Origin of the sequence: Novosphingobium sp. fls2-241-R2A-195 (assembly GCF_030209485.1) — a bacterium.
Taxonomy (GTDB): domain Bacteria; phylum Pseudomonadota; class Alphaproteobacteria; order Sphingomonadales; family Sphingomonadaceae; genus Novosphingobium; species Novosphingobium resinovorum.
The window spans coordinates 113698-170201 of record NZ_JARVRY010000024.1 but is presented as its reverse complement, the minus strand read 5'-3'; the positions used below and the strand labels follow the sequence as shown (position 1 = coordinate 170201).

Genomic DNA, 56504 nt, shown 5'->3' with positions numbered 1-56504 from the left:
GGTCAGGCGCCCCGGAACGATCAGGATCGCAGGGTCGCCACGCTCGCCGGGATGGGTGTCCGATCCGCGCACGAATCCGCCACCATCTCCTATATTCCAATGACTTACCCGAATCGCAAGCCCCCCGCGCTCCGCCGAGAAGTGCGAAGCGATCGCGAACAGGTCGGTAATCCCGTGGACCATTGCCGCCTGACAGCCCGGATAGAGGACGAGGCCGATCTCGGCCTTGATGCGCACGTCTACGGCCATGCCCGAAGCCCCCTTTGTCAGTTTTGGCCTGCCTTATGTCGGAACCGCCGATCCTGCAGGCCCGCCGCGCAGTCTATCCCTCTCCTCACAGGGCGCAACGGCCCGATCGAGAAAGGAGCAAGCGACATGACCACGATCACCACCCGCGACGGAACCCGCATCTTCTACAAGGACTGGGGCGCGAAGGATGCCCAGCCCATCGTCTTCTCCCATGGCTGGCCGCTTTCCGCCGATGCCTGGGACGCGCAGATGGTGTTCTTCGCGAACGAGGGTTTCCGCACGATCGCCCACGACCGCCGCAGCCACGGCCGCTCGGACCAGGTCTGGAACGCCAACACCATGGACCAGTACGCCGACGACCTGGCCGAACTGATCGAGGCGCTGAACCTGCGCGACGTGATCCTCGTCGGCCACTCGACCGGGGGTGGCGAAGTCACCCGCTATATCGGCCGCCACGGCACCGACCGCGTCGCCAAAGTGGCGCTGATCGGCGCGGTTCCGCCTCTTATGCTGAAAACCGAGGCCAATCCCGGCGGCCTGCCGATCGAGGCCTTCGACGCCATCCGCAAGGGCACGTACGACAACCGCAGCCAGTTTTTCCGCGACCTCACCAACCCCTTTTACGGCTACAACCGCGAGGGTGCGGCGATCTCGGAAGGCATTCGCGAAGAATTCTGGAGGCAGGGCATGATGGGCGGCCTCAAGGGCCAGCTCGACTCCATCCGCGCCTTCTCCGAGAGTGACTTCCACGCCGATCTCGCCCGCTTCGACGTGCCCACGCTCGTCCTGCATGGCGACGACGACCAGATCGTGCCGATCGGCGCTTCCGCGCTCGAAACGGTGAAGATCGTGCCGAATGCGGTGCTCAAGGTGTACGAAGGGACGGACCACGGCCTGACTCAGACGCATCAGGACCGCTTCAACACCGACCTCCTCGACTTCATCCGCGACTGAAACCTCCCACAAACCGTATCCACGAAAGGACATGCACATGACCAAGAGCACTTTCCTCATCACCGGCGCGTCGGACGGCATCGGCGCGGTCTATGCCGACCGCCTCGCTCGCCGGGGCCACGACCTGATCCTCGTAGCCCGCCGGGCTGACAAGCTGGAAGCGCTGGCGACGACGCTCACCGCCGAAACCGGCGTAACGGTCGAGACCCTGAGCGCCGATCTCGCCAAGGCCGAAGACCTCGCCCGCATCGAACGGCGGCTGCGCGAGGATGCGGCGATCACCGGCCTCGTCAACAATGCCGGGATCGCCGGGGAGACCACTTTCGTCGGCTCCGACCCGGCATACCTCACCGGGATGATCGACCTCAACGTGCTGGCCGTCACCCGCCTCGCCGCCGCGATCGCGCCGCGCCTTGCCGAATTGGGAAGCGGGACGATCATCAACATGACCTCTGTAACGGCGCTCATGCCGGACGGGTTCACGGCGGTCTATCCTGCGACGAAAGCCTATGTCCTCGCCTTCACCGAGGCGCTGAACGTCGAACTGGGCGCGAAAGGCGTGCGCGTGCAAGCGGTGCTGCCGGGGATCACCCGCACGCCAATCTGGACCGAGGAGCAACTTGCCGGACTGCCCGCCGAAATGGTGATGGACGTCGATGACATGGTCGATGCCGCGCTCACGGGCCTCGACCTCGGCGAGACGATCACCATCCCGGCGCTGCCCGACAACGCCGACCTCGACGCTTACCTCGACGCCCGCCGCGCGCTGCGCCCCAACCTGTCCCGCAACCGCCCCGCCGACCGCTACGGTGCCTGACGCCGACCCAAGGAGACAAGCCATGAGCAAGACCATCGTTCTCATCCACGGCGCCTGGCTCAATTCCCGCAGCTGGGAGCACGTGAAAGCCCGTTACGAGGCACGCGGCTATACCGTCCTCGCCCCCGATTGGCCCCTCGACGAAGGCGAGCCCGCGGCCCTGCGCGCACGCCCTCACCCGAAGTTCGAAGCGCTAGGACAACACCAGATCGTCGATCACTACGAGGCGATCATCCGCGCCCTTCCCGAAGCGCCGATCCTGATCGGGCATTCGCTCGGCGGGGTCGTGATCCAGCACCTGCTCGACCGGGGACTGGGCGTGGCGGGCGTCGCCATCGACCCCGCCCCCACGCCCGGCGTGCCGATTTTTCCCCATGCGCTCGTCTCGGCTCTACCGGTGTTCCTCGACCCGTTCAGCCGGAGCAAGGTGAAGCACATGTCGCGCCGCTTCTTCGCCAGGCGGTTCGCCCAGACGCTTGGGGCTGCGCAGGCCGAAACGGCCTACGACCGCTACATCGTGCCGACGCCGGGCCGGGTCTACTGGGACGGGATCGTCAAGCCGATGAAGATCGACTGGACCAATCCCAAGCGCCCGCCATTGCTGCTGATCGGCGGCGGCAAGGACCTCATCGCCGATGCTGCGATGACCCGCGCGATCCATGCCCGGCAAAGCCGCGCGCCGTCCCGTACGGACTATGTCGAATTCGCCGAGCGGTCGCACTGGACCATGCTCGACACCGGCTGGGAGCAAGTGGCCGACGCCGCCATCGAATGGGCCGAAAAGCTCTGACCCGGTGGTCCTGCGGGCGATCCGGACATCGACGGCGCAGCGCGCCTGTCGATGTCCGGAGGTTCAATCAGGTCTTGGGCGTGACCCACACTTCGACAGGCGCAATGAACTTGCCCGGCGCCGGCTTGCCGACGTGGACGCGATCGGCAGTGACCTGCTCCCCGTTCGCCAGATGCAGGGTGACCCAGGGCTTGGGCATGCGCTCGAACGTCAATTTCTGGATCGGCTGGCCCGTGGTCGAATTCATGATGGTAGCGATGATACTCATCGCCCGCCGTTAATCGCCCTGGTTCGCAAGCGTCTATGGGTCCGGAGACGTTATACCCGCTTCAGGTGGCGAGCCCGAACCTTGTCCGCAAGGCGTCCTCGGATACGATGACGACCGGCCGACCAGCATCGCGCAATTCCTGCGCGCGGCGATGCAAGGGGCTAGCCTCCACCCACCTCCCGTAAGGCTGCGCTCTGGCAATCACCAGCAAAGTGGTGGTCATACCCACCGATCGGACGACCCGGCCACCCGCCGCCGCGATGACGGTCGCAAGCTTGCCGTCAAGCGGCTCGCCCAGGATCACGACCCGCTCCCCGCTCAGCGGCCCGTCCGGGGCGGGAACTGGCGGCTTGGGCTTGGCGCGCGTCGGTTTGGCCATCCAGCCCTGCAGGTCGATGCCGGTATGTTCGATGGCCTTGATGATCACCATCCCCGCAGCGCGGGCATCGCTCAGGGCATCGTGATGCCGGTGCTCGATGCCGAGAAACCGTGCGAGCACATTGAGACGATGGCTCGCCAGTTGCGGCCAGGCCTGTTTGGCGACTCTGACGCTATCCAGCCATTCCGTTTCGATCAGCGGAAGGGTGCCCAGCCGGCATGCCGCAGCCAGAGCGCCCTTGTCGAAAGCCGAGTGGGCCACCGTGATTCGGCCGCTCAAATGGCGGTCAAGCGCGGCATGGATATCCCCGAAGGTCGGTTGCCCGACGACATCGCACTGCGTGATTCCATGGATGCCGACGTTAAACGTGGAGAACTCGTCCCGAGGGTCCACCAGGGTCTCGTAAGCCAGCACTTCACGCCCATCGCGAAAACCCACGATGCCGACCTGACAGATGCTGCTGACGCGGGCACAGGCCGTCTCCACGTCGATGACGACGAAGTCCGGCGCGTCGATGGAGGTGGTCAGCTGCGAGGAGATCGGCAAAGTCATGTCGACCCTCTAGCAAGCGACCGCCACCTGCGCGAGATGCCGGCAAGGTTGAGGAAGCTGGCGAGGGATAGAGCGGTTTTGTAGTGACGGGTGGCCATACGCTGAATTGCTTGAGGTGGCCGAATATGCGCTCGAAATCAGCGCCGATCGGGCATCCACTTTGTCAACGCGACCTAGGTTCAAGGAGAAGCAACGCGACACGCCAACTTCAACTGGAAGTCCTTCTCGAAGAAGTCGGCACAGATCAGCACAGCTGGCGCGCTCCGGATTTGCTTGGTGACGCCAGCGTCGACATCGACTGGTACGGGCGATCCATCAGGTTTTCAGCAGGTCCGGCACGATCAGGCTCGCCACGTCCACCCTTTTCGGGAACACGTGGTACATCGCATGGAAGCGATCGGCAGCCCGCTGCAGCGCCGCGACGAATGCCCCGTCGGGAGCGGAAAGCCCGGGCTTCTCGCGCGCGGCGATCACTTTGGCGATGGCCGGGTCCATGCCGGTCTGCCGGGCATAGAGCTGCGCGTATTCGCCCGGATGCTCGATACACCAGCGATTCGCATCGCGCGCGCGGGAAAGGAAATCGGCGATGGCGGCGCGCTTGGCCGGGTCCGCCAGCGCCGCGTCGGAAACGGTTATGGCGGAATAGCCCGGGCCGATCCCGGTGCCGTCCCTGATGATCCGCGCACCGTCGGCCTCCGCGCGCGCCTGATAAGTGCCGAACGTCGCCCAAGCCTCGATCTGGCCGGTCGTGAAAGCGGCTGCGGCGTCGTTCGGCAGCATATAGCCGATCTTCACTGCCGAGGGCGGCAGGCCCTTTTCGCGAAGAGCCTCCAGGAGAAGATAGTGCGATATGCTTCCCCGCGCGCTGGAGACGATCACGGTCCTGCCTGCAAGGTCGGCCACCGACCGCACCGGAGAACCGCGCGGCACGATGATCGCCATCGATCGCCCTGCCCCCTTGTTCACCGCCGCGATCTTCAGCTTGCAGCCCGCCGCTGCGGCGAGGATGATGGGCAGGTCTCCCGCCGGAGCCGTATCGACCGCCCCGGCGTTGAGAGCCTCAAGCAACGGCGCGGCGCCCGGGAAGTTGCCCCAGCTGATCGCATAAGGTGTACCGTCGAGACGGCCGGCCGCCGCCAGCTTGGTCTGTAGCAGGTGGACCTGGTCTCCCAGCACCACCTGCGTACGGTCGTCTTTCGCGTTACCGCAGCCGGACAGCAGGGCGATGCCCCCTGCCGCACCCGCCAGGAACCCGCGCCGATCAGAAGCTGACTGCAAGACGGCCATAGTAGTACCCCCCGTTGGGATTGTAAGGTGACGGACCGTAATAGCCCTGCCCGGTCTGCGGACTCCCCGGACCGTTGGTTTCCGGCCTGACGTTGAACACGTTGGTTGCACCGATCTGGAGCGTGGCGAACTCGGTCACTTGCGCGGAAACCGATATGTCGGTGATCCACTTGGCGCCAAAGTACCGATCGTCGCCGGCGGCGGTGCGCTGGGTGTACTTGCCATAGCGCGTGGTTGTCAGCGCCAGGCCGATGATGCCCTTCGTCCAGTTGCCGTTGAGCACGATCTTGGTACGCGGATTGATCACCTCCAGTTCGCCGATGCGATCTCCGCCGAAGAACGCGGATCCCGTGGCCAGCAGCGAAGCCCCGTTGGCGCCGAACAGCTGCGAGGGCACGGTCGGCAGCTTGTCCACCTTCGTTTTGTTGTAGTTGAAGGCGGCATTGAGGTTCAGCTTGCCGAAGCCGCCGGGCGAGACAGTCCAGTCGGCGACCACGTCGAGCCCGCGGGTCGAGCTATCGACGGCATTGAAGAAGTACTCGATCTGCTCGATCCCGCTAAGACCATTGGCGTTCAGCAGCGCCGTTATTCCGGTGCCGTAAAGGCGCCCCGTTCTCTCGATCCGGTTCTTGATCTTTATGTAATAGCCGTCCGCCGTGATGCTGAGGTTGGCGGCGGGCGTCAGCACGACGCCTGCTCCCGCATTCCAGCTGCGTTCGGACTTCAGCGGTTTTGCGCCGAACAGCGCGCCTATCGCGGAGTCCGGTGTCACCAGCTTGGCGACGGTCGGGGTCAGCTCGGTCTGGCCGCTCACGGGGTTGAAGACCAGCGCCGTACGCCCGTCAGTCTGCGCATAGGCGGCCTGCGTCAGGGATGGCGCCCGGAATCCGGTGCCGACGGTGCCACGGATCGCCACCACCGGACTGAATTCGTAGCGCGTGTTGAGCTTGACGCCAACCGGACTGCCCGAACCGTCGCTGTAGTGTTCTCCGCGAACCGCCGCGCCGATGTACCAGGCATCCAGCGGATAGATGCCCAGATCGACATAGCCTGCATAGACGCGGCGCGTGGCATCCGCCTCGTCTGCGGGGGAGAGCACGATTGCGCCCTGCACCACAGGGGATGCGGCGACACCCACGTTCCAGTCGTACTGCTGGTCTCCCGGCTTGAACACGTAAGTAGCCGGTGTGTAGGCCAACGGGTCACCCGCGAAAGTGCGGAAGCGATCGAGGCGATATTCCGCGCCGAACGAGACCTGCAGCGGCCGTGCTAGGCCGATCTCGAACTCACGCGTCGCGTCAAGGTTGTGCGTCCACTGGCGGAACTCGAAATTGGCGAGGTTGGGCCATTCGGTCGGCCCGGTCGGGCCGAGCGAGGGCTTGATGGAACGCTTGGAGTATTGCCGGCTGTGATTGCGGCCGAAGCTGCTCGACAAATCGACATTCCATCCGGCCAATTCCCCCTTCGCGCCGGCGACGAACTGGAAGTCCGTCTCGTCGATGTTGTTGAGCGGATAGTAGCCGTCGGGAAACAGCGCGGTGAAATTGGCATTGCCGTTGGGTCGGCGGAAGTTGTTGCCGATCTGGACGTCACGCTGGCCATACGTGCCGAAAGAGTAGAGCGTGAAGTCCCCTACCGGCAGTTCACCGTTGTAGGACAGGTTGAACGCCCTGATCTGCGGATCACCGTTATGTGCGCCGTCCTGGTCCCACTGCGCATTGCGCGCGGCCGCTTCGGCGCTGTTGGCCGCGACCTGCTCGGCCGTCAGCCCCGAACTGGCGATCACTTGCTCAACCGTGCGACTGCTCGGCCGACCGTAAAGATTGGTATCGGTGGCCTTCAGGTTCCACCAGTTTCCACCGCGCTTGCGGTAGTCTCCGCTCACGCGAAGGAAGCCGCCGTCACCGATGGCGGTGCCAAAGCTGACCTGGCCCTGCCAACTGTCGCGATCGCCCCGTCCAATGTACTGGCTACCATAGCGGAAGCTGGCGTCCAGGCCTTCCTTGCGGTTGAGCTGGATGTTGACCACACCGGCGATGGCGTCAGTGCCGTACTGCGCCGCCGCCGAATCCTTCAGCACCTCGATTCGCGAAATGGCGCTGCCCGGGATCAGGTCGAGGTCCACCGCGTTGACGCCGCTGGTATCCTGAGTCGTGTTGGTCATGAAACCGCTGTTGTGGCGCCGTTTTCCGTTCACCAGCACCAGCGTATAGGCCGGGCTCAGGCCACGATTGGTAACGGGCCGCACTACCGAATAGACTCCCGCGTGCGTCGCCGAGAAATTCAGCGACGGCAGTATCTTGGTCAACGCCTCTCCGAATTCGGCGGCGCCCGTTCCAGCGAGCTTCTCGCCCCCGACCACGTCGATCGGCGCCGGGCTCTCCGCGACCGTACGCGGGGCACCGCGCACGCCGGTCACGACGATATCGCTGGCAGGTGTCTTGGCCCCCGCATCGCTCGCCGGTGCTGCGTCCGCTTCCCCGGCATGCGCGATGCCACCGAAAGACAAAGCGATCACTGCACTGCCTGCCGACAGGACGATTTTCGAACTCGTGAATTTCACTGATGCACCCCCCGATTTAAAATCGGGTTCGGCTTACGTCTCATAAATTGCGCCGACCAATGATCTTTATCGGATATTGTATTTAATTATATCGACGATTAAACTCATATTTATGAATATAAATTTCAGCTTTTCCCGTGAAAATATTTTATATTAACATAATAAAAATTGTAAAAATAATCGCTTTCCACCGGATTATCGTAACGCAGCGGGCAACATGCAAGATCTTTACTTTAAATCAGGCGTCGAAACCAGGAAGCTCTCGCGTTACGCGGCGCAGTACCGCTTCCCACGCAAGCTGGTCATGCGGCTTGACGCCTTCCTTCGCCGCCGCTGAGATCGGGCGTGCGGCAAGCTGGCGACGCGCTTCTTCCTGCGCCGCTTCGGGAGCGATCAGAGCGTGGTCCCGCCCCCCAGCCAGCGCCGCGACCTGAGCCGAACAGGCGGCCTCCAGCTGATAGATCCGGCTCCACGTTTCCCCGGGAGTGCTGCCGAGCGCCAGCGTCCCATGGTTGCGCAGCAGCATCTGGCTGGTATCGCCCAGATCGTGCACCAACCGTTCCCGCTCATCGAGATTGAGCGCCACGCCTTCATAGTCGTGGTAAGACAGCCCCGGGATGATCATCAGGGCACGCTGGCTCAGAGGGAGCAGTCCTTCAGCATGAGCCGAAGCTCCCATCCCGTCACGCGTATGGAAATGCGCGATGTAGTGCGCATCGTCGCGCGCGCCATGAATGGCCGAATGGATCACGTAACCGGCATAGTTGATGCCGTATTCGCTATCGCCGATGATGTTGCCGTCGATGTCCACCTTGACCAGACTAGACGCCGTGATCTCGTCGAACGTCAAGCCGAACGGATTGATCAGGAAGTGATGGTCAGGCCCCGGCACACGTGCCGAAATGTGCGTGTAGAGAAAGTCGTCGAACCGATAGAGCGCGGCGATCCGATAGAATGCGGCAAGATCGACGCGCACTTTCCATTCGGCGTCAGGAATGCCCCTGGGGGCGATTTCCGACCGGCCGATCCGGTCTTCTGCAAAGGCGGTGGCCATGATGCTAATCCTCCGTACTGCGCCGGGATGGGCGCAAATATTTGCAATCACTTCCAGCTTTCGGGGGCAGGCCCTCATCGCTGGAGAAGAGACGGACAACTGCAGGCTTCCCGGGAGCAAGGGTAAGTCGGCTGCTCATTCAGGCCTCCTGCGCGATGATGCTGTTAAAACGATCCGTCCAGAGTGGGCGAACGTCGACATGCCGGGGGATTAACCCGGTGTCCGTGAACACATCGGCCACTTCCTGCTGCGAACGGACGGCCGCCGCGGTGACCGGTCGCAATTCATACCTCGCACTCTGGTGCTGGAACTGGTCGCGCACGTACTCGGCGGGAACCCCGATCTCGTTGGCGATGATCGCTGTCCAGCGGTCCCGGTTCTGTGCGGCCCAGTCGTACCCTTTGCGCAGCAGTTGCAGGTAAACCTCGATCTGCCTGGACTTTTCGACGTCAGCCAAGGCCTGTTCGCTTGCGCAGACCACGTAGTTTCCTGAGAGAAAGCCCAAAGCCGTCCTGAGAACGCGCGCCCCTTCGGTGGCGAGCGCGCGCTGGATCGGAAACCCGTAGATCGCCCAGGCATCCAGCGACCCGCGTGAGAAGGCAGCCGCCCCGTCAGATACGCTCATCGCGACCGGCTCGATATCGCTCCACTTCAGCCCCACAGCACCCAGCATGCGGATCAGGAAATATTGCGAAGTCGTCGCGCGAACATAGCCCACCTGCTTGCCTTTTAAACCAGCGAGATCGCGGATTTGCGAGCCTGCAGGAACGAGCACTGCCTGGTTGTTCACATCCCCATGATTCACGGCGACTTGGCGAAAGCTCTGCATCGTCGATGCCGCCGCGAAGACTGGGGGTATCTCGCTCATCCCGCCGAAATCGAGCGATCCGGAATTGAACGCTTCGACCACAAGATGACCCGATTGAAATTCCGAATACGAGACCGGAAAGTCAGGCCTCAGGCCGGCGTGTCGAAACAGCAGGCGCGTATCAGCCTCACCTTTTCCAGTTATCGATACCCGCAGTCCGCCGGCATTCCGTACGCCGCCCGAGCATCCCGTCAGACCAGCGGTGAAAGCGCCCGCGCTTCCCCAAAGCACGGCGCGACGATCCAGTTTAAAGTCGTTCGTGAGCATCGCCGGAAAAGATGTCCTCGCCACCTGGCTATGAACCGATTCATGAACGGCCGGCCATGCGACGACAAACGAGTTCTGTCCGAGGCTTGTTGAGCATCGCCAATCGCTTCACGCGGTAGAGACGCTTGCCCCTGTCCTGCCCCCCATCTGATCAGAAGTCCTTGCGCAGCATGATTCCGCCATAGCGCTTGTCGTCGCGCGGGACGAACCGGACGGTGCCCGCGAGCGCGCCGTTGGCGAGCAGGGTCGCATAGTTCTGGTTCGTGATGTTCTTCACGAAGCCGCGCACCTGCCAGCTCTCGTCCGCGCCGAGCAGGGCCACGCTGGCATTCCAGATCACGTAGTCCGGCTGAACCGTGCTCGGGGTCTGGGTCAGCGAGTACTGCGTCCTGCTCTTGAGCGAGACGTCGCTCTGGATTTCCAGATTCAGCGAATCCGTCAGCGCGAAGCGGTACGAGGCGTTGCTGTAGAGCTTCCACTTCGGTGCGAAGGGCAGTGGCTCACCGTCGATGTCGCAGCTGGTGGGCGCGCCGACCGGGCAGTTGAAGTGGACCACCTTGGCATCGGTATAGGCCAGCGAGGTGTCAAGCGAGAGGCCCGGGATCGGGTGCAGGCCGAACTCCAGTTCCACGCCCTTGCTCTCCACGGTGCCCGCGTTAATCAGGCGGGTGACCTGCGCGCCGCCGACGACGTCGTTGTAGTTGGCCTGGTAGTTGTGGAACTTGGTCTGGTAGACCGCCAGCGCATACGTGATCTTGCGGTCAAGCGCGGTGCCCTTGATGCCGGCCTCGAACGAATCCGAGGTTTCCGGCTTCAGCACGATCTCGTCCAGCGGGGTCGTCGCGTTGAGCGAGCGCATGTTGAAATAGACGTTGTAGGCCGGCCCCTTGTACCCGCGCGCGTAAGTGAAATAGGCGTGGGTGGTGGGCGTCACGTCCGCCTGGATACCGCCGCGGTAGGCGTCGCCGCGCTGCGAGGTCGAACCCTGCGCCTGATGGTAGGCCCGGATCGAGGTGATATCGAGCGACGACGCCCCGGAATTGGTCGGATCGTTGGTCGAAGTACGCTCGTGGTAGAAGCTCAGGTCGTCCCAGATCGAGCGGTAACCCGCGAAGGCCCGCAGCCACGACGTGAAGTTGAAGTTCGCCTCGCCGAACACCGCGTAGTTCTTGCTCAGGATGCCGTAGTCGGCGACGCCCGTGACAGGAACCGCACTGCCGGAGATCAGGCGGGTGACGGTACGTTCGTAGGTCTCGTCGGTCTTGGCGCGCATGTAGTAGGCGCCCACGACGTAATCGATGAAGTTGCCCTTGGGCGAGGTCAGGCGCAGTTCCTGCGAGAACTGGCTGGAGGCCAGCTTGCCCTCGTCATGGATCTGCGGGAACGTCGCAGTCAGCGCCGAGAGCCCGTCGTTGTCCTGGAACTGGTGGTTCTTCCATTCGCGATAGGCGGTGATCGAGGTGACGGTGTAGTCGCCCAGTTCCAGTTCGCCGGTCAGCGAACCGCCGTAGTTCTTGTCGGTGACATGCGTGTCGAAGCTGGTGCTGGCCTGCCGGTTGGACGCGCTCGGCGTGATGCCCACGCCCGACAGGAACGCGCCGAGCGGAGCCGAGGTGGTGACGGTGCCGGTGGGGTACGCGGTCTGCGACGTGCTCGTGTAGACGCTGGTGGCATCGTCGTAGGAGTGGAGGTAATCGCCCGCGAGGGTGATCTTGAGCGTCTCGGTCGGACGTGCCTCGATCTTGCCGCGCGCGCCGTAGCGCTCGTAGCCGTTGACCTTGCTGCCGGTGTTGAGGTTGCGCACGTTACCGGCGTAATTGGCGTAGAGACCGTCGATGCGGGCGGTCACGTTGGAGGCGATGGCGCCGGTTACGCCGGCTTTGAGGCGGTATTCCTCATCCGTGGTGGCGGTGCCTTCCGTATAGGCATGGAAGGTGTCCGAGGGCGCGGCGGTGACGACGCTGATGACGCCCGCCGAGGAGTTCTTGCCGAACAGCGTGCCTTGCGGGCCGCGCAGCACCTCGATCCGCGACACTTCGCCCACATCCAGCGTGGCCTGTCCCGGACGCGAAAGGACGACGCCATCGACCACCGTGGAGACCGAGGATTCCACGCCCGGCGAGGTGCTGATCGTGCCGACGCCGCGCACGAAGACCGAGCGGTCCTTGTTGGAAGCGCTGGTGCGGAAGTCGACCGAGGGGACGGTGGCCGAGAGGTCCTGCAGGTTGTGGATGCCGCGATCGTTCAGCGACTGGCCGCTGACGGCGGTGATCGCGATCGGCACCTGCTGGATGGATTCGTCACGGTAGCGGGCGGTCACGACGATCTCGCCGGAAGCGGGCTCGGCGGCTTCCTCGGCCTGCGCAACCATCGGAAAAACAGCCGCAGACGCCAGCAATGCATAACGGACGAAGCGGTACGAGATATCGGTCATCGGAAACTCCCTGGAATGGGAGCGTTGATAGTCAACCAATTAAGTTGAGAAAGATAGTTTTCCTTTAGTGCCCTATGAAACTTCCCCTAAGCCGCTCGTCAGGCCACCTGTGGCTCATCGACAGGCACGATCACGGGCATGGTCAGCTGGATCCAGCCGAGCGCCAGCAGGTATGAGCACGCCGCGAAGCCGAACAGCGGCCCGTAGCCGAGCCCGGCCGCCAGCACGAGGCCGGACACTTTGCTGATCGCCGCTCCGCCCATGTTGCCGCAGAAGGCGCCGAAGCCGGTCACCCGCCCCACCTTGGCGCGCGGAGTGACGTCGGCGATAAGGCCGAACAGGTTGGTCGAGAACCCTTGATGGCCCGCCAGCGCCAGAGCCAGCAGCGCCACTGCCGCCCAGTAGGCATCGACATGCAGCGCCAGCGGCACCGGCACCACGCAGAGCGCGGATACCAGCATCAGCGTCTTGCGCGTCCGGTTGACCCCTGCTCCGCGCGCCAGCATCGCATTGGCGGCGTAGCCCGCAAGCAGCGATCCCGCCGCCGAACCGCTATAGGCCAGCGCCAGCGGCGGTCCCAGATCGGTGCCGGAAAGACCGAACTGCCGGTGGAAATAGTCCGGCATCCAGAACAGCATCAGCCACCATGTCGCATCGGAGAGCACTTTGCCGACAGCGACGGTCCATGTGCGCCGCTCCAGCAGGAACAACCGGTCGCCTGCCAGCGGGCCGCCGGCAGACATGGCCGACCTGACCGGCGCGCGGTCGCCGAAATCGACCCCGCGCGACGCCAGCAGCCAAGCCAGCACCCAGACCAGCCCGACCGCTCCGGCCGCCACGAAAGCGCCTCGCCAACCCCAGACCAGCACGACGAGCGGGATCGCCAGCGGCGCAAGGATGGCGCCAAGGCTGTTCATCGCATTGGAAAGGCCGAAGCCCAGCGACCGGGACTCGGGCGGAAACAGCGCGGCGATCGTCTTGACGCCCGAGGGAGTACCCATCGATTCCGTCGCGCCAAGGCCGATGCGGCAGAACACGAACTGGCTGAAGCTCTGCGCCCAGCCATGCGTCATCGCCATGACCGACCACGCCGCCACGCCCGCGACATTGGCCCACTTGGCGCCAAGCCGGTCGACCAGCCAGCCCGCCGCCAGGAAGCCCACCGCCGCGCCCGCCTGGAACCAGGCCGCCAGCGTGCCGTAGTCGTCGTCGCTCCAGCCGAGGTCGGCCGCGATCGTCGGCTTGAGCACCGATATGATCTGCCGGTCCACGAGGTTTAGCACCCCCGCCGTCAGCGCCAGCGCGAAGATCAGCCAGCGCCGACGCGGCGAGAGCAATGCGTTCAACGTCACTTCTCCGAAGTCTGGCCGCCAGCGTCGATCTGCCGCTTCAGCTCGTCCGCCAGCGGCGGAGTGTAGATGAGCGGCCGCCCCTCGGCCTGCGCCTTCAGCTTGGCGGGGGTATCGGGCATGTTCGGGTCGTAGCGGTCGACGGGGTTCGGCTTGATATACCAGTCGGCCGGGAAGTCCGCCGCATGCGGCCCGTTGATCCCGCGCCGCAGCGACCCTTGCGCGGTGCGCTTGCCATAGGGGATGACGTGCCTGCCGGCCGAGTTGGCCAGCTGATCGTAGAGCGCGAGGCGCAGTTCCTGTTTCTTCGGAGCCCACACCGGATCGTTGATCAGGTTGTGCATCTCATCCGGGTCGGACTTGAGATCGTAGAGTTCCTCGGTGTCGTAGACGCCGTAGTACTGGATATATTTCAGCCGGTCCCGCTCGATCGCGAAAGTGGTCGGAGTCATCGGGAAGTTGTATTCCCAGTAGTATTCGTAAGTGAAGTCACCCGGCTTCCACGCGGATACCGGCTGCACGCCTTCCCACAGCTTCCAGGCGCTCGTGCCCTCGAACTGCGGCGGGCGCTGCGCCCCGGCGACGTCCAGGAAAGTCGGCGCGAAATCGAGGTTGCGGATGCGGCCTTCGTTGACCTTGCCCGCCGGGACCGTGCCCGGCTCCCACACGACCAGCGGCACCCGGATCGAGGCTTCGTAGGCGTTGCGCTTGTCGATCAGGCCATGTTCGCCGATCATGTAGCCGTTGTCCGAGGTGAACACGACCAGCGTGTCCTTCTCCAGGTGGTTCTTGCGCAAGTAGTCCATCACCCGGCCGAGGCTGTCGTCGATCGCGGACAAGGTGCCGTAGTAGTACTTGAGGTACTCGGTCATAGGCACGTCGGCGTTGTAGAAGAAGTCGATGCCGTGCCAGGTGTTGCGCTGGTTCTGCACCCACAGCGGCTTGCCCGCGTTGTTCTGGGGCGTGTTCGCCGCGGAGGCAGGCAGCGTGAACTTCGCCTTGTCGTACTGGTGCACGTAGCGCGGCGGCGGCAGCGGATCGGAGTGCACGCCCTTGTGGCTGAGATAGAGGAAGAACGGCTTCTTCGGATCGCGCTCCTTGGTCAGCCAGTCCATCGCATAGTCGGTCAGTTCATCGGTGATGTAGCCCTTCTGGGGCACCGTCTTCCCGTCGACGTTGAGGTTCGGAGAGGACTGCCCGGTATTGACCCTGGACGGCCAGTAGTTGCCCTGACCGATGAAGCTCACCCACTTGTCGAAGCCCGGCCGCGGTGCGTCGGTGCTGGCCCCCATGTGCCACTTGCCGAAGAACGCGGTCTGGTAGCCCGCCTGTCGCAGGTAGCTCGGGAAGTAGGTGAGGCCCGCCTCGGAGCTGTCGTTGTTGTCCACGATGCCGTGGTTGCGCGCGGTCTGCCCGGTCAGGATCGTCGCACGGCTGGGGCTGCACAGCGACGAAGTGACAACCGCATTGGGGAAGTAGGTCCCTTCCTTCGCCATGCGGTCGATATTCGGGGTCTTGAGCAGGCCCGGCTGGAGGAAGCCGAGCCCGTCGTAGCGCAGGTCGTCCACCAGCACGAACACGATGTTGCGAGGGCGCGCATCCGGCCTAGCCGATGCGGCAGCAGGCGCGGCGCGGTCTTTGGCCAGAGCGGCCGGAGCGGAAATCGAGAGCGCGGCGAAACACGCGGCGCCCAGCAGAGCCTGCGCGGCAACGAGGGTCTTCTTCATATAGGTTCCTGAAGAGGTGATCACCTCGGCCGCGTGACCGTCGGTGCAAAGGGACGAACTTTGCCTAGGATCATCGCGGACAGCCACTCTATAAGTTCATACCGCGCGAAAGAAATCCTTGCCTCGAGAAAAGAGGGTTTCGGCCGGCGCCCTCCGCCTGGCGCTAAAACAGCCGAATACGGGCGCCATTCCCATGCTTTGTCTGACGACGAGCGACACCGGACAACTGATCGCCTGATACGGCCCCTGCGGTTCACACGCGAAGGCGGCAACGGCCATGGTCGCTATCTTCGCAATCGGTTGCCGGACAGTCGTAAGAACCGGCGAGTAAAGCCGAGCTGCATCGCTGTCATCGCATCGCGCAACCCAAAGCTCTCACGGAACGGAGATATCCAGTGCGTGGGCGACCATACCTGCGGCCAGTTCGTCATTTTAATTGAAGATTGCCGTTGGGGGCGCCTCGATGCCAAGAGGCGGCGGCCGCCGAGGCGCTCCAAATTCATCAACGGTCAATCCGTCCCACTCCACTGATCAACGAGACCGTCAAACTCGACGATCTCTATCTCTTCCAGACGTACGCGCCTGCTCGTCAAAGCACTGTTAAAAAGCTTCCCGCCGTATTCTGCCGGATGCTACACTTGAATCGTCTGCAATCAATCCGAACCAGCGGTGACCACTCTCCTAGAAATGCTCGGCCACCGCTGCAGTGCCGTCTGCATGATCGGCGTTGATCGAGAAAGAGCGTTGAACCTGTCGCCCCGGAGGATATCCTTACATAACAGTTGCGCGCTTGATTATCCTGCTTGCCGATCGAATACCGCAACCAAGTCGAACGGCAGCTTGAGTGCATGCCTGTCGTTCGGTTCGACTATGATGAATGGCTCAAAGTGGTCGCGAACTGCCGCAATAGCGGACGGACCGCACCTCGGGACCGACATTGGATCGCTGAGCGTCTCAAAGGGGCCGACTCGCGCATTCCCCGGCCGAGCTTCCCGAGCTAAAATCGTCTGGTCAGCGCCGCCGACAATGCTGCTCGACCTGTGTATCAAGGCGCTCTACCTGCAAGGCCATGCTGCATATCGTCCATCATCCCGGTTACGTGGTCGAAACCGAGCGCATGGGCACTTTCCCGCATGACAAGTATGCGCTGGTCATGCGTGCGCTGGGCGAAACGGGCGTGCCGATGACCATACATGCGCCCGAAATCATGCCACGAGAATGGCTCGAGGCAGTCCACGACCCTGCCTATGTCGATGAAGTCATCAGTTGTTCCGTCCCGGCGGCCAAGCAACGCCGGATCGGTTTTGCGATCGATGAGCGGATATCCCGGCGTTCGCAGCTTTCCCCCGGAGGAACATGGCTCGCGGCGAAACTGGCGCTGCGGCATGGATATGCGGCAAATTCCGCCGGTGGCAGCCACCACGCCCTGGCCGATACCGGCGCGGGCTATTGTGTGTTCAACGATCTGGCGCTCGCCGCCAACAGGCTGATCGAGGACGGTAACGTCTCACGCATCCTGATACTCGATCTCGACGTGCATCAGGGGGACGGCACTGCCGCCCTCACCGCAGGACGCAGCGACATCTTCACGCTGTCCATTCATGCCGAGAAGAACTTTCCCACACGCAAGGCGCGCTCGTCGCTGGATATCGGACTACCCGATGCAACGGGCGATGCGGACTATCTGAAAGCGCTGGCCGGAGCGCTGCCCAACGTCCTCGATCATTTCATGCCTGAACTGATCCTGCTGCAGGCAGGCGTCGATGCCCATGCGGAAGACAAGCTTGGCCGGCTGTCCATGACCGACGAGGGCCTAGCGGACCGCGATCGATTTGTGGCGGCAGAGGCGATGCGGCGCGCCATTCCATTGGCGAGCACGCTGGGCGGTGGCTATGGCACAGATCGCGAAGCCGTAGCCATGCGGCACGCCCGCACGATCCTCACCCTGTTCAACACGATCAGCGCGCGAAATGCCGCCTGATTGCGCAGGGCTTACCTTACTAGGCCCGCCTCACTCTCGGCGTCGATGCGCTCGCCCAGCTTTTCGACCTCCTTGGGATTGAGAATCCAGGCGCAGGTCTTACGGCCTTTGCGGAACATCGGCCGCCTAAGCTGGATGCCCGTCTGCCCGTATTTCGATCGCGGGCGGTCGAGCTTAAGCGTTTCAAGTATCTGAAAATACCTGCTTAGATATCGCTAGTAAACACTTGATCTATCGGCATCCCACAGACCTTACGTTTGATCACACCTCTTCGCTGCCCAGCTAAAAGAACGGGCCAAAATTCCAGATCATTGCAAATCCGTCTACGTGGAGCAGCCGAAGGCCCGTTGCTCCAACACGCCTCGCGCCTCTTCCAGCAACGGCAGCGCTGCTTCCAAGTCCCCCGAATGGCTTGGTTCGATCGCCCGTGAGGCAGAAAGCGCGGCGACGACAGCGCCCTTCGCATCGCGCAGCGGAACCGCGATGCATGCCAGCCCTTCGCTGATTTCTTCACGATCACAGGCATAGCCCAGCCGGCGCACTGCCACGAACTCCCGCGCAAGCGCACGAGGCTCGGTGATCGTATGCGCAGTCAACTGAACGAACGGACCGGCCTCCAGATAGCGAGCCTGCTCCCCGTCTGGCAGATGCGCCAGCAGGACCTTGCCGATCGCGGAGCAATAGGCCTCCAACTGCATCCCTACTTTCGTGAACAGATCGCCGCCCACCTTGACGCGGTACGTCACCATATCGCCGTCAAGGGTGCCCAGTTGCACGACGCAGCCCAAACGCCTTGCGAAGTCGGGCAACAATTGGCGGCCGATACCGGAAAGCACCTCCGGCACGCTGATCCGGCCCGCGAAGGCGAGCATTCGCGGGCCGGCAACATGACGCCCGCCTCCAACCGGCGTCAGCAGCCCTGCGTCACGCAACGTGGCAAGATGCCGGTGCATGGTTGCCACCGGGACATTGAGACTGCCCGCAAGCGATGAGGCGCGGTTGCATCCGCCATCGACCAGGACCGCTTCCAGCAAGTCCATCGCCCGCTCGAAAGATGAAAGGCGCGGCATTCCATTTCTCATATTGTGAGAAGTAAACCTGCTAGCCAACTGGCGCAAGTCATGCCGCGCATCTATGCTCGACGGCAAGCGAGAGGGAGACCATCGGTAATGACCGAAACACCGCACGAGAGCCTGGCGAAAAGGCTGCGCGACGCATACGTCGCGGGCGCCATACCGCCGCTACGAGATGGACTTGAGCCGGTGGATGCGGCGGGCGCCTATGCCGTGCAGGAGATCAACACGCGTCACTGGCAGGCACAGGGCCGTCGCATCGTCGGCAGGAAGGCGGGGCTGACGGCAAAGACGGTCCAGCTACAACTCGGGGTTGATCAACCGGATTTCGGCGTCCTGTTCGATGACATGCGCATCGCTGATGGCGGGCGCCTCGCGGTTTCCCGGACGATCCAGCCGAAGGCCGAAGCCGAGATCGCGCTCGTGCTGGCACGCGACCTGCCGGACGACACGACCACCGCCGCGCAGGTGGGCGCGGCGACGGGCTCGGTTCACGCCGCGATCGAGATCGTCGATTCCCGCATCGCCGACTGGAAGATCACCTTTGCCGATACCGTGGCGGACAATGGATCGTCCGCCTTCTTCGTGATCGCAGAGGAAGGCGTTCCGATCGCCGGGCGCGACTTGTGGAGCTGCGGCATGGTGATGACGGTGAACGGCGCGATCGCATCGATCGGCGCTGGCGCTGCCGCCCTCGGCCATCCGCTCGAAGCGGCCGCCTGGCTGGCACGCACGCTGGCGGCACGGGGCGATCCGCTCAAGGCAGGCGACATACTGCTTACCGGCGCACTGGGGCCGATGGTGCCTCTCTCGCCGGGAGATCAGGTGCGCGCCGTGGTCGGCGGGATCGGCGAATGCGCTTTCAGGTTCGGCGGAGAATGACGCCATGAGCAGAACCAAGGTCGCGATCATCGGTTCGGGGAACATCGGCACCGACCTGATGATGAAGATCATGCGGCTCTCGAAGACGCTCGAAGTCGCCGCGATGATCGGCGTCGATCCGTCCTCGGACGGCCTCGCACGCGCCGAGCGCATGGGACTCGCCACCAGCAGCGCGGGGATCGACGGGCTGCTCGCCCTGCCCGGCTTCGACGAGATCGGCATCGTCTTCGACGCCACGTCCGCAGGCGCGCACGAGCGGCACGATGCCGTCCTGCGCGGGCATGGCAAGCGCGTGGTCGATCTCACCCCCGCAGCGATTGGGCCTTTCGTGGTGCCGCCGGTCAACGGCGCAGCGCATCTCGATGCCGCCAACGTCAATATGGTGACCTGCGGCGGGCAGGCGACGATCCCGATCGTCCACGCCATCAACCGCGTGGCGCCGGTACACTATGCCGAGATCGTCGCCTCGATCGCCTCGAAAAGCGCAGGTCCGGGCACGCGTGCCAACATCGACGAATTCACCGAGACGACCAGCCGCGCCATCGTCGAGATCGGCGGCGCCAAGCGGGGCAAGGCGATCATCGTGCTCAACCCCGCGGAACCGCCGCTCATCATGCGCGACACAGTGCTGTGCCTGTGCGAGGACGCGGACCGCGAGGCGATCGCCGAAAGCATCGCCGCCATGGTCGCGCAGGTCCAGGAATACGTCCCCGGCTATCGCCTGAAGCAAGCGGTGCAGTTCGAAAGCATCGGCTCCAACCGCCCCTTGCGCATTCCCGAAATGGCATCGACCGGCCGGACCGAATTCACCGGCCTCAAGGTCTCCGTCTTCCTCGAGGTGGAGGGCGCGGCGCATTACCTGCCCGCTTATGCCGGCAACCTCGATATCATGACCTCGGCGGCCCTGCGCACGGCCGAGCGGATCGCCATGAAGGAGGCCGCCCTGTGACCCCCGCCAAGCCAAAGCTCTATATCCAGGACGTCACCCTGCGCGACGGGATGCACGCGATCCGTCACCAGTACGGCCTCGACCACGTCCGGTCGATCGCGCGCGCGCTCGACCGTGCCGGGGTGGATGCCATCGAAGTGGCGCACGGCGACGGGCTCAGCGGGTCCTCGTTCAACTACGGGTTCGGCGCGCATACCGACTGGGAATGGCTGGAAGCGGTGGCGGAGGTGCTGGAAAGCGCGGTGCTGACGACACTGCTGCTGCCGGGGATCGGCACGGTCCATGACCTCAAACAGGCGCACGGCCTTGGCGTCCGCTCGGTCCGTATCGCGACGCACTGCACCGAGGCGGACGTTTCGCGCCAGCATATCGAGGCGGCGCGCGGCCTCGATATGGACGTGTCCGGCTTCCTGATGATGAGCCATATGGCAGAGCCGGAAGTACTGGCCCGGCAGGCGCTCCTGATGGAGCAATACGGCGCCCACTGCGTCTACGTCACCGACAGCGGCGGCGCCATGAACATGGACGACTACGCGGCGCGGCTGCAGGCTTATGACCGGGTGCTCAAGCCGGAAACGCAGCGCGGCGTGCATGCGCACCACAACCTCTCGCTCGGAGTGGCGAACTCCATCGTCGCTGTGCAGAACGGCGCGGTGCGCGTCGATGCCTCGCTGGCGGGGATGGGCGCGGGGGCGGGCAATGCCCCGCTCGAAGTGTTCATCGCCGCTGTGGACCGCAACGGCTGGGACCACGGCTGCGATCTCTACGCGCTGATGGACGCGGCAGAGGATCTGGTTCGCCCGCTGCAGGACCGCCCCGTGCGCGTCGATCGCGAGACGCTGACGCTCGGCTATGCCGGGGTCTACTCCAGCTTCCTGCGCCATGCGGAAAAAGCCAGCGCCGATCACGGCGTCGACACCCGCGCCATTCTGGTCGAGGCCGGGCGTCGCAAGATGGTCGGCGGGCAGGAGGACATGATCGTCGATATCGCGCTCGACCTCGCGCGGGCACCATCGGCGCAGTGAAAAGAAGACCTGGTCCATTTTCGGTGGACCAGGTCTTTCGAGTCATAGGAGAGAGACCGCCTGAGGCGATCCGGTCGAACCGGAAGACAGGCACCGCCTGCGGAGGCGATGCGCTTCCCGTGGATGTGAGGTCCGACGATTCCAACCTCGCATAAAGTTCACAGGTTTACAATATGTGATTTCTTGGGCTAACCCGAAGGGCGACGGGGCGACATACGATCGCCGCCAAAAAGGGATGATGCCATGTTGGAACGCGATGCCAGCCACCTTTTCGACGAAGACCTCCGGCTGTTTCGCCAGACCGTGCGCCGCTTCATCGAGCGCGAATTCTCGCCCCGGGTGGAGGAGTTCGAGGAGGCCGGAAAGGTCGGCCGCGACTTCTGGCTGAAGATGGGCGAGGCCGGGTTCCTGTGCCCCGGAATTCCCGAGGAGTTCGGCGGTCTTGGGCTCGACTTCCGGTTCAATGCCATCCTCAACGAGGAACTGACGTATGCGATGATGTCGGACAGCGTGACGCTGCAATCCGACATCACGATGCCCTACCTGCTGCACTACGCATCGGACGAACTCAACGCCCGCTGGCTGCCGGGCCTGCTGTCGGGCGAGACGGTGTCCGCGATCGCGATGACCGAACCGGGCGCGGGCTCGGACCTGCAGGGCGTGCGCACCACGGCGCGGCGTGACGGCGACGAATACGTCATCAACGGCTCCAAGACCTTCATCACCAACGGGCAGAACGCCGACGTCATCATCACGGTCTGCAAGACCGAGCCGGAACTGGGCGCCAAGGGCACCTCGCTGATCCTGGTCGAGGCGGACCGCGCCGGGTTCGAGCGCGGGCGCAATCTCGACAAGGTCGGGCAGTGGATGGCGGACACCTCGGAACTGTTCTTCAACGATGTGCGCGTGCCCGCCGGCAATCTCATCGGGCAGGAGAACCGGGGGTTCATCTACCTCGTCAGCGAACTGGCGCAGGAGCGTCTGTCGATTTCCATCACCGCGCAAGCCGCCGCGCAGCGCGCCTATGACGAGGCGGTCGCCTTCACGCGTGAGCGCAAGGCGTTCGGCAAGGCGATCATCGATTTCCAGAACACCCGTTTCACCCTCGCCGACATCAAGGCCAAGCTGCAGGTCGGTTGGGCGCACCTCGACTGGGCGATCGCGCGCCATGTGCGCGGCGAACTGACGGCGGAGGAAGCGGCGGCGTCGAAGTACTGGCACACCGAGATGCAGTGGCTGGCCTGCGACGCGGCGCTGCAACTGCATGGCGGCGCCGGGTACATGAACGAGTACCCGATCGCCCGCATCTGGCGCGATGCGCGCGTGCGCCGGATCTACGGCGGGTCGAGCGAGATCATGCGCGAACTGGTAGGCCGCTCCCTGTGAGCGGCCAAATTCGGAGCGCGATGACTTGACCTCAAATCGTCATTGCGAGCGCATCGAAACAATCCAGGGCGGCTTGAAATTGCCCTGGATTGCTTCGCTACGCTCACAATGACGAAGGGTGGTTCAATCCCGGCAGTAATGCGCCGCTTCGGCAAGGAAGCGCGCCTCGTGCGTGGGATCGGCGAAGTAGGAATCGTGCCCCGCGAGGCGCGAATAGCGATAGAGCGCCGCCAGCTTGAAGTTCACCATGGCCTGATACCAGCGGATATCGGTCGCCTCGCCCCCGGTCTGCGCGAAGTAGCGCGCGATCACCGTTTGCGGCTCGGGGCAACCGGCTTCCAGCAGCGCGGCTGCCAGATCCTGCACCGGCGTATGGCACGCCCCTTCCCGTGGGAGTGAGCAGGCGAGATAGGCAAGGTCCAGCAGCGGATCGCCGACGGTCGCCAGTTCCCAGTCGAGGATGGCGACGAGCCGGGGCACCCCCTCGCCGCTCCACATGACATTGCCGAGGCGCATGTCGTTGTGGATGATCGCCGCGCCGGAAGGCTCGGGCGCCCTGCCCTCCAGCCATGCAGCGACTTCGCGGAACGCAGGCGCCGGTTCCTCGCGCCCGTCATCCAGCATGCGCGCGAATATCCGCAGGTGGCGGGCGTTGAAGGCTTCCGGCCTGGCCTTTCCGGCAAGCGGGGTGGCGCTCCAGTCGATGCCGTGAAGCTGCGCCATCGCCGAGACCAGTTGCCCCGCCATGCCCTCGCCGACACTCTCGCCGGTAAAGGCGGCCGGAAGCGTCTCGGTGACGACCACGCCGTCAACCATGTCCATGATGTAGAACGGCACGTCGAAGACCGCGCCCGCTTCGGCCGTTGCCAACACGCCCGGGACGGGGACGCCGTGCGGCCCGACGATGCGCAAAAATCCGGCCTCGCGCAGCACGTCATTGCTGCCCGGCGGGAACGGCGGCGGCGGCGGGCGGCGCAGCACCATGCGCCGCCCGCCCGTGTCGAGGCGGAACGTCAGGTTGCTGTGCCCGTCGCCGATCGGCGCGATGCGGGGTTCTTCGTCGGCAAGGTCATGCTCGCGCAGGAAGGCATGCAGGCGCTCGCGGGTGGGCGCATCGAAACTCCAGCTCAACGGGTCGCTCCGCTTTCCACCAGATGGTCGAGATAGGCTTGCTGCCAATGCGTCTCGTACTGGCCCGCCGCTACCGCGCCGTCGATCGACCCGGTACAGGCGGCTTCCTGGATGAGCGTGCCGAACTTGTCCTTGGTCGGCAGCTTGACGAGGCCGAAGCGCTGCAGTTCGAGCAGGCAGGTTTCCCCGGAGGTATCGACAATCTCGGCGCGCAGGGTGTCCTGGCTCATGTCGTCACGATAGGTGCCGTGCTGGCGGATCGTGGCGATCGGCGTCAGCGCCCCGTCGCGCACGACATAGCCCGCGCAGCCCAGTTCCCCGCGCGCGATCCAGATCCAGCCGTTTATCATGCGGCTGCCATCGGGCGTATAGGCGCACAGCCACTTCCAGTGCTGCGGCACGCCCCAGTTGCGGTTGCCCCAGCTGTGATCGCGGTGCGCCATGCCCGAAAGGTCGATCGTGCGCCCCCCCGTGCGGATGCTGCCCTCGATCCGCCCGGTTTGCTCGTAGCGGTTGAGCGCGAACCATGCGGGCAACCCATCGGGATTGTCATGGTAGCTGAAGGGCGGATGGCTGCCGGTGAAGGTGAAGTCGAGTTCCACGCGCTCGCTGCGATAGCTGACCCTGGCCGGCTCTCCGAAGCCGGTCTTGCGCAGTTCCAGCCCCTCGAACGACAGCGCGTCGAGGTCCATCCCCGCAGGTATCTCGCCATTGACGAGTTCGAGCAGCAGCGGCCGCTTCTCCTCCCCCCAGAGCACCACGTTGAAGCCCGCCTTCCCGGCGCTGGTCAGGTAGAGATAGGCCTGAAAACCGAGCTTCTGCTCGGGCAGGATCGTCTGCCAGAACAGGGAATCCCGCATGCGGCCGCTGTCGTCGGCGGGGTGGCGCAGATAATCGCGGGGGGAAAAGCGCGACATGAAATCTCCTTCGTGGGCTCGCTCAGGCGTCCGGCTTCGCTGCGCTGTTCACGCGGGAAAGGACATAGCGGGTGGTCTGCGCATAATGCGCCGTGAGGATACGCGCGGCCTCGGCCGCATCGCGCGCCCGCAGCGCGGCGACGACGGCGCGCCGCGGGGCGACCAGTTCGATCTCGCTGGTCAGGCGGTAGACGCGCAGGACGTCGGCAACGATCTCGGCTACGGAATCGATCAGCATCGACAGCACGAGATTGTGCGAGGCCCGGCCCAGCACCCGGTTGAACTCCACCAGCGGATCGATCGTCGCCAGCGGATCGCCCATTTCCAGGCAGCGCACGGTTTCGGCGATATTGGCGTCGAACGCGGCGAAATCCTCGTCATCGGCGCGCTGCGCGGCCAGTTCGGCAGCCTGCATCAGAAGATTGACGCGCACCGCCATCAGGTCTTCCAGCGGCATGCGGCCCAGCACGATCATGTCGCGGATCGACTGGCCGACGCCCTCGCCGCTCCGCTCGCGCACGAAAGCGCCGCCGTTGACGCCTTTGGCGAAGCGCAGCACGCCGGACATTTCCAGCGTCCGCAACGCCTCGCGCACCGCATGGCGGCCGACATGAAAGGCTTCGGCCAGGGCGCGTTCGCTGGGGAGCCGGTCCCCCGGATTGAGGCGCTGGGCGCCTATCTCGTCCAGGATGGCATCGCGGACCCGTTCGAATATCCGTCGCCCGCCCGCGGCGCTCCCTTCGGCATGCATCGTCATGGGACTGCCCGCCTTGCTTCGCAGGTGCCGCGTTCGTTGGACGGTAGCCCGGCAGACCGGGACCGGGCGCGAGGGTTCGATCCCTGCGCCACAGTCTCCACCCCATGCCTGCCGGGCCGCCCCCATGCTACATCGCCCAGCCCAGCGTCAGGCCGTAAGTGCGCGGCTGGCCGTAGATGCTGATGACCTGCCCCGGCAGCGCCAGCACCGTGCGGCGATAGTTCACGTCGAAGGCGTTCTGCACCCATGCGCTGAGGCGCCACTGGCCGGTGCGGAAGGTAACCCGCGCGTTGCTCAGCACATAACCGTCTTCCGAGGTGAACGGGATCGTCGTGCCGTAGGCGAGTTCGCCCTGTCCCGGTTCGTGGAAGAAGTCGCTCAGCATCGCCACGTCGCCGTGCAGCGTCAGGTCGCTGTCGCCGCCGGTGTGGATGGTGTAGTCCGAGCTGACGTTGACCGAATGCTTGGGCGCACGCACCATCGTCGTGCCCGAGAAGTCCAGCGCCCCGGTCGAGTAATCGAGGTACTTGGCGTCGGTATAGGCATAAGCCACCGCCACCCGGAAATCGCGGATCGGCTCGATCGTCACATCCAGTTCGGCGCCCTTGATCCGGCTCTTGCCCGCATTGGTGATGAGCGACGGCGTCGATCCGTCCGGCAGCTGCGTGACGCGCGAGACCTGCAGGTTCGAATAGTCGTAGCGGAACACCGCCGCATTCGCCTGCAGCGCGCCGTTCAGCCAGGTGCTCTTCACGCCGATCTCGTACGCCTTGATCTTCTCGGGATCGAAGACTTCGGCCGCCTGCGCCGCCGTCAGCGGGGTGTACTGGTAGCCGCCCGACTTGAAGCCCTTGCTGAAGCTGGCGTAGAAGTTGAGATCGCGGTTGGGCTGGTAGGCCAGCACGAACTTGGGATCGAACGAGGTGAACTTCTTGGTCGGGTTCACCTGATCGAAGTCGGCGCGGACCAGCGGCAGCGTGTCCGTGGTTCGGCCGCCCAGCGTCGCCTTCTTGCGATCTTCGGTATAGCGCGCACCGGCGGTGAACTTGAGTTCGTTGCTGATGTTGAAGGTCGCCTGACCGAACCCGGCGATGCTCTTGGTGTCATAATGGCCGAAGGTCTGGTCGACCGATCCGGCCCCCGCGACGCTGTCCGCGCCGTAGCGGAAGAAGTCCTCGTGGTAGCTCTTGTCCTTGTAGAAGTAGACGCCGACGATCCAGTCGACCAGCCCGCCCAGCGACAGTGCGCCGTCATTGGCAGAAACGAACCGCAGTTCCTGCGAGAACTGCTTGGAGTCCTCGTTGCTGATCTGGCGGATCACGTCGAGGCTGGTGTTATCGAAATCGCGGTCGTCGGTGTACGTCATCTTGCGATAGGACGTGACCGAGACGAAATCGCCCACGTCGGTCGCCCAGTTGATCTTGCCGGTGAAGGCATCGATCTTGCGATCATAGAGCGGATCGGTGGTGTAGTACTGCTTGTAGGGATCGTCCGAAAGCTGCGGCACCAGACCGGCGCGGCCCAGCAGGATGCCGTAGGGATTGGTGGTGCTGCCGATGCTCTCGCCCTGGAACGAGCGGCCGGTGTCGCGCGCGATCTCGCCGATGAGGTCGATCTTGATGGTCGAGGTCGGCTCGATCGCCAGACGCAGGCGGCCGCCCCAGTTGTTGACGCCCTGCGGGTGATTGCCGGTCGTCAGGTTGGTGATGTAGCCCTGCTGCTTGGTACGCCACGCGGCGATGCGGCCCTTGATGGCATCGCCTGCGATCGGGCCAGAAACGGCGCCGAACAGGTTGTAGCTGTCATAGTTGCCGACGCCTGCCTCGGCCTCGGCCTGGAAGTCGTCGGTCGGCCCCTTGGTGATGACGTTGACGGCGCCCGCGATCGTGTTGCGACCGTAAAGCGTGCCCTGCGGCCCCTTCAGCACCTCGACCCGTTCGATATCCTTGAGGGCGCCGAGCACGCCGCCGGTGCGGCCCAGATAGCTCTCGTCCACGAACACGCCGACCGAGGATTCCGAACCCGGATCGAACTGGCGCGTGCCGATGCCGCGAATGTAGAGCTGCGGGCGCGCAGAGCCGAAGCCGCCGGCGTAAAAGCCCGGCACGCGCGGCGCGATGTTGCTGATGTCCATGACGCCGGCGGCGACCAGCGCCTTGCTGTCGAGCGCGGAAATCGTGGCCGGAACGTCCTGCAGGCGTTCGGCACGGCGCTGCGCGGTGACGACGATGTCGCGCGAAGGGTCCGCCGCCGTATCCTGCGCCGCCTGATCCTGAGCAAACGCAACTTGCGGCATGGCGCATGCGGCAAGCAGAATCGTCCTGTACTTCAAGTTCATCCTCTTCCTCCCTCTGTTTGAGGTCCGCCCGGCCACCGTCTGTCGCGGCATCCCGGATTTGGTTGGACCATTTATCAAGCCCGATTCAAAATCGTCAAGCTGTTTATCAATTACGAAATATTTCCGGCAAGGTGTCTTCGAAAAACAATGAATTTTGGGAACGTGGCAACCTCTTCCAATGCCTACATTGAAATGAGCCAGTTCCACATTCTTTCAACGACTCCGCCCGACCAGACCTGCCGTGCGGCCATTTCCTCGGCATTCAGACGGCCGCTTTCGGGGGCGAAGCCCATCATGCGCACGTCGCGCTCGATGCGGGCGGCGTCTTCGAGAAACCAGTTCAACACCGCCGCCTGCTCCAGCGTCTCCCCCGCAACGACGACGCCATTGCCGCGCAGGACGATGGCATTCCCCTCGCCCAGCGCCTCGGCGACGCGCGCCGCCGCGGCATCGTCGCGCAGCAGGCGGGGATCGTCCCACAAGGCGGGGCCCGGTGCGAAGTAAGCGCCGATGCCGTGGCGCGCGGCCGGGACGATCCCTTGCGTGGATAGCGCCATGAGCGCAGGCGGCATCGTCCGGCAGATCCCGCCAACGTCGGCGCGCCGCGCATAGATCGCCTGATGCACGCGCACTTCGCCCAGCACGCCTTCCGGCAACGGCCCCGATATCGGCACGACGACGCCCGGCTCGTCCGAAACCAGCCCCATCGGCATTGCCGCGCAGACAAGGAAACTTCCTCCATCGAGCCGCGCCGAGCAATGCCCATAGGCATGCGCCAGCCCGCTGCGCCCCAGCGCCCGCGCGGCCTTGCGCACCAGATCTTGCCGGGCATTCGCCTCCATCGATCTCTCCCGCGTTGCCGGGTGTTGACCCCGGGATCATCGCTTCTTACAAACCAAGTGCTCGGTTTGTTGATTCGTCTTGTAGCCGGGCCAATACGGGAGTCAACACGACATGGAGAGGATAACGACCGGGATCATCGATGATCCGGCGTCCAACAGGTTTCTCGTGCCGCGCCGGGTCTTCACCGACCGGGCGGTTTTCGAACGGGAATATGCGGCGATATTCGACACTTGCTGGCTGTACCTCGGCCACGCATCCGAGCTGCCCGCGCCCGGCAGCTTCGTGACGCGCAAGGTGGCGCGGCGCCCGATCCTGTTCACCCGCGACCGCGACGGCGAATTCCACGCGCTGTTCAACGCCTGCCCCCATCGCGGCGCCACCGTATGCCGCGAACGCAGCGGCAAGTCGCCCGCGTTCATGTGCCTCTACCACGGCTGGACTTTCGGTTCGGATGGGCACCTCAAGACGCTGCCCGGCTCCTCCGGCTATCCCGAGGGCTTCAAGACCGACCCGCAGAAGCAGATGGTCCACGTGCCGCGCATGGAGCGCTTCGGCGACTTCTTCTTCATCAGCTTCGCACGCGACGGCGAGGATCTGGCGACGTATCTCGCGGGCGCGGGCGACTACCTCAAGCTGGTCTCCGAGCATTCCGCCAGCGGCATGCAGATCGTCGGCGGCACGCAGGAATATGCGATCCGGGGCAATTGGAAGCTGCTCTCCGAAAACAGCTTCGACGGCTACCATGCGGCCTGCAACCACTCGACTTATCTGGAATACCTCAAGAGCGCGAACGGCGCCCTCTCCGCCACGCCGCTGGCGGGCGAGGCGTTCGACCTTGGCAACGGCCACGCCGTCGTCGAATATTCCGCGCCCTGGGGCCGCCCGATCGCCAGTTGGGTGCCGCTGTGGGGCGAGGAAGGCAAGGCCGAGATCGACGGTGTCTACGCCGAACTTGTCAGCCGCGTGGGCGCCCCGCGCGCCGACCGTATTGCGCGCAAGAACCGCAACATGGTGATCTTCCCCAACCTGGTGGTGAACGACATCATGGCGATCACCGTGCGCACCTATTTCCCCACCGCGCCCGACTACATGGAGATCAACGCCTGGGCCCTCGCCCCGCGCGAGGAAAGCGAGTGGCGGCGCAAGTACCGGCTTTACAACTTCACCGAATTCCTCGGCCCCGGCGGCTTCGCGACGCCCGACGACGTGGAAGCGATCGAGAAGTGCCAGCAGGGCTACGCCACCGCGGGCGACGCGCTCTACAACGACATCTCCAAGGGCATGATCCGCTCCGACGCCCCCTCGTTCGACGACGAGGCGCAGATGCGCTGCTTCTGGCGCGAATGGGACCGCCGGGTCACGGCGGCGAAAGTGATGGCCGATGCCTGAGATGATCGACGATACCCTGATGCTGCGCCTGCGCGTGGAAGACCTGCTGTTCGAGGAGGCCGACCTGCTCGACAGCTGGCGGCTCAAGGAATGGCTGGCGCTCTACACCGAAGACGCCTGGTATCACGTGCCGCCCAGCGACGTGGACGGCGATACCGCCGATCCCGACACCTCGCTGTTCTACATCATCGACGATGCCGTGCGCATGCGCGAGCGGGTGTCGCGCCTGTCCAAGATCGGCGCGCATTCCGAGCACCCGCGATCGAAAGTGCGCCACATCGTGTCCAACGTGCGCGTCCGCCGCGACGGCGCGGTGATCCGGGCGCGGTCCTCGTTCATCATCTACCGCAGCAAGGACATTACCAGCGACGCCTTCGTCGGCCACTACATCCACGAGATCGTCGAGCGGGACGGCGCCTTGCGTATCGCGGGCAAGAAGTGCGTCCTCGACATGGAAGCGCTGCGTCCACACGCGCGCATCAGCATCATCCTCTGACCGGCGGGAGAGACGCCATGGACCATCCCCTTCGCTTCGCCCGGCTGGGCTACTGCCGCCTGCACGCGCCCGATCTGGAGCGCAGCATCGGCTTCTACCGCGACGTCGTCGGCCTGACGCTGGCCCGGCGCGACGACACCGAGGCATGGCTGCGCTGCGGCGACAAGCCCTACGACATCGTGCTGGGCCAGGGCCCGGCGGGCCTTGCCGCCGTGGGCTTCGAGGTGGAGGGCGAGGCCGATCTCGACCGCGCCCACGCCATCGCGCAAGACCTCGACCTCTCGCCCCACTGGGCCGACGAGGCAACATGCACGCGCATGCAGGTGCGCCGTTCGCTGCGCTTCACCGACCCGATCACCGGGATGGAGATCGACTTCTTCACAGGGCCTGCAGTGACGGACGAACCGCTGTCCTCGCAGCTGACCAAGATCGTGCGCATGGGCCATGTCGTCATCAACGTGCATGACCTGAATGCTGCGCACAATTTCTGGGTGGAGGCGCTTGGCTTCGCAGTGTCGGACCGGGTGGAGGGCATGGCCGAATGGCTGCGCTGCTGGCCCAATCCGCTGCATCACAGCCTGGCCCTGTTGCAGAGCCCGACCGGCGCCAATACGCTGCACCACGTCAACTTCATGGTGACGGACATCGACGATATCGGCCAGGCCATGAACCGCCTCAAGGGCGCCGAAGTACCGATCGTGTTCGGGCCGGGCCGTCACCTGCCCTCGACCAGCGTGTTCCTCTATTTCCTGGACCCTGACGGCAACAGCGCCGAGTTCAGCTTCGGCATGGAACTGTTCGAGGAACAGGGCGCGCGGGGGCCTCGCGAACTGGAGCACAAGGCCGAAGTCATGGACACCTGGGGTGGCCGCCCCGACCCGCGCTTTGGCAAGGGCAGCCCGGTGCTCGCGCGCCATGGCTGACGGACCGCTGGCCGGACAAGTCGCCATCGTCACCGGCGCGGGGCGCGGGATCGGCCGCGCCATCGCGCAGCGGCTGCGGGCGGACGGCGCGCGGCTCGTGCTGGCCGATCTCTCGCTCGATGTTGCCGAAGCGCTGGCCGGGGAACTCGACGGGATCGGCTGCGGTGGCAATCTGGCGCAGGAGGCGGTCGCCCGCGCCCTCGTCGATACCGCGCTGGACACGCACGGCCGGATCGACATTCTGGTGAACAACGCGGGCGGCGGCATCATCGCGCCGTTCCTTTCGCATACGCCCGAAACCTTGCGAGAAACAGTGGACCGCAACTTGTGGTCGGCGCTCTGGATGTGCTGGCTGGCGCTGCCGCACATGAAGCAGGCCGGGTACGGGCGCATCGTCAACATCGGCGCGGATTCGGTGCGCAACGGCCTTGTCGATCATGCAGCATACAATGCAGCAAAAGGCGGCGTGCATGGCCTTACGACCGGTCTCGCCCGCGAATTCGCGCAAGGTGGGATCACCGTCAACACCGTCGCCCCCTGCGCCGTGCGCACCGAACAGTACGACGAGATCGAGGCGGTGAACCCCGATCTCATCCGCAAGGTCGTCGAGGTCATCCCGATGGGCCGCCCCGGCACCGTCGAGGAAGTCGCCTCGATGGTCGCCCACCTTGCCAGTCCCGCCGCCGCGTTCGTGACCGGACAGGTCATCAGCGTCAACGGCGGCACCACCATGCTATAAGCCTTCTGGGAGAACGATGATGAGCACGGATTCCGCAACCTTGAGCAACCCCGAGATCGGCGAGCGCGTCGACGTGGGCGGCATCGGCACCAACTATATCGTGGCGGGTGAAGGCGATCCGCTGATCCTCATCCACGGCTCCGGTCCCGGCGTTACCGCCTATGCCAACTGGCGCGGCGTGATCCCCGATCTGGCGCAGCATTTCCGCTGCTACGCGCCCGATACGCTGGGGTTCGGCTACACCGATTTCCCCGAGGACATCGCCGGGTTCGACATGGACCGCTGGATCGCGCACCTGACCGGCTTCATGGACGCGCTGGGCATCGAACGCGCGCACTTCATCGGCAACAGCTATGGCGGCGCGCTGGCGCTGGCGCTGGCCACGCGGCACCCCGAGCGGGTCGGCCGTCTGGTGCTGATGGGCGCGGCGGGCGTGCACTTCAAGGTGACGGAGGGCCTGCGCAAAGTCTGGGGCTACGAACCCTCGGTCGAGGCAATGCGCGACCTCATGACCACTTTCGCCTTCGACCCCGCGCTGGTGAAGGACGAGATCGTGCGATCCCGCTTCGAGGCCAGCGTGCGCCCCGGCGCGCAGGAGGCGTTCTCCAGCCTGTTCCCCGAGCCGCGCCAGCGCTGGCTGGAAGCCCTCGCCACCGACGAGGCCAAGCTGGCCGCGCTGCCGCATGAAGTCCTGATCGTCCACGGCCGCGAGGACGTGATCGTCCCGCATGCCGTGTCGGAGCGCTTCCACCAGCTCTTCCCCAACAGCGAACTGCACCTGTTCGGCCAGTGCGGCCACTGGACGCAGATCGAAAAGCGCGAGCGTTTCGTGGCGCTGGTGACACCGTTCCTGCGGGGGCCGCAATGACCATACCCGGCTCGATGCAGGCGCGCCCACTCGCCATCATCGACATATTGCGCTTTGCTGCGGGCGCGCACGCGACGCGCGAGATCGTCTCGCGCAACGTGGACGAGCCACTGTGGCGCTACGACTATGCCGCCTGCCTGCGCCGCGCCGCGCAGGCGGCGGGGATGCTGGCCGCCGTGGGCGTCGCCTCGGGGGACCGGGTGACGTCGCTGGCGTGGAACACGCACCGGCATTTCGAGCTGTTCTTCGCGGTCCCCGGCATGGGCGCGGTGCTGCACACCGCCAACCCGCGCCTGCCCGACGAGCATCTGGTCTACACCATCAACCATGCGGGCAGCCGCGTGCTGCTGCTGGACCGCAACATGGCGGCGACAGTCGCGCGCATCCGCGACCGGCTGGAGCATGTCGAACACCTGATCGTGCTGTCCGACCGGCCCTGCGACGGCATCGAAAGCTACGAAGCGCTCATCGCCTCGCACCCGGACGCGCTGGACTGGCCCAGCTTCGATGAAAATGCTGCGGCCTTCCTGTGCTACACTTCGGGCACCACGGGCGATCCCAAGGGCGTGCTCTATTCGCACCGCTCGACCGTGCTGCATGCGCTGGCCGGCGGGCTGTCGGGCAGCATGGGGTTCAGCGCCTTCGACGTGGTGATGCCGTGCCAGTCGCTCTACCATGCGACGGCGTGGGGCCTGCCGTTCGCAGGGGCCATCAACGGGGTCAAGTTCGTGCTCCCGGCCGACCGCATGGACGGCGCCTCGCTCGACGAACTGGTCCGCACCGAGGGCGTCACCTTCTCCGGCGGGGTGCCGACGATCTGGACGATGTACCTCGACCACCTCGACCGCACCGGGGGAGACACCGGCACGCTGGAGCGCGTGTTCATCGCCGGATCGGCGGTGCCGCGCGACATGGCGGTGGCCTTCGACCGGCGCGGCGTCGCGGTGCGCCAGATGTGGGGCATGACCGAGACGAGCCCGCTAGGCGTCGTCTCCGCGCTCACCCCCGCCCTCGCCGAGCTTGGCGAGGAGGACGCGCGCGAACGGATCTGGACGCGGCAGGGACGCATGCTGTTCGGGATCGAGATCGAGATCGTCGATGCGGAAGGCGCGCCGCTGCCCCACGATGGCGAGACCTCCGGCGCGCTGATGGTGCGCGGACCGTGGGTGCTGGACCACTACTACCGCACCGAGGAAAGCGCCTGCGACGCGCAGGGCTGGTTCGATACCGGCGATATCGCCACGATCGACCGCTTCGGCTTCATGCGCATCACCGACCGCACCAAGGACGTCATCAAGTCCGGCGGCGAGTGGATCAGTTCGGTCGATCTTGAGAACACCGCCGCAGGCTGCCCCGGCGTGAAGGTCGCCGCCGTCGCCGGGGTGCCGCATCCCAAGTGGGAGGAGCGCCCGATCCTGCTGGTCGAGGCGCACGAAGGCGTCGCGCTGTCCGAGGCGCAAGTGCTCGATCATCTGTCCGCACGGGTGGCGAAATGGTGGATGCCCGACCGCGTGATCTTCGCAAGCGTGCCGCTGACCGCTACGGGCAAGATCGACAAGAAGGTGATCCGCGACACCTATCGCGATATCCTTGCCAGTTGAGGAGGACCCGCGATTGCCGACCGAAACGAAACCACGCCGCACCCAGGCCGAACGCAGCGAAGCGATGCGCGCCCGGCTTGCCGCCGCCGCGTACGAGACGATCGCGCAAGGCGGCTTCAATGCTCTGCGCATGCGCAACGTGGCGCAGGCGGCGGGCGTCTCGCAAGGGGCGCTGATGCACCACTTCCCGGACAAGAACGCGCTGGTCCTCGCCGCCGTGGAGCAGGCGCTGGCGCTGGCCGAGCAGGACAGCGGCGTCGGCGACCTCGCGCCCGATGCATCGCCCGAAGCGGTGCTGCGCGCGCTCCTGGACGACCTGCACGGGTTCTTCTTCAGCGACCGCTTCTGGGTGGCCATCGGCATGACCATGGAAGCGGCCAAGGATGCGGCGTTCTACCCCGTCCTGCGCGGCAGTGTCAGCGGGCTGCGCACGCCGGTCTATGAAGGCTGGAAAAACCGCCTCGCCACTGCGGGATGGAGCGAGGAGGAAGCACAGGCAGCGGTGCGCTCGGCGGCGGCGATGATCTCGGGCTTCTCGATCCGCCGCTTCTGGGCGGAACCCGATGCGCTGGAGGAAACCCTGACGCAGCAGTGGATCGCCGAACGGCTGGCGCGGCGCTGAACCCACCGTCGTCATTGCGAGCGCAGCGAAGCAATCCAGGGCGGCCTTGAACTGCCCTGGATTGCTTCGCTGCGCTCGCAATGACGAAAGACGGGGACGACGAAAGACGGGGACGACAAAGAGGTTCAGCCCTTCGCGCGAGGCGCGCGGGGCAGCTTCTTCACCTTGATCCCGGCGCCGTCGCGGGTGCGCTCGCCGATCATGCGCAGGAACGCGCGCTGGCGCAGGATGCCGAAGAAATCGAGCATCGAGGGCAGCGCCACTTCCAGCATCGCCGCCGCCTCGTCTTCGCCCATCTGGCCTTCGACTTGTTCGAGGAACAGCTTCGCCTCGTTCGCCGCGACGAATTCGGACGCCTTGACGTAGTAGTCGAGGATGTCGGGCGGGAAGCCGTGCTCCTCGTCGAAGCCGACGCTGCGCATGCGGCTCCAGATGTTGAGCAGTTCGGCGTCGGTGATGCTGATCATCGGGCCGTCCTCGCCCTCGGCCAGTTCGATGATCTCCAGCTTCGCCAGCGCGCGGGCATCGCCCGGCGCCTTGGGGTTTTGTTCCGCGAGCGCCGCCAGCGACAGGTAGCCCTTGCGCACGCCGACGCGGCCGGACACCAGTTCCTCCAGATGGCCGAGCGCGTTGGCACCGATCTGCGTCGTGCCGTTCTGCCCGCTGAGCGCCGCCTTGATCTGCGGCAGGGTCATGCGCGAATCCTGCTGCAGCTTGCGCACCGCGAGAATCGCGCGGACGTGCTCCTCGCCGTAATCGGCGACGTTGCGGGCCGGACGGTGCGGATCGGGGAGCAGCCCGGCACGGAACAGCACGCGGATGGTTTCGCGGTTCACACCGGTACGGGCTTCCAGATCACGCATTTTCATGGGCCTTCCATACGCATTCCAAGCGGGAATGTCTTGGCCGACCGAGATGCAATTTCACGGATTGCCATAACGCATTTTTTGCGTATAGATATAACGCAATTATTGAGCATTCCTGTGGAGAGGAACATGGACTACTCGCGCTACTATCTGGGCGTGCTTTTGCAGGTGGCGGTGATCGCCAGCTTCATCGTCGGCGGGCCGTGGGTCTGGGTCGGCATCGCCAGCCTGCCCGCGTTCGGCCTTGTCGACAGCGTGCTGCCCAACGACTTTCGCGCCCGCCGCATCCGGCATGAAGGGCTGGTCGAGATCCCCGTGTGGCTCTGCGCGCTGCTGGGTCCGGTGATCTACCTTGCCGCCGCTTACTGGGCCGCGCGCAATCCCGGCGCGAGCGGGTGGGAATATGCAGGCGTCATCGCCTCGTGCGCGTGGCTGAGCGTGATCCCGCTGGTTCCCGCCACGCACGAACTCTACCACCAGCGCGGCAAGCTGCGCCGCCTTGTCGGCCGGTACTGCCAGGTCTGCTACCTCGATGCGACGCGCGAGATCGCGCATGTGGTGGGCCATCACATCCACGTCGCCACCACGCTCGACGGCGACACCGCGCCGCGCGGCACCAGCCTCTACGCCTTCACCCCGCGCGCGGTGGTGGAGAGCACGAAGGAAGCCTGGCGCTCGGAAAGCGACAATCTGGAGAAGATGGGCAAGGGCCGCTGGTCGATCGGCCACCGCGTATACCGCGCGGCGCTGGTGCTGCTGGCGTTCCACGCGATCCTGTTCGCGATCGGCGGCTGGCGCGCGAATGCGGTGGCGCTGGCCGGGATGATCGGCGCGCGCTTCTGGATCGAAAGCTTCAACTACTTCCAGCACTACGGCCTCATCCGCGTGCCGGGCACCCAGATCGACCGCCGCCATGTGTGGAACCATCTGAAGCCGATCTCGCGCGTGATGGGCTTCGAGATCACCAACCACGCCGATCACCACACCAACAGCTTCGCGGCGTTCTACGAACTGGTGCCCGATCGGCAGTGGATTCCGATGCCGAGCGTGTTCGTGTGCTTCTTCTCGGCGCTGATCCCGCCCTTGTGGCACCACAAGGTCATCATGCCCGCGCTGCGCCGCTGGGACAACGAGATGGCCTCTCCCGCCGAGCGCGAACTGGCGCGGGAACAGAACCGCCGTGCCGGATGGCCCGACTGGTTCGAGGACAAGCCCGTAGCCGAAGGACAGATGGCGGCGGCGTAACACGTAGCCCTCTCTCCTTCAGGGGAGAGGGTTGGGAGAGGGGCATGGGCGTTGCGCTGCCCCTCTCAACTGCGGCTAGTCAGCAAGCTGACAAGCCTTCGTATCTCTCCCCTGAAGGGGAGAGATCATCACACCGTCAGGCGCGTGCCGATCCGGTCCATGGATCCCGACGGAAGCCCCGCCATCGCCTCAAGGTAAGCGGCGGGGCTTTCGCTGATCTCGCCGATCTTGGCGAGGCCGGCTTCCAGATACTCCGGCCGCACCGACATGGCTTCCTCCAGCACCCATTGCGAACCGCGAGCACGATCCTTGCCGAGCAGGGCGTCGAGCCCGGACTCGATGCGCTCCGGTCCCATGGCGTTGGTCAGCAGGTAGTCGTGGAACACGTCGTCGCGGTGGACGCCGAGCGCCAGTTGCACCAGCGCGACCGCCAGCCCGGTGCGGTCCTTTCCGGCGAAGCAGTGGATCAGCGTGGCGCCGTCGTCCTGTTCGAGCGCGGTCACCAGATGGCCCATGGATTCGCGAAAGCGTGGGCTGTCGGGCAGGATGCGGTAGATCCGCGTCATATGCGCGACGACTTCCTCGATCGTCGTCATCTTCAGGAACGCGGCGACGGCGTGGGGGATCGTCTCGTCATGGGCGGTCGCCCGGCGGATCGCACCGGCATAGCCGTCGAAGGCCCCGCCCCTTTCGAGCGTGCACTCCGAACCGGCGCGCAAGTCGATGATCGTCGCCACGCCGAGCGCGGACAGGATGCCCTCGAACCCCGCCCCCGCCGCTTCGAGCTGGCCCGAACGCAGCAGGCGCCCGGGCTTGAGCCGGGCGCCGGTGGCGGTGGCATAACCGCCGAAGTCACGCAGGTTGTGGACGGGCGAGCCCGCCGGAAACGCGCCCTGAAGAACCGGGGGGGTGCCGGTGGCCGGCTGGCTGTTCGATGTCATCACGCAAGAATCCCGTTGCTGGATTTCGAGGGGCCTTCTGGCAGCTTCGGCGCCTCGGGGTCAACGAAATGGTACATGGATTTACGATTTCTCGTCAGTGCCGCCCCTTCTCCAGCAGTGCGGTCAGGTGGCTCAGCACCACATGGGCGGAGGTCGCCAGCCAGCTGAGCAGCGCGTCCTGATGGTTGTTGCCGTCGCGCGCGGCAGTGAGGCAGCTGGAGAGGTCGATCACCGCGCATTTCCACGCGGCGAGCACGTCGTAGAAGAACAGCGCGGCCGGATCGACGGTGCGGCCCGAGGCATTTTCATAGGCGGACAGGAATTCGTCGCGCCGGAACAGGCCCGATATCATCGTCTCGCCATCGGCACCCCGGTTGGCGAAGATGGGCTGGAGGTTCCAGGCGAGGTCCTCGTGAAAATCGCCGACATGGGCGAGTTCCCAGTCGAGGATCGCGGTGACTGCGCCGCCCACTGGGTCCGGCATGGCAAAGTCCGGCAGGGCGGCGGCGCGATAGTCGAAGCCGTGGATGCGCACGAGGTTGTCGATGAAGGCGGGCGCCAGTAGCGCGATCCAGTGCGCGTCGAAATCGGTGCGCAGACCCGATACGGAAGCGGCGGCCTGCGGGGGCTTGGCGACGCCGGGCACGAACGTCGTCACCAGCGCGGGCAGGCCGAAGGTGGCGCCGTCGATATCGGCATGGCGCACCTCGGGCACCGGCACGACGCCGTGCATCGCACGCAGCACCTGATCCTCGCGGCGGCGGCAGGTCTCGATCAGGCCCTCCAGCGGGTCCATGCGCAGGACGAGGCGCTCGCCGCCGTGATCGAACACGAACTGCTCCTTGGAAGCCCCGCCCGCCATGCGCCGCAGGCCCGAGATGCTGCCGGGGCCATACAGGCTTTCGAGCGAGGCGGTGACTTGCGCGATGCTGCGCGGGATATAGGGACCGGTGAGGCGGCGGGCCTTCTTCTCCTCAAGGATGGCGAAGATGCGAGGCTCGATGGTCACGCAGGTATCGGTGGTTTCAGCAGTCAGGATCACCGGGCGGTCTCCATGGTCAGGTCCGCGATGCTATGCAGTTCGGCGGGGTTGAGATCGAAACCGCTGGCGGCGAACCACGAACGATCGCGCAGCGACTGCCGCGTGCTGAAGGCGAGGACGCCGCGGTGCAGCGCCTCGCGGAAACCGGGTTCGCCATCGCGCGCTGCGGCGCGCACGAGGCTATCGGTCGCGCGCATCATCGCCTTGTAGCGCGCTTCCGCCCCGCCGCCCGGTGCGCGCGCCTCGGCCAGATCGGCGGCGGCGGCGCGGGTGGCCGGGCCGCCGGAGGGCGCCAGCCCCTCCAGCGTCGCCTCGAGATCGGCAAGGCAGGTGCGCGCGTAGCTTTCCGCCTTGTTCCACTGGATCGCCAGCAGCCGCAGGTGCCCGACGATCAGCGCCGCCTGCTCTGCGGCCAGGCTGTTGAGCGGATCGATCGCCGGGCGCACCACGTCCTCCATGGCGCGCACCATCGAGGCGATCCTGAGGTCGATGTCAGGCGTCATGCCAGATCGCTGCGCAGGCGATTGAGCGGGAAGCCCTCCAGATAAGTCCCCACGCCGATCGCCCCGTCGCTGCGGTGCCAGCGCGCCATCGTGATCGGCGAGAGGTTGTTGCCGTAAGGCACCCACGGGTGATGGACCAGCACGGAGCCCGAGACGGTATGTTCGCGGTCGTCGCGATCGACGATCGTCATCTCCATCGTCGTGGGGAACAGACCCGGCCGGTGCGTGCGGACCGAGCCCGCCTTGGCCCCGCGCACTTCGCCGCCCACCAGCGCATAGCCGTGCTTGAAGACGTGCTGCTGCCCCACCGGCGCGGTGCGATCGACCGAGAAGATGCCGTGGAGCGCCAGCCCGTCATCGAAATGGGCATTGGCCCACAGGATCGGATGGAAGCCGTTCTCCGGACGCGGCCCCCAGCTGTGGTCCATGGTCGAGACGCAGTCGATCGCATGGGTCCGCCCGCCCAGCGAGAGCGAGCCCTTCATCCGCACCGTCATGTCGAAGTGCGCCGAATAGGCCGTCCCGAAGCCCGAGTTCGCCACGGCCGCCGCCGCGTCCGCCACGGCCATCGGGTCCATCGCGGGGTCGTGGATGTCGTAGGGCTCCATCAGCGCACTGGCCTCGATATGCAGCTTCACGCCGCCCGCATCATAGTCGAGCACGTAGTCGCGGATCGAGGCGGCCTTGAACGACAGGCCGGTTTCCAGGCGGAAGTCCTCGGCTCTGTCCACCAGCGGGTTGTGGTTGATGAGGTCGATGTAGACCGCATCGTCAGCGCTGAACCCTGCGCGGTCGATGATCTCGATGTCGCTCACCGTCGCGCCCACTCCGGCGCGGTGGACGATGTAGATGAAGCCGAAGATGTTGGCCTCGGGAATGTAGAAGTTGAAGTATCCGGTCTCCGCCCAGTCGGCGCGGCTGACGTCGGGAAGGTGCAGGCGGGTGTCCGCATCGGTAATCATGCGTCTCTCTCCTTAAAAGCGGTAGCTGAAGGTGGCGCCGTAGGTCGCGGGGCGGCCGGTGTAGCGAACGTAGACGTCCTGGGTCTGGAACGCGCTGGTCCAGTAGTACTTGTTGAAGACGTTGCGGCCCCAGACCGAAAAGCGCCAGCTGTCGTCCGGCGCGTGCACACCGGCGCGCAGGTCGACCAGCGTATAGGCCCGGATCGCCAGCTGCGGGATGTCGCCGATGCTCGCGGTGGTGCGGCTGTTGTAGTTCGCCGAGGCCCCGACGAAGCCCTGCATCGAGGCCGTCAGCGGGAAATCATACCCCGCATCCGCCACCACCGACCACTTGGGCGAGAACGGGAAGCGCGCGCCCGAAAAGTCCGCCAGCTCGCCCGACTGGTTGAAGCCCGTGAACCGCGTGATCTCGGTATCGAGATAGGTCCCCGCCACGTTCAGGTGCAGGCCGTCCGCAGGCTGGATCACCACTTCGAGTTCGGCGCCCTTCACCCGCGACTTGGGCACCTGCACCAGCGCGTCGAGCGGCCCGAAGATCTGGTCGAGGATGCGGCCGCGCAGCTGCTTGTCCTTGTAATCGTAGTAGAACACCGCGCCGTTCAGCTGCACCGCATGGTCGAACAGCGGCTGCTTGAAGCCCACTTCGTAAGCGGTGATCGATTCCTGCGCGACCGGCGCGAGTTCCTTGGCGGTGGCGGGCGCGACGGTCGGGAAGCTGCCCGCCTTGTAGCCCCGGCTGACGGTGGCGTAGATCAGCCCGCGATTGCCGGTCTTGTAATTGACGCCCGCCCGCCACGACAGGTTGTCCTCGTTCAGCTTGGCCTTGAGCGGGGTGATGAGCGGAAAGCCCTCGGCAGTCAGCGAATAGCACTGGCCCTCGGCGATCGGCACAACCGGCTGTCCGGGGCGGATCAGCGTCTGCAGGAATTCGAAGATCGGCGCGAAGCTCTCGTTGCCGCCCGGCCCCGGCCCGACGAGCGCACAGCTGGCATTGTCGCGGCGGCTGTCGGTATAGCGCAGGCCCGCCTGCACCGTCAGGTTCGGGATCACCTCGTACTCGACATTGGCGAAAAGCGCCGCTGTCTTGATGAGGGAATCGTTGACCGGAGAGACGTTGCCGCCTTCCATCGGCCCGACGTAGTGCGTCGTCGCATCGGTGGCGTAATAGGTCGCGTGATCGCGCGTCTTGTCGCGCTGGTAATTGGCGCCGACGATCCAGCGCAGCCCCGCACTCGTGCCGGTCAGGCGCAGTTCCTGCGACAGCGAGGTGACTTTGCCGTCGGTCAGGATGTCAGCGATCTGCAGCGGCGTCGCGTCGTAGTCCTGCAAGGACTCGGTGCGATAGTGATTGTAGGCCGAGATCGAGGTGAGCGTGACCGTATCGCTCAGGTCGTAATCGACGCGCAGGCTCGCCTGGACGAAGCGGTCGTCGTGCTTCAGCGGGAACAGGTCGGTGGTCCAGTCGGCCGAGCGCGAGGTCAGCGGCTGCGGCGGCAGGGCGCGGATCGGCGCCTCGTTGGGATTGCCGGGCGCGCTGATGAAAGTCTCGGTGCGCTGCGGCGCCTGCGAGTCCGATTTGTCGAGCCAGCCGTTGACGTTGAGCGCCACCTTCAGCGTATCGGTCGGCTGCCAGTCGAGCAGCAGGCGGGCCTGCGTCTCGCGCCGGTTGCCCAGTTCGTCGCCGCTGCTGCTGCTCTTCTGCCACGGCCCGCTGCGGATGGCGCGGGCCGAGAAGCGCGCCAGCAGGTTGGGCGTGATCGGCCCGCTGACGAAGCCCTGCGCATCGATCGTGTCGAAGCGCGAATAGCTGAGATCGGCGCCCGCCTGGAAATCCTGCGTCGGCTTGGCCGCCACGAAGTTGATCGCGCCGCCGGTGGTGTTCTGGCCGAAGAGCGTGCCCTGCGGGCCCTTGAGCACCTCGACCCGCGCCACGTCGAGCGCGGCGGCCTTGGTCATGGCGCTGAACGGCAGCGGCACTTCGTCGGTATAGACCGCCACGGTCGGCGGCGTGGCGAGCGAGAACTCGACGAAGCCGATGCCGCGCAAGGTGTAGATCGGAGTGTTGAACGGCGACGGCTGCGCGGTCAGGCCCGGCACGATCTTGGCGAGGTCGGCGGTGCTGGAAATCCCCGCCTGAAGCAGTTGCTCGCCCGAGGCCGCGGTGATCGACAGCGGCACTTCGTTGATCGACTGCGAGCGCTTCTGCGCCGTCACGATGATCTCGGCGATGCCGGAAGACGGCGGCGGCGCGGTTTCGCTGGCCTGCGGCTCGGTGGCCTGAGATCCGGCGGTTTGCGCCCAGCCCGGCATCGGCGCAAGGGCGCTGGACGCAAGAAGGAGCCGGGCAAAACGCCCGTTGCACGCGAATGCTCTGTTCATGATGTTCTCCCAATACTTTGTTCTGGTTTTATTTTTACTTGGTAATCAGAAGAGCGATTGATCCCTCGACTTTCCGCCCGAACACCTCCCTCCAACCCCGCTCAGCCTGAGCTTGTCGAAGGCCCCGAAGCGCGGCGCCAGGCTGCCTGTGCTTCGACAAGCTCAGCATGAGCGGAAACAGGGGGGAGCCATGGGGCAGGATGGGGGCGGATCGCTTAAGCCGTCAGCGCGGCTCCGGCCTTGTCGCCCTGCCCGTCGAACCAGTCGGGCCAGCCGGCGCGACGGTTCTGTTCGCGGGCCAGTTCGCGTTCTTCGGGGCTGGCCAGTTCGTTGTCCCAGCGGCGCAGCGCGGGCTTGATGATGAGGTTGTGCCACAAGGGCGGGATCAGGGCGGAAAAGAAGCACACGAACACGCTGGGCATGCGGATCCACTGACGGTCCGGCACCAGTTCGTGATAGGCGGCGAAGCTGTTGGTGTGGTGATCGGCATGGTTGGTGATCTCAAAGCCGATCAGGCGCGAGAGCGGGCGCAAGTGGTTCCACACATGGCGCCGCGCGATCGGGCCTTCCTCCAGCCGGACGAGGCCGTAGTGCTGGAAGTAGTTGAAGCTCTCGATCCAGAAGCGCGCGACGATCATGCCCGCCAGCGCCACCGCATTGGCGCGCCAGCCCCCGACCGCGAAGAGGATCGCCTGGAAGATCGCCTGCGCCAGCAGCGCCTTGTAGAGCCGGTGGCCGATCGACCAGCGCCCCTTGCCCTGTGCGGCAAGGCCGTCGCTCTCGGTCGTCAGCGCCTCGATCGTGCTGGAGAGCACGGCGCGCACGGTGAAGCCGTAAAGCGACGTGCCGCGCGGCGCGGTATCGCCGTCCTTCACGGTCGCGACATGGATATGGTGCCCCACGACATGCGCGATCTCGCGCGTGCAGTCGAGGTAGCAGACTTGCGCATAGCGGCCGACGAAACGGCGCAGCTTGCCGCGCTGGTGGTAAAGCTCGTGGCTGGACGGCACCAGCGGCACCACCGAAAGCCAGCCGAGCGAAAGAATGACACCGATGTACTGACCCGCGGTGGCATCGGGTGCGCGGACCACCCAGAAGGCGGCGGCTACGTAGAGCCCCGGAGCCAGGAATGTCGCCAGCCACACCGGCAGATCGGCGGCGAAGCCGCGCTTCATCCGGCGCGCGGAAAGATCGTCCGGCAGAATGCTGTCTAATAGAGCGAGGGCCGGCAGGGACGCAATGCCCGTCCAGACCCAATATCCTCCCAACGCGAATCCGGCATATGTACATAGCTGGACGAGCGCCGCTACATAGTAGCGAATACTGGACATGTTCCTCTCCTACATTTCATAGGATTTATTTTTATATTTTGTGTCTGGTATTTCTTACGCGGAGCATGCCGGGTTTCGGCGCGGGGACATTTCCCCTGTGGGCCATCGGCGTCGCTGTAGTGGAATGTATTACATTACAGATGATGACCGTCAACTGATTTATCAATATTGCGTAAAATTTATACGCAGTCCAGACTGCGCCGCGCGGCGCCTTGCGGGATCGATTCCCCGGCAAGGCGCAGGGCCGATACGTCCCACAGGGACGACAAGGGAGAGAACTGCATGATACTCAAGGGAAAGACCGCCATCGTCACGGGCGGCGCTACCGGCATCGGCCGCGCCATCGTCGAGCGATTCCTGGCCGAAGGCGCGCAAGTCGCGATCGCCGACATCAAGGGCGCCGAGGACGCCGCCGCCGCGCTGGGCGCCAATGCCTTCGGCGTCGCCACCGACGTCGCCGACAAGGCCAGCACCGAATCGATGGCACGGGCGGTGACCGACCGGTTCGGCGGCATCGACGTGCTCGTGAACAACGCGGGCATCTTCACCGGCCTCAACTACACCCCGATGGAAGCGATCGAGGTCGATGCCTGGCGCCGCATCATGGACGTCAACGTCATGGGCCCCTGGCTCTGCGCCCGCGCGGTGCTGCCTGCGATGCGCGCCGCCGGCGGCGGCAGGATCATCAACATCGCCTCGGTCATCGCCAACCTCGGCATCCCCTTCATGCTGCACTATGTCGCATCCAAGGGCGCGCTCGGCGCGATGACGCGCGCGATGGCCCGCGAACTCGGCGCGACGCAGAGCGGGATCCTGGTGAACTCGATCTCGCCGGGTTACACCCACTCGGACAACGCGGTCGCCAACGCCGACCAGCACGCCGCCTTCGAAGGCACCGCGGCCTCGATGCGCACGATCGCCCGGCCGCAGCAACCGGGCGACATCGCCGGCGCCGCGCTGTGGCTTTCCGGTCCAGACGGCGGCTATATCAACGGCCAGAACATCGCCGTCGATGGCGGCATCTTCATGACCCAGTGATGCAGTGCCTCCCCGCGCGTTCCGCACGCACGGGGAGGCACTTCAGATATGGCTGTGGCACCCTTGTGGTACCTCTAGGTGCCGTTGAGTGCATCCCGGTTTCGCGTGAGATACGAGCGGCTCAGCACGTCCTGCTGCACCCCGAAACCCAGCATTCCCGCGCAGTTCCAGCGCATGAAGCTCTGCGCATAGACCATCGAGGGGAACGGTGCCCAGACGCACCCGTTGATCGCCGCCGCCGTCAGTTCATGCCGCCGCCCCAGCGCATCCTCCACCTGCAGGTGGTTGGACATCGGCAGCCCGGCGTGGCGCTCCACCGATCCTTGCGCGGAGACGAGCCCGCTCACCACGCCGTCCTCCAGCACATAGCCGCTGATGAGCGGGCCAAAGCCCGACCGCGCCGCCGGATCGAGGCCGAGGAAGGCGTGAACCGTCAGCTTTTCCGCGAAGGAGCCGTGAATCCAGGTGGCATTGCCGTTGTCCCGTTCCTTGCGCGGCCCCCAGCTGCGGTCCAGCGTATCGACGCAATCGACCGCATACTCGCGCCCGCGCAGCCGCAGGCGCCCGGTGATCCGGCCGGTGATCTCGTAGTGTCCGGAGAACGCCGCCCCTCCCCAGCCCGCGCCGATGCGGCCCGCCGCCATCGGGTCCATCGCCGGGTCGTTCATGTCGAACGGCGCCATAAGTGCCTGAAAATCAAGTTCGAATGCGGTATCGTCGATACCCTCGTAGCGTATCCGGTAATGCGAAAGCGGATCGACCGCCTCCACTTCCAGCCCGTTGGGAAAGGCATAACGCAGCAGCGAGGCGGGGCACGGCAGATGCTGCTGGTTATCGACATAGGCCTGCGCCTCCCACGCCGGAGCGATGCGGTCCTGCACCAGCACATCGACCATCGCCACGCCCAGCTTCGGCCGTGACAGCACGTAGATGCTCCCGGAAATGCAAGCTTCGGGCACCGAAAACGGGAAGAAGTTGGTCTCGCACCAGTCGTAGGGTGCATCGGCGCCGAACTGGAATTCAGCGTGTTCCCTGGCAATCATTCGCCATTCCTTCAATCAGTTGCCCGCGACCATGGCCTCCACGGTCGGCAGCGAATCCGCATCGTGGTCGAAGCCCGCATCCTGAAACCAGCTGCGCGCCCGCCGCGCCTGCCGGATGGAGAAGGCCAGCACCGCCGCGTCGATGGCGCTCCGCACTGCAGGCTCGCCGTCCTGCGCCATCGCGCGCACAAGCCCCTCCAGCGCGCGGCCTACGCGGTGGAAGGCAATACGCGGGTCGTCCTCGTGAGCGCAGGCCTCGGCCAGTTCGCACCGCGCCATGACTGCCGCAGGTCCGCCCTCGACCGTCGGCAGCGCGGCGACGACGCCAAGCAGGTCGGTCAGGCACAGCGCGTGATAGGCGCCGATCAGCGGCATATGCCGCTCCAGCATGCGCAGCTGCGCGAGCACCACGCCGCACTGCTCGACGGCCAGCAGATTGCCGGAATCGACCGCTGGAACAACGACATGCTCCAGCGTCTGCACCACACTGGCGAGACGGATGATCGGGTCCGGTGTCATGCCATTTCTCCCGAAAGCAGTTCGCACAGGGTGTCCGACATCCCGGCCGTGCACGATGCGAGAAACGCCAGCAGCGCGTTCTGGTGGTTGGTCCCATCGCGCGCCGCGATGATCGACGAGCAATGGTTCATGGCGATCAGCTTGTAGCTCGTCAGGACGCGATACCAATGGAGCGTCGCCGGATTCACCATGCGCCCGGTCAGCGCCTCGTACCGCGAAATCAGGTGCTCGGTGGTGAACATCGAGCCGACATGGAACACGCCGTCGGCATCGCGGTGGCCGAACAGCGGCTCGAAACTATAGGCGAGATCCTCATGGAAATCGCCGATATGCGTGAGTTCCCAGTCCAGCAGCGCGGTGATTTCCTGCCGCTCCTCGTCGAACAGGAAGTTGCCGACGCGGTAGTCACCGTGGAGCAGGACCGGCTGCTCGCAGACGGGCAGATGGTCGTAGAGCCATGTCTCGGCCAGCGTCAGCAGCGGCAGGGAATCGGTTTCCTCCAACGCCCGCACGCGGGTCCAGTAATTGACCTGCCAAAGCGCCGCGTCGGTGGTTTCGGGCCGGGGAACGGCGAAATCGTCGAGCCCCGCGGTGCGATAATCCACCGCGTGAATGGCGGCCAGATGGCCGATGAACTGCGAGGTCAGCGCAGCCCCGAGGCTTTCCCCGAACCGCGCCTTCAGCCCCGATGGCCCCGCGCCGCTGTCGCTGGGCTTGGTCACGCCGCCGACGAAGCCGGTGACCATCAGCGGCTGGCCCATCGTCTCGCCGTCGCCGTCCTCGGTCAGGACGGGCGGCACCGGCACCACACCCGCGACCGCGCGCAGGACTTGCGCCTCGCGGCGGCGGCAGGTCTCGATGATGCCCTCGCGCGGGTCCATGCGCAGCACGCAGCGGGCGAAGGCGGGGTCGATCTCGCCCTCGACATCGAAGACGAACTGCTCCTTGGAAGCCCCTCCCCCCATGCGGCGCACGCCGCGGGCCTGCGCGGCGATGCCTTCGCGGGCGAACAGGACCGAGAGCCCTTCCGCGATATCAGGCGCGGTTCGGGGAATATAAGGCCCCAACTTGCGGCGTTCCTGCTTCGCCAGCAGGATTTCGAGGAGCCGGGGCTCGATCGCATCGCGGTCGATCGCGGCCACCGGTTCTTGCGCTAAGCGCTGTGCCTGGGTCTGCATGACTCCCTCCCTTTTTCTATTTTCCAGTGAACACGGGCTGCCGTTTCTGAGCGAAGGCGGTGATGCCTTCGCGCGCGTCGGCAGTGGCGGCGGCTCGGGCCATGGCCTGTGCTTCGGCCTCCATCTGCGCCTCCGCCGGGACTTCGCCCGAGAGGCGCAGCAGGCGGCGGATTTCGCCGATGGCGCGGGTCGGCCCGGCGGCGATCCGGTGGGCGAGTTCTTCCGCCCGCGCTGCCAGCGCCTCGTCGCCTTCCAGCACTTCGTCGACCAGCCCGGCCTCAGCGGCGGCGGCCGCATCCCAGGTCTCGTTGAGGATCAGGAACCGGCGCGTATGGTTGCGTCCCATGCGGTGCACGAGCGAGAGCGAAGCACCGCCATCGCAGGCCAGCCCGATCCCGGAATAGGCCGAGACGAACCGCGCCCGGTCGCTTGCCAGCACGAAGTCCGCCCCCGCCGCCAGCGCCACCATGCCGCCCGCGCAGACGCCGTGAACCGCCACCACGATCGGCGCGTCGAGGCGCTGCAACCGCAGGATTCCGGTGTGGAAGTCGCCGGTCCACTGCTTCATCAGGCGCGGCAGTTCGTCCAGCCTTGGCAGGAAACCCGCGATGTCGCCGCCATAGCCGAAGGCCCTGCCTTCCGCGCGGATCAGCACGGCGCGAACGTCGCTGCGTTCCGACAGGTCGACCGCCACGTCATAGAGGTCGCGGCAGAATGAGCCGTTGATGGGGTTGCCGGTCTCGGCCTTGGTGAACGTCAGCGCGGCGATGCCGCCCTGCACGTCGAGGCGCATCGTCTCGTAGCTCATGCCTCGACACTCGCCAGCGGCGCCAGCCTGTCGTCGAAGGCGTTCAGGTCCGGCACGGCGAGGACCAGGCGGCGGTCGATCTGCGCCACGACGCCGCGCAGATCGTCCAGCAGGGCCGCCCGCGCCGGCTCGCCGATATAAGGCACGTTGTAGCCGACGAAGGGCTCCAGCACGCTGGTGCCGACATAGCCGAGTGTGCCCTGGAAGAAGTGCCGCATCATGCCGGTGACCAGTTCGCCGTGCACGCCTTGCGCGCCGAACATGTTCTCGCGCCCGCCCAGGCTCATGGCCGCGAAACTGCGCTTACCGGCCAGTCCGCCGCGTCCGTAGAGGCGCTTTCCGCCATAGCAGACGCCCGACAGCATCACCCGGTCGAACCAGCCCTTCAGGATCGCGGGTGCGCCGAACCAGTAGATCGGGAAGGTGAACACCAGCAGGTCGGCGGCCAGAACCGGCTCGATCTCCTCAAGGATATCGGGCGCCAGCGTGCCGCTTTCGTAGCCGTGGCGCTGCTCCAGTGCGTAGACCAAGCGTTCATCGTCGCGGCGGCTGCCGAAGTCGGCGGGCGAGGCGACCGGGTTGAACTGCTTGGCGTAGAGGTCGGAAATCGTGACTTCGTAACCGTCCGCTTCCAACTGCGAGGCGATGACGGTCTTCATGGCGGTGACGAAGGAATCGCCCTCAGAATGGGCGTGAACGAGATGGGCTTTCATCGCGGCGTCTCTCCGGCGCTGTAGAGGATGGTTTCGGTCAGGGGCAGGCTCGCCGGGTCGCGGTCGAAGCCGGTGTCGGCCACCCAGGCGCGTTCGAGCAGCGTCTGTCTGCGGGTATGTTCCAGCACCACCGGCCTAATCGCGCGCAAGGTGGCAGCGTCTTCTCCGGCCTGCTGCACGGCGGTCTCGATCGCACCGCGCAAGGCCCTGACCGCCTGCTCCAGAGCGGTGCGGTCAGGCACCACCGGCGGGGCGATCGCGCGGACGTCCTCGATGGCCTGCGCGAGTTCGCCGCGCGCGGGGTGCGCATCGGGCAGGCATGCGGCGACTTCGCTGCCGAAGGCGCTGAAGTCATGCGCATCGTGTACGTGGAAGGCGTATTCCTGGGGGATCTGCTTGCGCACCAGCGCCAGCGATCGGACGATCAGCGCCAGTTGCTCACGCGCGAAATCGGCGTCGGGCGGCAGGACCGGTGCGACGATGTCCTCCAGCGCCTTCTGCACGGCGGCAAGGCGCAAGGGTGTGTCAGGAACCATTCTCGGCCCTTTCCAGATGCTGTAGAAGCGTATCGACGCAGACATGGCCGAAGCCCGCCAGCCATGTCAGCAGGATGTCCTGATGGCTCTTGCCGCCGATCACGCAGCGGATGCCGGTGGCGAGGACGATGATCGCCGATTTCCAGGTGTTCATGACGCTGTAGTAGGCGATCTTGCGCGGATCGACCGGGAAGCCCGTGGCGCGTGCATAGCGGTCGAGGAACTCGGCCTGCTCGATCAGGCCGCAGACGATGAAGCGCCCTTGCGCATCGCGATAACCGTAGCCTTCCTGGAGCGTCCAGGCGAGGTCTTCGTGGTAATCGCCGAGGTGGGCCAGTTCCCAGTCGAGCACCACCGTCACTTGCGCGGTGACGGGATCGAACAGGAAATTGCCCGCGCGAAAGTCATGGTGGACCACCACGACCCGCTCGATCGGCGGCGCGTTGGCGCGCAGCCACTGTGCGGTGTAGCGGATGATGGGCATCGGCTCGTACGAGTCCTCCTCCCAGATCCGCTCCCACCAGTTGATGACCTGATGGACCCCGGCGGTGCTGCCCGCTTCCGGCCGATCGAAGGCGTCGAGAGCGGCCGACTGCCAGTCGAATTGATGTATCCGCGCCAGCAGGTCGACGAACTGTCCACCCAGCGCACCCTGCAGTTCGGGAGAGAACCCGGTGCCCAGCCCGGTGACGTTCCCGCCCGAGCCCGGCGCCTTGGTAACGCCCTCGACGAACCGGGAGATCATCGCCGGGCGGTCGAACCATTGCCCTTCGACGTCCACCCAGGGCGCATCGGGCACCGGCACTGTTCCGGCCATCGCCCGCATCATCTGGAATTCGCGCAGGCGGTGCGTCTCGACGACGGACTCGGGCGGTTCGCGGCGAAGGACATGGCGCGCCTCGGTTCCGTCGGGCTCCGCCAGCGTGAAGCTGAACTGCTCCTTCGATGCCCCGCCGCCCAGCGGCGCGACTTGGGAGACCCGAGCGCCCGGCATGGCGTGCGCGAAGAAGCGCTCCAGCTTTCCGGCGATCTCGCCCAGCGGACTGGGCGCATAGGGAGGCCCGGACCGCGCCTGCAGCTTTCGGGTAAGCGCTTCGTCGATCGTGCGTTCCGTCGGATAGCGAAGGCGCAGCGCCTCTATCCACTCGCGCGTGGGATGCTGCTTGCTATCCATCGCCGCGCCCGATCAGTGTCTCGATGGAGGGCAGGTCGGCGGTGTTCACGTCGAAACCGCAGGCCGCGAACCAGACCCGGTCACGGGTCGCCTGCCGGTTGCCGTGCAGCAGAACTTCACGGTGGAGCGCGCGGCGAAAGTCCGCGTCGCCGTCCCGATCGACAGCGCGAACCAGCCCTTCCAGCGCTTCGGACAAGGCACGATAAGCGACTTCGCCGCGCACGGGAGGCTTTCCGGCAAGGGCCGCCAGTCCGGCGGCTGCGGCAAGGGTTTCAGGCCCTCCCGCCGCATCGATCCTGTCGGAGACCTCGACCAGATCCTGCACGCACAGGCGGGCGTAATCTTCCAGCTTGTCCCACTGCGCCTCCAGCATGCCGATATGCGCAAGCATCAGCCCGGCCTGCTCCTGCGCCAGCGGATTGCCGGGGTCGATCGCGGGCATGATGACCGTCGCCAGCGCCCGGCGCATGCTGGACAGGCGGACTTCGAAACCGGGGTTCATGCCGCCTTCTCCTCAAGCATCAGGCGCGTGATCTCGTCGAGCAAAGGGTGCGTGACCATCGACAGCCAGGTCAGCAGGATGTCCTGGTGGTTATGCCGGTTGGCAGCCGCCGTCAGGCCGCTGCTCGCCATCGCCACTACGCTCCACGACAGCAGGATGCGGTAGAAGCGCAGAGTGTCGCGATCGACGATGCGTCCCGTCTCGCGCTCGTAGCCGCCGATGAAATCCTCGACGGTCATGAGGTTGGAGCACAAGTAGCGCCCCTGTTCGTCGCGCGCGCCGAAGATTTCGACCAGCGACCATGCCAGATCCTCGTGATAGTCGCCGACATGGGCGAGTTCCCAGTCGAGGATCGCGGTGATTTCGCCGCTGCCGCCGTCGAACAGGTAGTTTCCGGTACGGAAGTCCCCGTGGACGAGGACCAATTCCCGTGCAGCGGGCAGGTTGCTGCGCAACCAGGATTCGACGACCGCAAAGCCGGGGATCGGTGCATAGGCACCCTCCCGCCAGACCCGCGCCCACAAGTTGACACGCTGGCGCGCGGCCTGGAACGGGTCCGCATCGGGAATGGCGAAGTGCCGCAATCCTGCCGCCCGGAAGTCGAAGCGATGGATTGCCGCCATCAGCCGGAGGAACTGCGGTCCGAGCCGCTCGCGCCATTGCGGCGTGAAGCCGGTGCCAAGGCCCGACACGCCTGCGCCCGCCTGCGGCGGCTTGGTGCTGCCGCGCTCGAATGAGGTTATCATCCCGGAAGCGCCGAGCCATGTCCCCTCATGATCCAGAAAGCGGGGACGGGGCACCGGAACCACGCCCTGCATGGCTTCCAGGATCTCGAACTCGCGCTGCCTGCTCGTTTCCAGCACGCCGTCGGTCGGGTCCATCCTGACCACGAGCTGTTCGCTGCGCTCTATGCCGGGCGCGTCCAGCGTGAAGAGAAACTGTTCCTTGGACGCGCCCCCTGCCAGCCTGCACAGGCCGCTTACCTTCGCAGCCGGATGGAGGTTCTGCACGAACAGGCGCGTGAGCCGCGCGGTGATGTCGTCGATCGCGACAGGATGATAATCGGATGACGCCAGCTTCGCCGCCCGACCATCCAGCATATGCACGAGCGCGGGGTCCTGGTCGGCCGGGTCGGCGGCGCGATGCCGCGCATGATCCGGGCACAGTTGTACGACGCGGGAATCCCCGCCGAACCTTTCGGTCATACATTCTCCCATGTATCTCTATCTGTTATTATCCGGTGCCAGGCACCGGCAGATCACGGTCAAGACTTGAGGAAAGAGAAGTCCCTGATATTCGGCCGGACTTGCCGGACTATCGCAGCTATCGTCCTGCGATCTTCGTCGGACACGATGCCATAGACGATCAATGCGGCATCGTGCGTCATGCGGGCCACGAATTCGGCATCGTCCAAATCTTCCTGGACCCACAGGTCGATCACGCCGGAACTGTGCGTCAGCAATGCCAGTGCGACATCGTCACGCGAAAACGATCCATCGCTCGGATGGTCGGACAAGTAACCGCGCTCGACCAGTCCTGCGAGACTGCGACGCCAGAAGTCCAGCGCGCGGTCGAGGTAGACCGGCCGCGCACCCATGTCGCGCTCGCCCAGCTGGAACTTGTAGAGCGGGCGATAGAGACCCGGCCGCTCCACGAAGAGTTCCGCCGCGAACGTCATGGTGTGTATGGCGTAGAGGACCGGGTCCTTCTCCGAAACATCCGCCTCGCGGCCGCTGATGATCGCATCCAGGCACCGGTTCAGAAGGCTGTAGAGTACCGTCCCTTTCGATCCGAACAGGTTGTAGAACGTCGTCGGGCTGATCCCGACATGCTTGGCCAGCTGGTGCATCGTGAAGTCGGTGCTGGATGTCGAAAGGATCAGCGCCTCGACGCTGTCGAGGATAAGGTCCTTGCGCTGGTCTTTCGGCAGCTTTCTCAACATTTCGGAATCCCGGCAGCACCTTCGGAATGCAGGCAATGTGTGAAGGTTAGCGCCAGAACACGACTTCGCAATCGTAACTCCTGCCACGGCCAATCAAACAGTAATTCGCTTTTCGACAGCGGAGCGAACATTTGCGAACGCTTCCGCTTCCTCAATCACCAAGATCGGGTCCTTTTCGACCCTGTACCTCGAAGTGTAATACGTTACAAAAACTCGGTCAATATGTTTATTATTATCTGTTTTCGAAATGCCGGAGATTTCTCGCAGGGGTTCCGCAAGAAATCTCCGGCCCGCAGGGCTTCACGCCATGACGTATATCGACTTGGTGTTCTGATAGGCTGCGATCGCCTCAGGCCCGAATTCCCGGCCGAGGCCGCTGGCCTTGATGCCGCCGAACGGCGCGCCCAGGGAAGGCATGTAGCCGTTCACGCCCACTGTGCCGCTGGCCACCTTGCGAGCGATCTGCGTGGCATGATCGCCGTCCGCGCTCCAGACCGAACCGCCGAGGCCGAACGCGCTGTCATTGGCGATGCGAATGGCTTCTTCCTCGCCGTCGTAGGGGATCACGGAAAGCACCGGGCCGAAGATTTCCTCCTGCGCGATGCGGGCTCCATTATCGACGTCGGCGAAGATGGTCGGCTCCACGAACCAGCCCTGGTTTGTCGACTGCGGACGGCCACCACCCGCGACAAGGCGCGCCTCCTGCTTGCCGATGCCGATGTAGCTTTCCACCCGGTCGCGGTGTGCGGCCGATGCCATCGGCCCCACCTGCGTCGCAGGATCGAGCGCATCGCCCACCACCAGTCCATTGGCGAACTCCGCCAGCGCTCCGACCACCTCGTCGTAGCGGCGACGGGGCGCCAGCACGCGGGTGCCGTTGTAGCAAGCCTGGCCGTTGTTGAGCATGCTGGCCATCGGCACGCCCTGCAGGAACGCGCCGACATCGACGTCGTCCAGCAGGATCGCGGCGGACTTGCCGCCCAGTTCCAGCGTGACCGGGCGCAGCAGTTCGCCGCAGGTGCGCGCGATCGCCCGCCCTGCCCCGGTCGAGCCGGTGAAGGCGACCTTGTCGATGCCGGGGTGCGAGACGAGGTAGGCGCCGACATCACGGTCGGCCGCGACCCAGTTGAGCACGCCTGCAGGCACACCCGCTTCCAGCGCCGCCTCGGCGAGCAGGTAGCTGTCGAGGATCGTGCCGGGTGAAGGCTTGATAACGACGGTGCAGCCCGCCGCCATGGCCGGAGCGATCTTGTTGAGCGCCAGCGTCACCGGGAAGTTCCACGGCACGATCGCGGCCACCACGCCGATGGCGGAACGCTCCACCAGCGTCTCCTTGCCCATCTGCGAGGGCCGCACGTCGGGCGCGCCGAGCCCTTCGGCAAGCTGCGCGTAATACTGCACGACGCCTGCGCCAAACTGTCCTTCCAGCAGCGTGCTGAGACCGATCGGCATGCCGTTCTGCGCACTGACGGTGCGGGCGATCTCATCCCCCCGCGCCGCGACGGCGGCGACGAAGCGCTGCATCACTGCCGCCCGTTCGGCGGGGCTGGCGTCCGCCCAGCCCGAAGTCTCAAAAGCCTTGCGTGCTGCGGCCACTGCCGCGTCGACGTCGGCTTCGACCGCTTCGGGCGCGCTGCCGTATTCCTCTCCGGTGGAGGCGTTCACCAGCGTGAAGCGGCGGTCACTGGCGGGAGAAACCCACTGGTTGCCGATGAAGAAGGCGTCCTTGGATATCGTCATCGTGGTCATCCTCTTGTGGTATGGGGGTGTCAGGCGCGCGCACCGGCGGCCGAACTGGCATCGGTGAACTTGTCGTAGTGGATGGCGTCCAGCGCGACGCCTTGCGCCGTCAGTTCGGCGACGGCGGCATCGATCATCGGCGGCGGGCCGCACATATAGGCCTGTAGATCCGCCGATCCGCCGAGTTCGGCGATGGCGTCGGCGATCTCCCGCGTGACCAGACCGTGGCGGACGCCTTCGACCTGCTCTTCGGACAGGACCGGCCGAAACAGGAACTTGCCCTCCCAGCGCGCCGCGATCGCGGCAATGTCTTCAAGGCAGTAGAGATCGCGCTCTCCGCGCCCGCCGAACAGAAGCACGACGTCGCGCGCCACGTTGCGGGCAGCCGCATCTTCCAGCAGGCTCATCAGCGGCGACAGACCGCTGCCGCCGCCGACCAGCACGATGGGCCCTTCACCCGGCCGCAGCCAGAACCCGCCGTGCGCGCCCTCGATGGCGAATTCGGTGTCCGCCAGTTCGCCTGCGAACAGCGCCTCGGTGAAAGCACCGCCCGGCACGCGGCGG

At 65.3% G+C, this 56504-nt stretch carries 52 protein-coding genes and 1 pseudogene (2 of these 53 only partly in view); 17 read left to right on the top strand and 36 right to left on the bottom strand.

Annotation, left to right across the window (positions count from 1 at the left end; translation table 11 throughout):
- Positions 1-249: the start of a GlxA family transcriptional regulator gene (locus QRN25_RS18625; protein ID WP_285020711.1), read on the bottom strand. 741 nt of this gene lie to the left of the window's left edge; 249 of the gene's 990 nt are visible here — the first part of the coding sequence; its start codon is at positions 247-249; its stop codon lies off the left edge, out of view.
- A 126-nt stretch (positions 250-375) separates the two neighbouring features.
- Here QRN25_RS18625 and QRN25_RS18620 point away from each other — a divergent pair, with 126 nt between their 5' ends.
- The 3 genes from QRN25_RS18620 to QRN25_RS18610 are packed head-to-tail and all read left to right on the top strand — an operon-like array spanning position 376 to position 2810.
- Positions 376-1203: an alpha/beta fold hydrolase gene (locus QRN25_RS18620; RefSeq protein ID WP_285020710.1), complete on the top strand. Its 828-nt coding sequence runs from the start codon at positions 376-378 to the stop codon at positions 1201-1203.
- 37 nt (positions 1204-1240) lie between these two features.
- Positions 1241-2020, top strand: a complete 780-nt coding sequence (locus tag QRN25_RS18615) for an SDR family NAD(P)-dependent oxidoreductase (RefSeq protein WP_285020709.1) — start codon at positions 1241-1243, stop codon at positions 2018-2020.
- Between the two features lie 22 nt (positions 2021-2042).
- A complete protein-coding gene (locus tag QRN25_RS18610) occupies positions 2043-2810 on the top strand; it encodes an alpha/beta hydrolase (protein ID WP_285020708.1) in 768 nt (255 codons plus the stop codon).
- A gap of 67 nt (positions 2811-2877) precedes the next feature.
- Here the strand turns inward: QRN25_RS18610 and QRN25_RS18605 are convergent, their stop codons facing one another.
- The 10 genes and pseudogenes from QRN25_RS18605 to QRN25_RS26460 all read right to left on the bottom strand — a co-directional run.
- Positions 2878-3078, bottom strand: coding sequence for a hypothetical protein (locus tag QRN25_RS18605; protein ID WP_271180749.1), 201 nt, complete (start codon positions 3076-3078; stop codon positions 2878-2880).
- A 61-nt stretch (positions 3079-3139) separates the two neighbouring features.
- The gene (locus QRN25_RS18600) at positions 3140-4009 is read right to left on the bottom strand and encodes an exonuclease domain-containing protein (protein ID WP_285020707.1); all 870 of its coding nucleotides are present in this window, start codon (positions 4007-4009) and stop codon (positions 3140-3142) included.
- A gap of 315 nt (positions 4010-4324) precedes the next feature.
- Positions 4325-5296, bottom strand: coding sequence for an ABC transporter substrate-binding protein (locus QRN25_RS18595; RefSeq protein ID WP_285020706.1), 972 nt, complete (start codon positions 5294-5296; stop codon positions 4325-4327).
- Positions 5271-7859, bottom strand: a complete 2589-nt coding sequence (locus QRN25_RS18590) for a TonB-dependent receptor plug domain-containing protein (protein ID WP_285020705.1) — start codon at positions 7857-7859, stop codon at positions 5271-5273. The genes QRN25_RS18595 and QRN25_RS18590 overlap by 26 nt, the downstream gene beginning before the upstream one ends.
- A 238-nt stretch (positions 7860-8097) precedes the next feature.
- The gene (locus QRN25_RS18585) at positions 8098-8913 is read right to left on the bottom strand and encodes a class II aldolase/adducin family protein (protein ID WP_271180745.1); all 816 of its coding nucleotides are present in this window, start codon (positions 8911-8913) and stop codon (positions 8098-8100) included.
- A 139-nt stretch (positions 8914-9052) separates the two neighbouring features.
- The gene (locus QRN25_RS18580) at positions 9053-10048 is read right to left on the bottom strand and encodes an ABC transporter substrate-binding protein (RefSeq protein ID WP_285020703.1); all 996 of its coding nucleotides are present in this window, start codon (positions 10046-10048) and stop codon (positions 9053-9055) included.
- A 151-nt stretch (positions 10049-10199) separates the two neighbouring features.
- Positions 10200-12482, bottom strand: a complete 2283-nt coding sequence (locus QRN25_RS18575) for a TonB-dependent receptor (protein WP_285020702.1) — start codon at positions 12480-12482, stop codon at positions 10200-10202.
- A 98-nt stretch (positions 12483-12580) separates the two neighbouring features.
- Positions 12581-13828: an MFS transporter gene (locus QRN25_RS18570; protein ID WP_285020701.1), complete on the bottom strand. Its 1248-nt coding sequence runs from the start codon at positions 13826-13828 to the stop codon at positions 12581-12583.
- Between the two features lie 2 nt (positions 13829-13830).
- On the bottom strand, positions 13831-15558 hold the full coding sequence (locus QRN25_RS18565; protein WP_285020700.1) for a sulfatase family protein: 1728 nt from the start codon (positions 15556-15558) through the stop codon (positions 13831-13833).
- Positions 15559-15654: 96 nt separating this feature from the next.
- Positions 15655-15912: pseudogene (locus QRN25_RS26460) on the bottom strand (hypothetical protein); the annotation flags it as partial.
- A 715-nt stretch (positions 15913-16627) separates the two neighbouring features.
- Between QRN25_RS26460 and QRN25_RS18560 the strand changes: the two are divergent.
- Complete coding sequence (locus tag QRN25_RS18560; protein WP_271181437.1) at positions 16628-17539, top strand: histone deacetylase family protein; 912 nt, start codon at positions 16628-16630, stop codon at positions 17537-17539.
- A gap of 323 nt (positions 17540-17862) precedes the next feature.
- On the opposite strand, the gene QRN25_RS18555 is transcribed toward QRN25_RS18560, so the two are convergent.
- Positions 17863-18609, bottom strand: coding sequence for an IclR family transcriptional regulator (locus QRN25_RS18555; protein WP_285020699.1), 747 nt, complete (start codon positions 18607-18609; stop codon positions 17863-17865).
- A 99-nt stretch (positions 18610-18708) separates the two neighbouring features.
- Here QRN25_RS18555 and QRN25_RS18550 point away from each other — a divergent pair, with 99 nt between their 5' ends.
- From QRN25_RS18550 to QRN25_RS18535, 4 genes are all read left to right on the top strand, one after another.
- Positions 18709-19494, top strand: coding sequence for a 2-keto-4-pentenoate hydratase (locus tag QRN25_RS18550; RefSeq protein WP_285020698.1), 786 nt, complete (start codon positions 18709-18711; stop codon positions 19492-19494).
- Positions 19495-19498: 4 nt separating this feature from the next.
- Complete coding sequence (locus QRN25_RS18545; protein ID WP_285020697.1) at positions 19499-20443, top strand: acetaldehyde dehydrogenase (acetylating); 945 nt, start codon at positions 19499-19501, stop codon at positions 20441-20443.
- Entirely contained in the window at positions 20440-21468 is a 1029-nt protein-coding gene (dmpG, locus tag QRN25_RS18540; protein ID WP_285020696.1) for a 4-hydroxy-2-oxovalerate aldolase, read from the top strand. The genes QRN25_RS18545 and dmpG overlap by 4 nt, the downstream gene beginning before the upstream one ends.
- A 243-nt stretch (positions 21469-21711) precedes the next feature.
- The gene (locus QRN25_RS18535) at positions 21712-22854 is read left to right on the top strand and encodes an acyl-CoA dehydrogenase family protein (protein ID WP_285020695.1); all 1143 of its coding nucleotides are present in this window, start codon (positions 21712-21714) and stop codon (positions 22852-22854) included.
- 123 nt (positions 22855-22977) lie between these two features.
- Here QRN25_RS18535 and QRN25_RS18530 read toward each other — a convergent pair whose 3' ends face one another.
- The 5 genes from QRN25_RS18530 to QRN25_RS18510 all read right to left on the bottom strand — a co-directional run bounded on the left by QRN25_RS18530 (position 22978) and on the right by QRN25_RS18510 (position 28839).
- On the bottom strand, positions 22978-23985 hold the full coding sequence (locus QRN25_RS18530) for a phosphotransferase family protein (RefSeq protein ID WP_285020694.1): 1008 nt from the start codon (positions 23983-23985) through the stop codon (positions 22978-22980).
- Complete coding sequence (locus QRN25_RS18525) at positions 23982-24902, bottom strand: DUF7064 domain-containing protein (protein ID WP_285020693.1); 921 nt, start codon at positions 24900-24902, stop codon at positions 23982-23984. The genes QRN25_RS18530 and QRN25_RS18525 overlap by 4 nt, the downstream gene beginning before the upstream one ends.
- Before the next feature lie 22 nt (positions 24903-24924).
- Positions 24925-25659 carry a FadR/GntR family transcriptional regulator gene (locus tag QRN25_RS18520; protein WP_162177373.1) on the bottom strand — a complete coding sequence of 245 codons (735 nt, stop codon included), beginning with the start codon at positions 25657-25659 and terminating at the stop codon, positions 24925-24927.
- Positions 25660-25786: 127 nt separating this feature from the next.
- Positions 25787-27997 carry a TonB-dependent receptor gene (locus QRN25_RS18515; RefSeq protein ID WP_285020692.1) on the bottom strand — a complete coding sequence of 737 codons (2211 nt, stop codon included), beginning with the start codon at positions 27995-27997 and terminating at the stop codon, positions 25787-25789.
- A 182-nt stretch (positions 27998-28179) separates the two neighbouring features.
- Positions 28180-28839: a class II aldolase/adducin family protein gene (locus QRN25_RS18510; protein WP_285020691.1), complete on the bottom strand. Its 660-nt coding sequence runs from the start codon at positions 28837-28839 to the stop codon at positions 28180-28182.
- Positions 28840-28951: 112 nt separating this feature from the next.
- On the opposite strand from QRN25_RS18510, the gene QRN25_RS18505 reads away from it, so the two are divergent.
- From QRN25_RS18505 to QRN25_RS18475, 7 genes are read left to right on the top strand one after another with little or no spacing between them, the layout of a single operon-like run.
- Positions 28952-30229, top strand: coding sequence for an aromatic ring-hydroxylating oxygenase subunit alpha (locus QRN25_RS18505; RefSeq protein WP_271181449.1), 1278 nt, complete (start codon positions 28952-28954; stop codon positions 30227-30229).
- The gene (locus QRN25_RS18500; protein WP_271181450.1) at positions 30222-30725 is read left to right on the top strand and encodes an aromatic-ring-hydroxylating dioxygenase subunit beta; all 504 of its coding nucleotides are present in this window, start codon (positions 30222-30224) and stop codon (positions 30723-30725) included. The genes QRN25_RS18505 and QRN25_RS18500 overlap by 8 nt, the downstream gene beginning before the upstream one ends.
- A gap of 17 nt (positions 30726-30742) precedes the next feature.
- Entirely contained in the window at positions 30743-31648 is a 906-nt protein-coding gene (locus QRN25_RS18495) for a VOC family protein (RefSeq protein ID WP_285020690.1), read from the top strand.
- The gene (locus QRN25_RS18490; RefSeq protein WP_285020689.1) at positions 31641-32387 is read left to right on the top strand and encodes an SDR family NAD(P)-dependent oxidoreductase; all 747 of its coding nucleotides are present in this window, start codon (positions 31641-31643) and stop codon (positions 32385-32387) included. The genes QRN25_RS18495 and QRN25_RS18490 overlap by 8 nt, the downstream gene beginning before the upstream one ends.
- 19 nt (positions 32388-32406) lie before the next feature.
- A complete protein-coding gene (locus QRN25_RS18485) occupies positions 32407-33255 on the top strand; it encodes an alpha/beta fold hydrolase (protein ID WP_285020688.1) in 849 nt (282 codons plus the stop codon).
- Positions 33252-34856, top strand: coding sequence for a long-chain fatty acid--CoA ligase (locus QRN25_RS18480; RefSeq protein ID WP_285020686.1), 1605 nt, complete (start codon positions 33252-33254; stop codon positions 34854-34856). The genes QRN25_RS18485 and QRN25_RS18480 overlap by 4 nt, the downstream gene beginning before the upstream one ends.
- 13 nt (positions 34857-34869) lie before the next feature.
- On the top strand, positions 34870-35478 hold the full coding sequence (locus tag QRN25_RS18475; RefSeq protein WP_285020684.1) for a TetR/AcrR family transcriptional regulator: 609 nt from the start codon (positions 34870-34872) through the stop codon (positions 35476-35478).
- 125 nt (positions 35479-35603) lie between these two features.
- On the opposite strand, the gene QRN25_RS18470 is transcribed toward QRN25_RS18475, so the two are convergent.
- Complete coding sequence (locus QRN25_RS18470; protein WP_285020683.1) at positions 35604-36347, bottom strand: MerR family transcriptional regulator; 744 nt, start codon at positions 36345-36347, stop codon at positions 35604-35606.
- Between the two features lie 126 nt (positions 36348-36473).
- Between QRN25_RS18470 and QRN25_RS18465 the strand changes: the two genes are divergently transcribed.
- Positions 36474-37589 carry an alkane 1-monooxygenase gene (locus QRN25_RS18465; protein WP_285020682.1) on the top strand — a complete coding sequence of 372 codons (1116 nt, stop codon included), beginning with the start codon at positions 36474-36476 and terminating at the stop codon, positions 37587-37589.
- A 128-nt stretch (positions 37590-37717) separates the two neighbouring features.
- On the opposite strand, the gene QRN25_RS18460 is transcribed toward QRN25_RS18465, so the two are convergent.
- The 6 genes from QRN25_RS18460 to QRN25_RS18435 all read right to left on the bottom strand — a co-directional run bounded on the left by QRN25_RS18460 (position 37718) and on the right by QRN25_RS18435 (position 44747).
- Positions 37718-38530, bottom strand: a complete 813-nt coding sequence (locus QRN25_RS18460) for a tyrosine-protein phosphatase (RefSeq protein ID WP_285020681.1) — start codon at positions 38528-38530, stop codon at positions 37718-37720.
- 94 nt (positions 38531-38624) lie between these two features.
- Positions 38625-39572: a phosphotransferase family protein gene (locus QRN25_RS18455; RefSeq protein ID WP_285020680.1), complete on the bottom strand. Its 948-nt coding sequence runs from the start codon at positions 39570-39572 to the stop codon at positions 38625-38627.
- Positions 39569-40075 carry a hypothetical protein gene (locus QRN25_RS18450; protein WP_285020679.1) on the bottom strand — a complete coding sequence of 169 codons (507 nt, stop codon included), beginning with the start codon at positions 40073-40075 and terminating at the stop codon, positions 39569-39571. Before QRN25_RS18450 ends, QRN25_RS18455 begins: the two co-directional genes overlap by 4 nt.
- Positions 40072-41037, bottom strand: a complete 966-nt coding sequence (locus tag QRN25_RS18445; RefSeq protein WP_285020677.1) for a DUF7064 domain-containing protein — start codon at positions 41035-41037, stop codon at positions 40072-40074. The genes QRN25_RS18450 and QRN25_RS18445 overlap by 4 nt, the downstream gene beginning before the upstream one ends.
- A 12-nt stretch (positions 41038-41049) precedes the next feature.
- Positions 41050-43416, bottom strand: coding sequence for a TonB-dependent receptor (locus QRN25_RS18440; protein ID WP_285020675.1), 2367 nt, complete (start codon positions 43414-43416; stop codon positions 41050-41052).
- 215 nt (positions 43417-43631) lie between these two features.
- Positions 43632-44747 carry an alkane 1-monooxygenase gene (locus QRN25_RS18435; protein WP_285020674.1) on the bottom strand — a complete coding sequence of 372 codons (1116 nt, stop codon included), beginning with the start codon at positions 44745-44747 and terminating at the stop codon, positions 43632-43634.
- 282 nt (positions 44748-45029) lie between these two features.
- Between QRN25_RS18435 and QRN25_RS18430 the strand changes: the two genes are divergently transcribed.
- Positions 45030-45785, top strand: coding sequence for an SDR family NAD(P)-dependent oxidoreductase (locus QRN25_RS18430; RefSeq protein ID WP_285020673.1), 756 nt, complete (start codon positions 45030-45032; stop codon positions 45783-45785).
- 74 nt (positions 45786-45859) lie between these two features.
- Here QRN25_RS18430 and QRN25_RS18425 read toward each other — a convergent pair whose 3' ends face one another.
- The 12 genes from QRN25_RS18425 to QRN25_RS18370 all read right to left on the bottom strand — a co-directional run.
- On the bottom strand, positions 45860-46828 hold the full coding sequence (locus QRN25_RS18425; protein WP_285020672.1) for a DUF7064 domain-containing protein: 969 nt from the start codon (positions 46826-46828) through the stop codon (positions 45860-45862).
- Positions 46829-46843: 15 nt separating this feature from the next.
- On the bottom strand, positions 46844-47347 hold the full coding sequence (locus QRN25_RS18420; protein WP_285020671.1) for a hypothetical protein: 504 nt from the start codon (positions 47345-47347) through the stop codon (positions 46844-46846).
- The gene (locus QRN25_RS18415) at positions 47344-48525 is read right to left on the bottom strand and encodes a phosphotransferase family protein (protein ID WP_285020670.1); all 1182 of its coding nucleotides are present in this window, start codon (positions 48523-48525) and stop codon (positions 47344-47346) included. The genes QRN25_RS18420 and QRN25_RS18415 overlap by 4 nt, the downstream gene beginning before the upstream one ends.
- Positions 48526-48541: 16 nt before the next feature.
- Positions 48542-49333, bottom strand: coding sequence for an enoyl-CoA hydratase/isomerase family protein (locus QRN25_RS18410; RefSeq protein WP_285020669.1), 792 nt, complete (start codon positions 49331-49333; stop codon positions 48542-48544).
- Complete coding sequence (locus tag QRN25_RS18405; protein WP_285020666.1) at positions 49330-50046, bottom strand: NAD(P)H-dependent oxidoreductase; 717 nt, start codon at positions 50044-50046, stop codon at positions 49330-49332. Before QRN25_RS18405 ends, QRN25_RS18410 begins: the two co-directional genes overlap by 4 nt.
- A complete protein-coding gene (locus tag QRN25_RS18400) occupies positions 50043-50582 on the bottom strand; it encodes a hypothetical protein (RefSeq protein ID WP_285020665.1) in 540 nt (179 codons plus the stop codon). Before QRN25_RS18400 ends, QRN25_RS18405 begins: the two co-directional genes overlap by 4 nt.
- On the bottom strand, positions 50572-51756 hold the full coding sequence (locus QRN25_RS18395) for a phosphotransferase family protein (protein WP_285020664.1): 1185 nt from the start codon (positions 51754-51756) through the stop codon (positions 50572-50574). Before QRN25_RS18395 ends, QRN25_RS18400 begins: the two co-directional genes overlap by 11 nt.
- Positions 51749-52258 (bottom strand): hypothetical protein, encoded by a 510-nt coding sequence (locus QRN25_RS18390; RefSeq protein ID WP_285020663.1) that lies wholly within the window; start codon positions 52256-52258, stop codon positions 51749-51751. Before QRN25_RS18390 ends, QRN25_RS18395 begins: the two co-directional genes overlap by 8 nt.
- The gene (locus QRN25_RS18385; RefSeq protein ID WP_285020661.1) at positions 52255-53463 is read right to left on the bottom strand and encodes a phosphotransferase family protein; all 1209 of its coding nucleotides are present in this window, start codon (positions 53461-53463) and stop codon (positions 52255-52257) included. The genes QRN25_RS18390 and QRN25_RS18385 overlap by 4 nt, the downstream gene beginning before the upstream one ends.
- 59 nt (positions 53464-53522) lie before the next feature.
- Positions 53523-54200: a TetR/AcrR family transcriptional regulator gene (locus tag QRN25_RS18380; RefSeq protein ID WP_036525245.1), complete on the bottom strand. Its 678-nt coding sequence runs from the start codon at positions 54198-54200 to the stop codon at positions 53523-53525.
- Positions 54201-54500: 300 nt separating this feature from the next.
- Entirely contained in the window at positions 54501-55940 is a 1440-nt protein-coding gene (locus tag QRN25_RS18375; protein WP_036525246.1) for an aldehyde dehydrogenase, read from the bottom strand.
- A gap of 29 nt (positions 55941-55969) precedes the next feature.
- Positions 55970-56504: the 3' portion of a 2Fe-2S iron-sulfur cluster-binding protein gene (locus tag QRN25_RS18370; protein WP_285020660.1), read on the bottom strand. The gene runs 521 nt beyond the window's last position; 535 of the gene's 1056 nt are visible here — the last part of the coding sequence; the start codon falls outside the window, past its right edge; the stop codon is at positions 55970-55972.

Coding starts and splice junctions, on each gene's coding strand:
- QRN25_RS18620 (WP_285020710.1), top strand. CDS start 376: ATGACCACGATCACCACCCGCGACGGAACCCGCATCTTCTACAAGGAC.
- QRN25_RS18615 (WP_285020709.1), top strand. CDS start 1,241: ATGACCAAGAGCACTTTCCTCATCACCGGCGCGTCGGACGGCATCGGC.
- QRN25_RS18610 (WP_285020708.1), top strand. CDS start 2,043: ATGAGCAAGACCATCGTTCTCATCCACGGCGCCTGGCTCAATTCCCGC.
- QRN25_RS18605 (WP_271180749.1), bottom strand. CDS start 3,078: ATGAGTATCATCGCTACCATCATGAATTCGACCACGGGCCAGCCGATC.
- QRN25_RS18600 (WP_285020707.1), bottom strand. CDS start 4,009: ATGACTTTGCCGATCTCCTCGCAGCTGACCACCTCCATCGACGCGCCG.
- QRN25_RS18595 (WP_285020706.1), bottom strand. CDS start 5,296: ATGGCCGTCTTGCAGTCAGCTTCTGATCGGCGCGGGTTCCTGGCGGGT.
- QRN25_RS18585 (WP_271180745.1), bottom strand. CDS start 8,913: ATGGCCACCGCCTTTGCAGAAGACCGGATCGGCCGGTCGGAAATCGCC.
- QRN25_RS18580 (WP_285020703.1), bottom strand. CDS start 10,048: ATGCTCACGAACGACTTTAAACTGGATCGTCGCGCCGTGCTTTGGGGA.
- QRN25_RS18575 (WP_285020702.1), bottom strand. CDS start 12,482: ATGACCGATATCTCGTACCGCTTCGTCCGTTATGCATTGCTGGCGTCT.
- QRN25_RS18565 (WP_285020700.1), bottom strand. CDS start 15,558: ATGAAGAAGACCCTCGTTGCCGCGCAGGCTCTGCTGGGCGCCGCGTGT.
- QRN25_RS18560 (WP_271181437.1), top strand. CDS start 16,628: ATGCTGCATATCGTCCATCATCCCGGTTACGTGGTCGAAACCGAGCGC.
- QRN25_RS18555 (WP_285020699.1), bottom strand. CDS start 18,609: ATGCCGCGCCTTTCATCTTTCGAGCGGGCGATGGACTTGCTGGAAGCG.
- QRN25_RS18550 (WP_285020698.1), top strand. CDS start 18,709: ATGACCGAAACACCGCACGAGAGCCTGGCGAAAAGGCTGCGCGACGCA.
- QRN25_RS18545 (WP_285020697.1), top strand. CDS start 19,499: ATGAGCAGAACCAAGGTCGCGATCATCGGTTCGGGGAACATCGGCACC.
- QRN25_RS18535 (WP_285020695.1), top strand. CDS start 21,712: ATGTTGGAACGCGATGCCAGCCACCTTTTCGACGAAGACCTCCGGCTG.
- QRN25_RS18525 (WP_285020693.1), bottom strand. CDS start 24,902: ATGTCGCGCTTTTCCCCCCGCGATTATCTGCGCCACCCCGCCGACGAC.
- QRN25_RS18520 (WP_162177373.1), bottom strand. CDS start 25,659: ATGACGATGCATGCCGAAGGGAGCGCCGCGGGCGGGCGACGGATATTC.
- QRN25_RS18515 (WP_285020692.1), bottom strand. CDS start 27,997: ATGAACTTGAAGTACAGGACGATTCTGCTTGCCGCATGCGCCATGCCG.
- QRN25_RS18510 (WP_285020691.1), bottom strand. CDS start 28,839: ATGGAGGCGAATGCCCGGCAAGATCTGGTGCGCAAGGCCGCGCGGGCG.
- QRN25_RS18505 (WP_271181449.1), top strand. CDS start 28,952: ATGGAGAGGATAACGACCGGGATCATCGATGATCCGGCGTCCAACAGG.
- QRN25_RS18500 (WP_271181450.1), top strand. CDS start 30,222: ATGCCTGAGATGATCGACGATACCCTGATGCTGCGCCTGCGCGTGGAA.
- QRN25_RS18495 (WP_285020690.1), top strand. CDS start 30,743: ATGGACCATCCCCTTCGCTTCGCCCGGCTGGGCTACTGCCGCCTGCAC.
- QRN25_RS18490 (WP_285020689.1), top strand. CDS start 31,641: ATGGCTGACGGACCGCTGGCCGGACAAGTCGCCATCGTCACCGGCGCG.
- QRN25_RS18485 (WP_285020688.1), top strand. CDS start 32,407: ATGAGCACGGATTCCGCAACCTTGAGCAACCCCGAGATCGGCGAGCGC.
- QRN25_RS18480 (WP_285020686.1), top strand. CDS start 33,252: ATGACCATACCCGGCTCGATGCAGGCGCGCCCACTCGCCATCATCGAC.
- QRN25_RS18470 (WP_285020683.1), bottom strand. CDS start 36,347: ATGAAAATGCGTGATCTGGAAGCCCGTACCGGTGTGAACCGCGAAACC.
- QRN25_RS18465 (WP_285020682.1), top strand. CDS start 36,474: ATGGACTACTCGCGCTACTATCTGGGCGTGCTTTTGCAGGTGGCGGTG.
- QRN25_RS18460 (WP_285020681.1), bottom strand. CDS start 38,530: ATGACATCGAACAGCCAGCCGGCCACCGGCACCCCCCCGGTTCTTCAG.
- QRN25_RS18450 (WP_285020679.1), bottom strand. CDS start 40,075: ATGACGCCTGACATCGACCTCAGGATCGCCTCGATGGTGCGCGCCATG.
- QRN25_RS18445 (WP_285020677.1), bottom strand. CDS start 41,037: ATGATTACCGATGCGGACACCCGCCTGCACCTTCCCGACGTCAGCCGC.
- QRN25_RS18440 (WP_285020675.1), bottom strand. CDS start 43,416: ATGAACAGAGCATTCGCGTGCAACGGGCGTTTTGCCCGGCTCCTTCTT.
- QRN25_RS18435 (WP_285020674.1), bottom strand. CDS start 44,747: ATGTCCAGTATTCGCTACTATGTAGCGGCGCTCGTCCAGCTATGTACA.
- QRN25_RS18430 (WP_285020673.1), top strand. CDS start 45,030: ATGATACTCAAGGGAAAGACCGCCATCGTCACGGGCGGCGCTACCGGC.
- QRN25_RS18425 (WP_285020672.1), bottom strand. CDS start 46,828: ATGATTGCCAGGGAACACGCTGAATTCCAGTTCGGCGCCGATGCACCC.
- QRN25_RS18420 (WP_285020671.1), bottom strand. CDS start 47,347: ATGACACCGGACCCGATCATCCGTCTCGCCAGTGTGGTGCAGACGCTG.
- QRN25_RS18415 (WP_285020670.1), bottom strand. CDS start 48,525: ATGCAGACCCAGGCACAGCGCTTAGCGCAAGAACCGGTGGCCGCGATC.
- QRN25_RS18410 (WP_285020669.1), bottom strand. CDS start 49,333: ATGAGCTACGAGACGATGCGCCTCGACGTGCAGGGCGGCATCGCCGCG.
- QRN25_RS18405 (WP_285020666.1), bottom strand. CDS start 50,046: ATGAAAGCCCATCTCGTTCACGCCCATTCTGAGGGCGATTCCTTCGTC.
- QRN25_RS18400 (WP_285020665.1), bottom strand. CDS start 50,582: ATGGTTCCTGACACACCCTTGCGCCTTGCCGCCGTGCAGAAGGCGCTG.
- QRN25_RS18395 (WP_285020664.1), bottom strand. CDS start 51,756: ATGGATAGCAAGCAGCATCCCACGCGCGAGTGGATAGAGGCGCTGCGC.
- QRN25_RS18390 (WP_285020663.1), bottom strand. CDS start 52,258: ATGAACCCCGGTTTCGAAGTCCGCCTGTCCAGCATGCGCCGGGCGCTG.
- QRN25_RS18385 (WP_285020661.1), bottom strand. CDS start 53,463: ATGACCGAAAGGTTCGGCGGGGATTCCCGCGTCGTACAACTGTGCCCG.
- QRN25_RS18380 (WP_036525245.1), bottom strand. CDS start 54,200: ATGTTGAGAAAGCTGCCGAAAGACCAGCGCAAGGACCTTATCCTCGAC.
- QRN25_RS18375 (WP_036525246.1), bottom strand. CDS start 55,940: ATGACGATATCCAAGGACGCCTTCTTCATCGGCAACCAGTGGGTTTCT.